The organism is Sphingomonas ginsenosidimutans (assembly GCF_002374835.1).
Taxonomy (GTDB): domain Bacteria; phylum Pseudomonadota; class Alphaproteobacteria; order Sphingomonadales; family Sphingomonadaceae; genus Sphingomonas; species Sphingomonas ginsenosidimutans.
In genome coordinates this window covers 458,003-513,712 of the sequence record NZ_NWVD01000001.1, presented here as the reverse complement: position 1 = coordinate 513,712, position 55,710 = coordinate 458,003, and the positions used below count along the sequence as shown (strand labels likewise).

Genomic DNA, 55,710 nt, shown 5'->3' with positions numbered 1-55,710 from the left:
CGCCGGCGGCGACCGCTCGATCCGCGGCTGGGCGCGCGACACAGGCGCGGTCGCGGTGCTACCGGGCGTCGTCCTCGCGAACGTCAATACGCCGGACGATCTGGCACGGCTGGACGGCGCAGTGCGGGGATAGGTGGATGAGCGCAGGAGCTTGAGGCCCCACCGTCATGCCGGACTCGTTCCGGCATCCCTCGCGCCGCAAACTCGCAATCGACTGATTTCGCGGCACCATGGACCCGGGAACAGGTCCGGGGTGACGAATTGCGAGGGGGGGGCGGAGCGAGTCTCGCCTCCGTTCCGGTCCCTCCTCACATGCGCGACGTCGTGCCCGACCGCCCTCACGCCGGTTCGGCGTCGCCCGCCGCGTACCATCGCAGGTCGCGCTCGCCGATGCCCAGCGCGGGCCATTCGGCGCGCCATTCCGCCAGATGCGCGCTCGCCATGTGGCGGGCGAGCGATGCGCGGTCGCGCCACACCTCGCTGACCCGGATCAGTCCCGGTTCGTGCACATCCTCGGCATAGGCGTAATCGAGGCAGCCGTCCTCGGCGCGGCTGGCGGCGATCATCCGTGCCATTGCGCCGCGCGCCGTGCCGAGCCGGTCCGGCGGCACGCGGAACGTGCCCAGGATCACCAGCGTCACTTGCGCGCCCATGCCCGCTGCCCGCCGATCCACGTCTCGATCACCTGCGTCTGGCGCAGCGCCTCAGGCGTGGCGGCCAGCGGGTCGCGGTCGACGATGATGAAGTCGGCGCGCTGCCCCGGCGCCAGGATGCCGAACTTCGCCTCGGCGAAGCCGGCGAAGCTCGCCCCGCCGGTAAAGCCCCACCATGCCTGTTCGCGAGTCACCGCCTCTGCGGGGCGCCACCCGCCGGCGGGCTGCCCGTCCGCGCCGGTGCGGGTGAACGCCGCCGCCCAGTTCGCCCAGGGATCGGGCTTCTCCACCGGGAAGTCCGACCCGAACGCCAGCTTCGCGCCGTTGTTCATCAACGATTTCCACGCATAGGCGCCCGCCAGCCGCGCCTCGCCCAGTCGCGCCTCGGCCATCACCCGGTCGCTGGTGGCGTGGATCGGCTGGACCGAGGCGATGATGCCGTAGCGGCCGAACGCGGGCATGTCGGCCGGGTCGACCACCTGCGCATGTTCGATCCGCCAGCGCCGGTCGCCCTTGTAGGTCGCGGACAGCTCGGCGATGGCGTCGATCGCCTGTTTGTTGGCGCGATCGCCGATCGCATGGACCGCGACCTGATAGCCGTCCATCGCCGCGCGGCTCATCAGATTCTGCAACTGGTCGTCGGTCAGGAAGCCCAGTCCGCGCTCCCCCGGCGCATCGGCATAGGGCGCCTTCAACCACGCGCCGCGCGATCCCAGCGCGCCGTCCGCGAACAGCTTCACCCCCGCCAGCCGCAGGCGATCGTCGTACAGCCACGGCGTCGGCCCGGTCCCGCCGATCGCGACGGTGGTGTCGATCCCGGCGGCATAGGACATGATCCGCACGCGCAGCGCGCCGATGTCGCCCATCCGGCGATAGGTCATCCAGTCGTCCAGCGACGTGCCCATGTCGGCGACCGCGGTGATGCCGTCGCGTAGCAGCAGCTGCTGCGCCGCCAGGAACGCGGCGGTGCGGTCCTTCGCCCCCACCTTGGGCAACGCGCGGTCCATCAGCGACATGGCATTGTCGACCAGCACGCCCAGCGGCTTTTCGACACGCCCGCCCGCCGGCGCGGCGGTGGCGGCGGTGATGCCGGCGGCCTTCAGCGCGGCGCTGTTGGCCCAGCCGGCATGGCCGTCGGCGCGTTCCAGCCACACCGGCCGGCCCGGCACCGCGGCGTCGAGATCGGCGGCGGTGGGAAAGCGCCCCAACCCCCATTGTTCCTGGTTCCAGCCGCGCCCGACGATCCACGCGCGTTCCGGGTTGGCGCGCGCATAATCGGCGATCTTCTTCTGCGCCTCCGCCAGCGATCGCGTGTCCGACAGGTCGAGGGCCAGCAGCGCCAGCCCCTGCGCGATGACGTGCCCGTGCGCGTCGATCATCCCGGGCATCACCACCCGCCCCTTCATGTCGGCGCGCCAGTCATAGGTGGGGCCGGGATTCTTCTTGGTCCGCTTCGGCGGCTGCTCGCCGACCGGGACCAGCCGCACGACCTTGCCCTGCGCATCGATCACCATCGCCTGGAACCGCACGACGCGCCCGTCGCGGTCGAGCGTCATGCCAGCGACATTGTCGATCAGCGCGTCCGCCCCCGCGGCTAGCGGCAGCGCGAGCGAGGACAGGCCGGCGAGCGCACCGGTCAGGCGAAGAATTTGGCGTCGGTTCATATTGCCTGCCATATGGCGGCAGAGGGTTTTTGGCGAGGGCAGGTGATGCGGTACGCACGGGGTTGGGCTGGCCTGGGGCTGGCGCTGGCGATGGGAGCGGCGATCCCGATCGCGGCGGCACCGCGCGCGGCCGGCGCGATGGAGGTGAAGCGCAACGACGCGCTGGTCGATTTCAGCTACGGCTATCCCGCCGCCGCCGCGCGCATCCCGCCGCTGCGCCGCTGGCTGGACCAGGACCGCGCCCGGTTCGAGGCCGACGCGCGCCGCACCGCGCAGGAGGACCGGCGCGAAGCGACGAAGAACGACTATCCGTTCCATCCGCACGATGCCGCGCGCCACTGGGCGGTGGTAACGGAGACGCCGCAGCTGCTGAGCCTGTCGGGCGAAACCTACCGCTTCACCGGCGGCGCGCATGGCGGCACGCTGCTCGACACGATCGTATGGGACAAGGCACGCCAGCGCCGTGTCGATCCGCGCGCGATGTTCACCTCCGCGGCGGCGTTGCAGGACCTGCTCGGCGCGACCTGGTGCGCGAAGCTCAAGGCGGAGCGGACGAAGCGGCTGGGCGAGGACCCCGGCGTCGATCCGGTATTCCCCTGCCCCACGATCGACAAGCTGACGCTGCTGCTCGGCTCCACCAACCGCCGCGCGATCGATCGGATCGGGTTGATCGCGGGGCAATATGTCGCCGGCGCCTATGTGGAGGGGATGTACGAGGTGACGCTGCCGGTCACGCCGGCGCTGCTGCGCATCGTGAAGCCGGAATGGCGCGGGGCGTTCGCGGTGGGCGGGGACGGCGCGACATAACGGGGAGGCCCCTGCCTGCGCAGGGGCGACGTTTTCGCCCACCCGTCGCCCCAGCGAAAGCTGGGGCCTCCCGCCGGATCGCGCGCCCTACGGCAGCCGCCGCACCAGCGCGCTGGTGTCCTGCCGCGCGCCGCCCATCGCCTGTACCTCGGCATAGAATTGGTCGACCAGCGCGGTCACCGGCAACACCGCGCCGTTCGCCTTCGCCTCGTCCAGCGCCAGCCCCAGGTCCTTGCGCATCCAGTCGATCGCGAAGCCGAAGTCGAACCGGCCCTCGGCCATGCTGTCCCAGCGGTTGACCATCTGCCAGCTCTGCGCCGCGCCGCCCGACACCGCCTCCAGCACCTTGTCGAGGTCCAGCCCGCTCTTCTGGGCGAAGCGCAAGCCCTCGGCCACGCCCTGCAACACGCCCGCGATGCATATCTGGTTGACCATCTTGGTCTGCTGCCCCGCGCCCGCCGCGCCGACATGGACGATCCGCGCGGCATAGGCCTGCATCACCGGCTCCGCCTTCGCCAGCGCGTCGGCGGACCCGCCGCACATGATCGACAGCCTGCCCGCCTCCGCGCCCGCCTGCCCGCCCGATACCGGCGCGTCGACCGACAGCGCGTGCGCCGCCGCCAGCCGCCGCGCGATGCCCGCGGACACGGTGGTATGGTCGATGAACACCGCATCGTCCGCCATTGCGGAAAAGGCGCCATCGGCCCCCAGCGTCACCGCCTCCAGATCGGCATCGTTGCCGACGCAGGTGACGACCGCCGCCGCGCCGCGCGCCGCCACCGCGGGCGTATCGGCCACCGCCAGCCCGGTCGCCTCCGCCTTGGCGCGGGTGCGGTTGTAGACGGTGACGTCGTGCCCGGCCGCCGCCAGGTGCCGCGCCATGGGGGCGCCCATCACCCCGGTGCCGATGAATGCGATCTTCATGGCGCCAAGCCTTAAGCGGTCGCCCCCGCCGCCGCCAGCGGCGATCGGCTTTATCCCGTGGCCGCGATCCGCTAGGCGGTCGTGATGGCTACCCAGTACGCGACCGATCCCGCCCTTCCCGTGTCCATCGACGACGTGCGCGCCGCGCATGCGCGGATCGGCGACATGATCGTGCGCACGCCCACGCTCATCAGCCGCACGCTGTCGAAGCTGACCGGCGCGACCGTGTACCTGAAGTTCGAGAACCTGCAGTTCACCGCCGCCTACAAGGAACGTGGCGCGCTCAACACGCTGATGCTGCTGTCGGACGAAGCGAAGCAGAAGGGCGTGATCGCCGCGTCGGCGGGCAATCATGCGCAGGGGCTGGCCTATCACGCCAACCGGCTGGGCGTTCCCGCGACGATCGTGATGCCGCGCAACACCCCGATCGTGAAGGTGGTGCAGACACAGGGCCACGGCGCCGATGTGATCCTGGAAGGCGACACGTTCGACGCCGCCTATGCGCACGCGCGCCTGCTGGAGGCGGAGCGCGGCTTCACCTTCATCCACCCGTTCGACGATCCGCGCGTCATCGCGGGGCAGGGAACCGTCGCGGTCGAGATGCTGGCCGATGCGCCCGACATCGACATGCTGGTGGTGCCGATCGGCGGCGGCGGGCTGATCTCCGGCATGGCGACGGTCGCGCGCGCCGCGGGCCGCCCGATCGAGATCGTCGGCGTGGAGGCGGAGCTGTTCCCGTCGATGTACAACCGCCTCAATGGCACCGACATGCCGTGCGCGGGCGATACGCTGGCGGAGGGGATCGCGGTCAAGGAACCCGGCCGGATCACGTCGCAGATGGTGCGCGCGCTGGTGGACGAAATCGTGCTGGTGTCCGAACGGTCGCTGGAGGAAGCGGTCAGCCTGCTGCTCCAGATCGAGAAGACGGTGGTGGAGGGCGCAGGCGCCGCGGGCCTTGCCGCGCTGCTGGCGCATCCCGAGCGGTTCCGCGGCAAGACCGTCGGCGTCGTGCTGTGCGGCGGCAACATCGACACGCGGCTGCTCGCCAACGTGCTGCTGCGCGATCTGGCGCGCTCGGGCCGGCTGGCGCGGCTCAGGCTGCGGTTGCAGGATCAGCCGGGCGCGCTGTTCAACGTCGCGCGCATCTTCGACCAGGAACGCGTCAACATCATCGAGGTGTATCACCAGCGCGTGTTCACCACGCTGCCCGCCAAGGGGCTGGTCACCGACATCGAGTGCGAGACGCGCGACCGCGCGCATCTGGACCAGCTGATCGCCGCGCTGACCGCCGCGGGGTTCGACGTCAAGGCGGTGGAGCACGCCTGACGCGCCACGCAAAAGATGGTTAAGCGGCTTTTCACCGCGCGCGTCCGGGCCGATATACAGGGGCGACGCGCGCCCGCACCGGGCGCGCCACGGGGACCAGACGACCGGTGACAGCGCCCTTCCGATTCCCGCGCTTCTTCGTCACCAGCCCGCAGCCCTGCCCGTATCTGCCCGGGCGGCAGGAGCGGAAGGTGTTCACCGAACTGTCCGGCCCGAATGCCACCGAGCTGAACGACGCGCTGAGCCGCATCGGTTTCCGCCGCAGCCAGTCGGTCGCCTATCGCCCCAGCTGCGCTGGGTGCAGCGCCTGCCTGTCGGTGCGCGTGCTCAGCCACCAGTTCGAGCCGAATGCGACGCAGCGCAAGCTGCTGCGCCGTCACGCCGACCTGGAGGTGACCGCCTGCCGCCCCTGGGCCACCGACGAGCAATATCAGCTGCTGCGCGGATACCTGGCGTCGCGGCATCCCGGCGGCGGCATGGCCGGCATGGACGAGATGGACTATGCCGACATGGTCGAACAATCGCCGGTCAATTCGGTGATCGTCGAGTATCGCGAGCCGGGGCGCGGCGGCGTGCCGGGGCGGCTGATCGGCTGCTGCCTCACCGACCGGCAGGCGGACGGGCTGTCGATGATCTACAGCTTCTTCGCGACCGATGAGGACGCGCGCCCGGCGCTGGGCAATTTCATTATCCTCGACCATATCGCCCGCACGCGCGAGGCGGGGCTGCCCTATGTCTATCTCGGCTATTGGGTGAAGGGATCGCCGCGCATGGCATACAAGGCGCGCTATCGCCCGATGGAGATGCTCGGCCCGCGCGGCTGGACACTGCTGTCCGACGAGGATGCCGGCTGAGGGGATAGGCTGGCGCCGCCGTTGCCCGAACCCATGCGTCACCCCAGCGAAGGCCGGGGTCTCCCGCGGCCTGGCGACGCGCCCGCAAACGGGAATATCCCAGCTTCCACTGGGATGACGGGAGCGGCGGCACGTTCCCGCACGATCGTCGCCCCGGACCCGTTCCGGGGTCCTCCACTCCGCCCGGCCACCGGCTTGTGGGTGCGCGGTTCGGTGGATGCCGGAACAGGTCCGGCATGACGGAAAAGAGGTTCGCAACGCCCTCGCCGGGATGACGAAGGCCGGACGGGCTGCCGGCCGCTATTGCCCGCTGACGCGCACCTCGACGTCCAGGCATTCCTCGCCCTCGCCCAGCCGAGATCCGGCGACGGGGGCGCAGCCCGCGGCGTCGAGCGCCACCGCGATGCGGACGTGGTGCTCCTCCGGCGACAGCGCCAGCGTCGGGTCGAAGCCGATCCAGCCGATCCCCTCCACCCAGCCGTCGGCCCAGCCGTGCGGCGTCGGGCGGCGCCCGTCCTGCAGGTCGCAATAACCGGTGACGTAGCGCGCGGGAATGTCGAGCGAGCGCGCACAGGCAACGAACATCTGCGCCAGATCGCGCGGCGTCGCGGTGTCGCGGGCGAAGGCGTCGTCGACGGTCAGCCCCGGTTCCGGCCGCCCCTTGTCCAGCGCGAATCGCTCGTGCAGCGCGCGGTTGAGCGCGTGCAACGCCCCCAGCGGCGAATGCCCCTCGGTCATGCGATGGGCGAACCCGGCCAGCACCTCGCCCGCATCGGTCACCGGCGTGCTGCGCAGGAACACCGCGGGGGGCAGCGGCTCGAACGTGCCGTGCAGCACGCCGTCGGAATGGCTGGTCACCACCTCGCCCGACACCGCGATCTCCAGCCGGTCGAGCGGCCCTTCGGCGTACAGCATCGTCGTGCGGTTGCCGAAGCCGTCGCGATGTTCGCGCAGCCGCGCGTCGCAATCGACCGAGATGTGCCATTCGGCGACGGTCTGGTCGTGGGTATTGCCCGGCGTGACGCGCAGCAGCTGCACGATCCGCCCCTGCGGCTTGGTGAAGCGATAGGTGGTGCGATGGTCGATCGACAGGCGCATGTCAGTGATGGAACTTGAATTGCCGGCCGATCGCGTCGTGAAGCTGGGCGTTCTCGACGATCAGCGCCTGCAGGTGCTGGTGGAGTCCGGCGGCGATCACGTCGCCGGTGCGGGTGCGCGCGGCGCGCGCCTGGCGGTTGCGGGCCATGCGGTCCGCCGCCCCTTGCGTGCCGCTCGATTTGGCAAGGCCGGTGAGCGCGATCACCGTCTCCTCCATCGACGCGGCCAGGCTGCGCGGCAGCTCGGCGCGCGACAGCAGCAGGTCGATGACATTGGCGGGGTTCAGCCCGTCGCTGTACAGCCAGCGATAGGCGGTCACCGCGCTGACGGTCTGGAGGATCGTGGTCCACTGGTCGCGATCGACGGTGCCGCCGACGCGCTCGCCCTCGGGCAGCAGGATGTGATATTTCACGTCCAGCAGCCGCGCGGTATTGTCGGTGCGCTCCACCGCCTGTCCCAGCCGGATGAACAGCGTGGTCTGGTTGCGCAGCATCCGGTGCACCGCGCCCTCGAACCCGCGCGTCTCGGCCTTCACCGCCTCGACCACCGCCAGCGTGGTGTTCGAATCGAGCCGCCGCACTTGCTGGTCGAAGATCAGCCACGCGCCGTTGATCGCCTGCCACGCCTCGCGCGTCAGCGCGGTGCGCACCGCACGGGCATTGTCGCGCGCCATCGCCAGGCAGCGCAGGATCGATCCCGGATGCGCTGAATCGCTCAGCAGGAACCGCGCGACCGATTCGCGCGCCAGCACCGCGCCGCTGGCGGCGAAGCCGTCCTCGGTATCGGTGACCGCCAGCGCGGATCGCCACGCATCCTCGCCCGCCGATCGCGGCGACAGCACGTCGAGGCGCAGCGTCGCCTCCACCAGCCGCGCGATGAAATCGGCACGTTCGACATAGCGCCCCAGCCAGTAGAGCGAGGCGGCGGTCCGGCTGAGCATCAGGCCAGCCCCCCGCCGATCGTCTGGGTCATGCCGCCCATCGCCTGCGTCATCCCCCCGCCGCGCGCATGTTCGGGCAGCAGCACGAAACTGTCCTTCGTCCCGCCGCCCTGCGACGAATTGACCACCAGCGATCCTTCGCGCAGCGCGACGCGCGTCAGCCCGCCGGGCACCACCTGCACCCCGCGCGATCCGGTCAGCAGGAACGGGCGGAAATCGACGTGGCGCGGCGCGACGCCCTGTTCCACCAGCGTCGGCACGGTCGACAGCGCCAGCGTCGGCTGCGCGATATAGCGATGCGGCTCGGCGATCAGCGCGGCGCGGAACCGCTCGATCTCGGCGCGCGACGCGGTCGGGCCGACCAGCATGCCATAGCCGCCCGATCCGTCGACCAGCTTGACCACCAGTTCGTCGAGGTGATCGAGGACGTAGCGCAGCGCGTCCGGTTCGCGGCAGCGATACGTCTCGACATTGGGCAGCGTCGGCGCGCCCCCGGAATAGAATTTCACGATCTCCGGCATATAGCTGTAGATCGCCTTGTCGTCGGCGATGCCGTTACCCGGCGCGTTGAGGATCGCGACATTGCCCGCAGCATAAGCGGCGATCAGCCCCGGCACGCCCAGCATCGAATCGGGGCGGAACACCAGCGGATCGAGGAAGTCGTCGTCGACGCGGCGATAGATCACGTCCACCTTCACGCGCCCCGCAATGGTGCGCATGAACACGACGTCGTCGTCCACCACCAGATCGGCCGCCTCGACCAGTTCGATCCCCATCGAATCGGCCAGGAAACTGTGTTCGTAATAAGCGGAATTGTAATGGCCGGGGGTCAGGACGACGCAATTGGGGTTCTGCCCGCAGCCGCGCGGCGCCACCGACTTCATCGTCTCCAGCAGCATGTCGGGATAGCTGTCGACCGCCGCGACGCGGAATTTCGCGAACAGCTCCGGGCACAGCCGCACCATCGCCTCGCGGTTTTCCAGCATGTAGCTGACCCCGCTGGGCGTGCGGGCATTGTCCTCCAGCACGAAGAATTCGTCCGGCCCGGTACGCACCAGGTCGATGCCGCAGATATGCGCCCAGACGTCGTGCGGCGGGCGGATGCCGGCCACCTCCGGCCGGAACTGCGGATTGCCCAGGATCAGGTCGGCGGGCAGCACGCCTTCCTTCAGGATGCGGCGCTCGCCATAGATGTCGACCAGGAAGGCGTTGATCGCCTCCACCCGCTGGATCAACCCGGCGGAGAGCCGTTCCCATTCGTCCGCCAGGAAGATGCGCGGCACGATATCGAACGGGATGATCCGCTCGCTCGCCTCGCTCTCGCCATAGACGGCGAAGGTGATGCCCAGCTGGCGGAAAGTGGTTTCGGCGGAATGCTGTCGTCGGCGCAACTCGTCGGGAGGCGTTTCGTCCAGCCAGCGGCAAAGATCGGCCAGCTCGGGGCGCGCGCCGTCTTGGCCGCCCGCCCCCATGATTTCATCGAACGCCTGTGTCCCCATCGGCCCTCGTAACGCTTGTGTGGCGATTTCGCCGCATGCTGCGTCACTTTGATGCACCGCACAAGGGAAATGCGCACGTCACCCGCCGGACGGTAAGGAGGCCAGCATCGCGGGCGTCAGCACCTGCGGCAGGACGCGCGGGGTGGCCGCGCCCTTCGGGTACCACAGGTACAGCGGCACGCCGGCGCGGTTGTGCGCCTCGATGAAGCGGCCCAGCGCCGGATCGCCGTCGGTCCAGTCGCCGACCAGCACCGCGACCTTTCCCTTGGCGAAGGCGTCGGCGACGGTGGCGGTTTCGATCGCCGCCTTTTCGTTGACCTTGCACGTCAGGCACCAGTCGGCGGTGAAATAGGCGAACACCGGCCGCCCCTCCGCGCGAAGCGCCGCCAGCCGCGCCGCGCCGAACGGCTCGGCACCCGGCACGCCGCCCGGCTCCGCGCGAACAGCGGCGGGATGCAGCAGCAGCGTTGCGGCCAGCGCCGGCACCGCCGCCAGCGCGATCGCCCAGCCCGCACGCCGCCCCGCCGCCTGCCGCCGCCCGCCGATCCACAGCCCCAGCGCGAGCAGCAGCGTAGCGGCCAGCCCGATCGTCATCCCGTCGATCCCCGCCTGCCGCCCCAATACCCAGGCGAGCGCCAGCGCGGTCAGGAACATCGGCACCGCCAGCACGCGGCGCAGCCGCGCCATCCACGCCCCCGGCTTCGGCATCCGCCGGCGCAAGCCGGGGACGAAGCCGATCAGCAGGAACGGCAGCGCGATCCCCAGCCCCAGCCCCGCGAAAACCGTCAGCGCAGCGGCGGCGGGCAGCACCAGCGCGGCACCGATCGCGCCGGCCATGAACGGCCCGCTGCACGGCGTCGCGACGAACGCGGCCAGCGCGCCGGTCATGAACGCGCCGGTCGCCCCGCCCTTTCCCGCGAAGGCGGGCACCGGCAGTTCGAACAGCCCAGCCAGGTTGAACGCGATCGCGCTGACCAGCAGCAGCAGCACGCCGATGACGCGCGGGTCCTGCAACTGGAACGCCCAGCCCGCGCTCGACCCCGCGGCGCGCAACGCCAGCAGCACCGCGCCCAGCGCGACGCACACCAGCATTACGCCCGCGGTATAGGCCAGCGCCTCGGCCCGCGCGGCGCGCTCGCCCTCGCCCGATCGCGCCAGCCCCAGCGCCTTCAGGCTCAGGATCGGGAAGACGCACGGCATGACGTTGAGCAGCAGCCCGCCCAGCACCGCGCCCGCGAACGCCAGCGCCGCCGCCGACCAGTCCAGCCCGGTGCGCGCCGCCGCCACCGGTCCGGGCCGCGCCGTCAGCGACAGGCCGACGCCGTCGCCGGTCGCCAGCACCCCCGCGATCGCACCGCCTTCCGGGGTGGCCGCGCTCTTGGTTTCGATCACCACCCGGTCGCCGTCGCGCGTCACGCTTTGCTGCGCAGCATAATCGGTCGCGCCGCCCGCCACCGGATAGAACCATGCCGCCCCCAGCGCGGCATCACGCGGGAACGGCACCGACAGGCGGAAGCGGTCGCCGACGCGCTGCCACGTCGCCTCGCTGCCCAGCGGGCGCGGCAGCGCGCGGCGCCAGGCGTCGAACCGCGCGCGCGTCGCGGCATCGACCGCACCGTCGCCGATCGTCAGCACGGTCGACAGCGTCTGCGTTTCCGGCACGCAGAGCTCGGTCGTGCAGACCAGATAGTCGAGCTTCGCGGCGACCGGCACGCGCGTGCCCTTCGCCAGCCCCGCAGGCAGCGACAGGCGGGTCAGCAGCGCGAACGGCCGTTCGTACACATGGTTCATCAGCCCCGCGATCACCAGCCGCTGCGGCACCGGATAGTCGAGCGGCGCGGCGCGCACCCCAGCGGGCAGCGTCCATTCGGCGCGCGTCTCCACCCCCGCATCGCCGGGGTTCTTCCAGTATCCGTGCCACCCCGCCGCGGGCACGGCAGCGAACGCCAGCGCCACGTCGCTCCCGGCCGCCGGGCTCGCGCTTTCGGGCACCAGCGTGATCGCCAGATGCGGCGCGGCGGGCGCGCCCGATGCCAGCGGCGCGGCCAGCAGCGCGGCGATTGTCATAAGGGTGAAAAGCGCCGCGCGCACAGCTTGCCTGACCATCGGTCCCGGCTCATAGCCGGAACCAGCTCCTCTTGTAACCAAGGTCGCCCCATGAAAGCGTTCGCCGCCGCTGCCGCCCTGCTGACCACCGTCGCCGCACCGGCGCTCGCACAAGGTGCGGCCACGAGGGCGCGAGCGGAACGGACCCTCGGTTATGTCCAGGTGCCCGACGCCGCGCCGGTGTCGGTTGCCGCCACCCCGGCGCTGCCGCGTGCCAAGCCGAAGCTGATCGTCGCCATTTCGGTCGACCAGTTTTCCGCCGATCTGTACGCGCAATATCGCAACCGCTTCACCGACGGGCTGGCGCGGCTGTCGCAGGGGGTCGTGTTCCCGTCGGGCTATCAAAGCCATGCCGCGACCGAGACGTGTCCGGGCCACTCGACGATCCTGACCGGCATGCGCCCCGCACATACCGGGATCATCGCCAACACCTGGCTCGACCAGACGGTCGGGCGCGAGGACAAGATGGTCTATTGCGCGGAGGACGAGCGCGTGCCGGGGACCGAGCACGGCAGCAAGTACGTCCCCTCCGACTGGCATCTGAAGGTGCCGACACTGGGCGAGATGATGAAGCGCGCCGATCCCGCCACGCGCGTCGTGTCGGTCGCCGGGAAGGACCGCGCCGCGATCATGATGGGCGGGCACCAGATCGACCAGATATGGTTCTGGAACACCGACAAGTTCGTCTCCTACCCGGGCCGCGCGACGCCCACGGTGGTACAGCGCGCCAATGACGCGGTCGGCAAGCTGTTCGCCGCGCCGCAGGCCGCGCTGCCGCTGCCGGGCTATTGCAAGGGGCTGTCGCAGCCGATCGCGGTCGGCGGGCAGACGCTGGGCACCGGCCGGTTCGAGCGCGCGGGCGGCGATGCCAAGGCATTCCGCGCCTCGCCCGCGCTCGACGGCGCGGTCTTCGCGCTGGCGGCGGGGATGATCCAGGACATGAAGCTGGGACAGGGTCCGGCGACCGACCTGATCGCGATCGGCGCGTCGGCTACCGACTATATCGGCCATGCGATGGGCACGCAGGGGTCGGAGATGTGCATCCAGATGGAGCAGCTCGACCAGACGATCGGCGCGTTCCTGGCGCAGCTCGACAGCTGGGGGCTGGATTACGAGGTGATGCTGACCGCCGATCACGGCGCGCACGACATGACCGAGCGGCAGCAGCAGCGCGCGATGCCGATGGAGGCGCATGTCGACGGGTCGGTCGCCGCCAAGCTGGTCGGCGCCGCGATCGGGCGCGACCTGGGGATCGCCGGGCCGGTACTGCTGGGGCCGGAAAGCGACGTCTATATCGCCGCCAGCGTGCCGCAGGCGCGCCGCGCGGCGGTGCTGGCGGAGGCGAAGAAGCGGTATATGGCCATGCCGCAGGTCGCCGCCGCCTATACCCGCGACGAAATCGCCGCCACGCCGATGGCGACGACACCGCCCGAATTGTGGACGCTGCTCGAACGGGCGCGCGCCTCCTACGATCCGCAGCGGTCGGGCGACCTGATGGTGCTGCTGCGCCCGCGCATCACCACCATCGGCGCGCCGGGGCCCTATTATGTCGAAACCCACGGCAGCCCGTGGGATTACGACCGCCGCGTGCCGATCCTGTTCTGGCGCAAGGGGATGGCCGGGTTCGAACAGCCGCTGTCGGTCGAAACGGTCGACATCCTCCCCACGCTGGCCGCTACCATCGGGCTGCCGGTGTCGGGCCTCGACGGGCGCTGTCTCGATCTGGACGCGGGCGCGGCCGACACCTGTCCGCGATAACGCCCGCCTTGTCCGGTTTCGTCTTGCAACCCACCGCGCCGCACCGCATGAAACGTAACAACAATTACGGAGAGCGATGATGCAGAGCTACCTGAAGCATTACATCAACGGCGCGTGGGTGGAGAGCCAGGGCGGTCGTCGCCATGAAGTGATCGATCCGGCCACCGAGCAGCCGTGCACCGAAATCACGCTGGGCACCGCCGCGGACGTCGATGCCGCAGTCGATGCGGCGCGCACCGCCTTCGAAAGCTGGTCGCGGTCGACCGTGGACGAGCGCAAGGCGCTGCTGGCGCGGATCATCGACGAATACAAGAAGCGCATTCCCGATCTCGCCCGGTCGATGGCGCAGGAAATGGGCGCGCCGATGGGGCTGGCGATGGCCGCGCAGGCGCCGACCGGACTTGCGCATTTTGCCACCACGATGAAAGCGCTCGACAGCTTCGTGTTCGAGGAGACGGTGGGCAAGGCGAAGGTCGTGCACGAACCGCTCGGCGTCGTGGCGATGATCACGCCGTGGAACTGGCCGCTCAACCAGATCTGCGCGAAGGTCGCGCCGGCGCTGGCGGCGGGGGACACGATGATCCTGAAGCCGTCGGAGGAAGCGCCCGGCTGCGCCGCGATCCTGGCCGAGATCCTCGATGCCGCCGGGGTTCCGGCGGGCGTCTTCAACCTCGTCAACGGCGACGGACCGGGCGTCGGCGCGGCGCTGTCGTCGCATCGCGGCGTCGACATGGTAAGCTTCACCGGATCGACCCGCGCGGGCGTGGCGGTGGCGCAGGCCGCCGCGACGACGGTCAAGCGCGTCCATCAGGAACTGGGCGGCAAGGCGCCGAACCTGGTGCTGGAGGGCGCCGACCTGGGCACCGTCCTGCCGCCGACGGTGGCCGGCGTGCTGGCCAATTCGGGGCAAAGCTGCATCGCGCCGACGCGCCTGCTGGTCCACGACAGCCAGGTCGCCGACGCGACACAGATCGTGAAATCGATGATGGAGCAGACCAAGGTCGGCAACCCGCTGGAGGATGGCCAGCACATCGGCCCGGTCGTCAACAAGGCGCAATATGAGAAGATCCAGGGGCTGATCCAGTCGGCGATCGACGAAGGCGCGACGCTGGTCACCGGCGGTCCGGGGCGGCCGGAGGGGCGCAATTCGGGCTTCTTCATCCAGCCGACGCTGTTCACCGACGTCACTCCCGACATGCGCATCGCGCGGGAGGAGACGTTCGGCCCGGTCGCTACGATCACCCGCTACAGCGACCTGGACGAGGCGGTGCGCGTCGCCAACGACACCGAATACGGGCTGTCGGCGACCATCTCCGGCGATCCGGCGAAGGCGGCGGAGGTCGCGCCGCGGCTGCGCGCCGGGCTGGTCACGATCAACAGCTGGTCGCCCGACATCGCCGCGCCGTTCGGCGGCTACAAGCAGTCGGGCAACGGCCGCGAGAACGGCAAGTACGGCCTGACCGACTTCATGGAAGTCAAGACGATCGTCGGCGCCCCCGCCTGACGAGACGACCGGCGACCGGCGCGCTCACCCCGCGTCGGTCGCACCCCCTCAATAATCGCGCGACACCCGCACATTGGCGCTTTGCCGCCCCAGCGTCGAGATCGACGACAGCAGCGACAGCCAGCGCGTCACCTGGAATTCCACGCGCGTCGCGGAATAGCCCTGGCCGTCGGTGATGATCTCCGCATACAGCCTCCGCGTCACGAACTTGCCCGCCGCGATCGACGTGCCCTGCCCGGTCTGCGGATCGGCGGGCAGGATGCGCAGCCGGTCCAGCCCCGCCGCGCGGCGCACCGCGTTGATCGGGTTGAGGCCATTGCCGCCGTTCTGCAACGCCGCCACCGCCGCGGCCAGCTGCAACGCTTCCGGTGCGGACAATTTGGTGATCGACGTGCCGAACAGCAGCCGGCTGAGCAGTTCGTCCTGCGGCAGCGCGGGCGTGCTGGCGAAGGCGATCTCCGGCTTCGCCGCGACGCCCGTCACGCGGATCGTCGCGTTCAGCCCGGTGGCATTGGCGTTCGCCTCGATATCCAGCGCGGGGTTGGCGGGCACTTCCCCGGCGAAGCGGATCACCCCGCGCGACAGCGCGAACTGGCGGCCCGCGAATTCGTAATCGCCGCGCACCAGGTCGGCGCGGCCGGTGATCGCCGGATTGGTCGGCGTGCCCGCGATATCGACCTCGGTCGACCATTCGCTGCGCAGCCCCAGCCCGGACACCATCAGCCCGCCGGGCGCCTTGGCATGGATCGCCAGCCGCCACGGCGCGGCGGCATCGTCGTCCTCCGCGCCCGCGCCGTCGGGGACGTTGATTTCCCGCACGTTGAGGCGCGGCAGCGCGCTGACCGCGGTCGCCTGACCCAGGCGATAGCGCGCCGCATCGAGCCGCACGTTGCCGCTGATGACCCCGCCGTCGCCGTCGGACGTGAACGCCAGCGGCCCGGTGACGGTGGCGCCGATATCGTCGCGGTCGATCATCACCGCGCGGTCGGCGTTCATGCGCAGGTCGAGCGCGACGCCGTTCGCCGCGCCGAAATCGAACGCACCGGTCCCGCTCACCTTGCCGCCGCGCGCGCCCGCATCCGCGGCGAAGCTCTGCACCTGCAGCCGCGATCCGGCGAACCGCCCCTCGGCGCGGATGTTGCACAGCACGGTGCCGGTCACGCTGCTCTGGATGCGCGCGTTGCTGGAACGCACCACGCCGCGCAGCTGCGGGCTGGCGAGTGTCCCGCTGACGTCCGCCGCGATCGCGACCGCGCCGGACAGGTCGAACAGCTCGACCCGCGTCAGCGGCCACAGCGTTTCCGCCGGGCCGTTGTAGCGCAGCTGCGCGAACAGCGGCGCGCGGGTCAGCCGCGCGACCGCATCGTCGCTCCCACCCAGCGGCTTCAGCATCGCCTGCGCGCGGCCCACGACGCGCCCGCCCGACGCCATCACCAGCCGCACCCCCGCCTGCGCCGGGGTCAGCACGCCGGCCACCGCCAGGTCGATCGGCGCGGACGAGGTGAGCAGCCCCGATCGCGTCAGCCCGCGCACGGTCAGGTTGACCCGCCCCGTCGGCGGCGAAACGCCGCGCGCGGCGAGATCGAACGTCCCGCTGGCATTGCCGCCCAGCCCCAGCCCGGCATAGCCGATGTCGAGCACCGCCAACGGCAGGTTGCCGAGCTTGCCGGTCACCGCCATGTCGCCCTCGCCGAACCGACCCGCCAGCGTCGCCTCGCCCCCTGCGAAGGTCAGCCGCGTCGGCGACAGCACCCACGCATCGCCGTCGCGGCGCAGCACCGCGGGCGTCTCCAGCCGGATCGGGCGCTGCCCCAGCGTTCCCTGCGCGCGGACCGTCCAGCCGTCGGGGGCAAGCTGCGCCACGGTCTGGATCTGGAAGCCGACGCCGCGCGATCCGGCGATCGAGGCGCGCATCTCCCCCGTCTCGCCCACCAGCCGCACGTTGCCGGCGAAGCGCGCCAGCGACAGCGCCCCGTGGCGCAGGCCGGTGCCGGTCACCGTCGCCTCGGTCTTCGCCCCCGCCGGATCGAGCAACGTGGCGAAATCGAGCGTCGCCTGCCGCACCGTCACGCCGGTGCCGACGCGCGCGCCGCGCGCGACGATCCGTCCCGCGATCCGCTGCACATCGCCGACCGGCGCCAGATCCAGCGCGCCCGACAGCCCGCCGCCCGCGATCGCCATCCGCCCGCGGAACCCGCCCGGCACGATATCCAGCGCGCCGGTCGCGCGCGTCCCGCTGACGTCCAGCCGCGCGACATCGATCCGCGCCTGCCCGCCGCCCGGCGGCAGCACGATCTGACCCGCAGCCGTGAACGGCCCCAGCCGCGATCCGCCGCCCGCCACGACGGCGAAGCCGGCCGGGTTCGGGTCCAGATGCGCGCGCACGTCGCGCAAACCCAGCGTGTCGTTGGGTCGCTGGAAGATCAGGTCGATCGTCGGCTTTTCGATCCGCCCGTCCAGCACCAGTTGCACCGGGCCATAGCTGCGTTGCCGCCCGGCGCCCTCGAAATGGAACGTGCCGTCGCGGCGGCGATAGCCGTTGCCGGTCAGGCGGATATCGGACGCGGTCAGCGTCAGTGCGGTGAAATGCAGGATGCCGTCGGGGGTCCGCTCCAGCCCCGTCTCGATCCGCGGCAACCCGCCGGCCAGCGAGCGGAAGAACGCATTGTCCAGCCGCACCATCTGCGCGGTGCCGCGCCCGACCACGCGCGTCCCCTTGCGCCCCGCGCCGGGGACGACGCGCAACCGCGACTGGACGTCGACCACGCCCAGTCCGGGGATCAGATAGCGGCCCAGCGCGCCGGTGAGGCCGACGTCATATTCGCCGGTGCGCAGATCGACCTGCAACCCGACACGCCCGGTCAGTTTGTCGGATCGCAGCGCCAGGTCGTCGCCGGTCACCATCCGCGACGTCACACGCAGCACGCCGTCCAGCGACAGGTTGCGCAATATGCCCCCCGCCACGTCACCCACCCCGGTGACGCGCGCGGCGGTGAAGCGCACCGGCACCGCCACCGGGCTGTTCGACCAGCTCCCGCGCCCCGCCGCGCGCGCCTGTTCGAACCCGGTGTTGTCGAAGGCGAAGCGCGGCGCGGTGATGCGATAGTCGAAGCGGAACGCGCGGAAATTGCCGTCCAGGATCGCGCGCAGGCGCATGTCGGTGGCGCGCATGTTGCGGAACAACGCCTCCGGGCGCAGCAGTCGCGCCTCCAGCTTCACGTTGCCGAACGCGCTCTTCGCCAGATCGACGACGCCGCGCGCCTCGACCGCCAGCGCGGCGGACCGCAGCGACAATTGCCCGTCCAGCCGCCGGTTCGCGAAGGTCGCGCCGCCGTTCACCGTGACGCGCGGCGCGGTCAGCGACTTCAGCTTGCCCTTGGCGATCCGCTGCGGTTCCAGCGTGCCGACCAAGGTATAGTCGCCGCTGCGGTTCGACAGCGCCAGATCGGCGATCCGCGTCGTCCCCACCTGCGCCACCGCGCGCCCCTGCCACGCGCGCCAGCCGCCGTCTCCGCCGACGTCCAGCGCCACCGCCTCGCCCGCGCCGGTGATCCGCGACAGCAGGCCACCGGCGATGCCGCGCGCCTGCGCGTCGATATCGAACCGCCCGTCGTCGGGACGCGAATCGATCCGCAGCGCCAGCGTGTCGCTGCCCGCGATCGCCCCGGCGAGGCGAACCACCGCATGGCCGTCCCGAATGTCGGCGGCGCCGCGCACGCGCCCGCTGCGCGCCACGCCGGTGACGCCGCGCCCCAGCACCAGCCGGTCGATCGCCAGCCGCCCGATGACGATGTCGAACCGCGGCAGGATCGGCCCGCTGCGCCCGGTATCGCGCGTCTTCGGCAGCCGCACCAGCACCGCCAGCGGCACGTCCAGGCTGCGGATCTCCAGCCGGTCGTCCCACCACGCCCATGGCCGCCAGTCGAGCGCGGCGCGCGGGATCGTCAGCACCAGCCCCTGCGGATCGTACATCCGCACGTCGACCAGCTGCGCACGGCCGTACAGCGATCCGTCGATCCGCCCGACGCGGAACCGCAACCCGTTGGCGGGCGCCAGCGCGTTGATCCGGTCGGCGACCAGCCGGTGCCCGACATCGGTGTCGATGCCGATGCCGATCGCGACGACCAGTGCCGCCAGCGCCGCGACGATCGCCAGCGCGATCCGCCCCCCATGGCGCAGCGCGCGCCTCAAAATGCCTGCCCCAGCGACACGTACACCGCGATCCGGCTGTCGCCGGGCTGCGGGTTCAGCGGGGTGCCGACGTCGACGCGGATCGGGCCGAAGCTGGAATAATAGCGCACGCCCAGCCCCGCGCCGTAGCGGAAGCCGCTGAAATCGGGCGCACCGCCGGTGTAGATGTTGCCGCCGTCCAGGAACGGCACCACGCCGAAATTGCCGAACGCCTTCACCCGCGCCTCGATCGCGAATTCGGCCAGGCTGCGCCCGCCGATCGGATCGTTGTTGGGATCGCGCGGGCCGATCGACTGGAAGCCGTAGCCGCGCACCGACGCGCCGCCGCCGGCGTAGAAGCGCCGCGACGGCGCGATCTGGTCGCGCGGTGCGCCCAGGATCGTACCCAGCCGGATCCGCCCGGCCAGAATCGCGCGGCTGGTCAGTGGCTGGTACGCGCTGGCGTCGACCTGCACGCGGGTATAGCCGAACACCGATCCCTGCAGCGACAGTTCGGGGCTGGCACGCCCCGACAGCCGGAAACCGCGCGTCGGGTTCAGCAGATCGTCCGACCCGTCGTAACCCAGGCTGGTCGGCAAAGCGCCGATCAGGAAGGTGCGCCGCCGCGGCTGCCCGGTCGAGGCGTCCACGTCGCGCTCGTCGGTCGCCACCAGCTCGCCGCCCAGCGACCAGGTCCACGCCTTCTGGAAGAAGATCGTCGTCTGCTGTTCCAGCGTCGCCGACAGAGACAGCGTGTTCGCTTCATAGGCATCGCGCAGCAGGTGCGCGATCGCGAACTGGCCGGTCAGCACCCGGTCGCGCCCGCGGAAGTTGTTGCGGCGATAGGTGATCTGGCCCAGCTGCTCGCCGGTGCCCAGCACGCCGCGCAGCGTCAGCGCGCCTTCGGGCGGGAACAGGTTGCGGTGCGTCCAGCTGACCTCCGCGCGCGCGCCCTCGCCGGTGCCATAGCCCAGCTCGCCCGCGACGGTGCGCGGCGGCGCGGGCGACAGGCGGACGGCGATATCGACCGTGTCGGGCGCCTTGCCGGGCACCGGCGTCACGTCCGCGGTGGCGACCAGCCCGGTCTGGATCAGCGCGCGGCGCAGGTCGTCGACCTGCGATGCCTCATAGGGCTGGCCGGGGCGGAAGCGCGCGATCTCCTGCACGTGCGCGGCGTCGAACACGCGGTTGTTCGCATTGGCGGTGATCGTGCCGAAACGGCGGGCGGTGCCCGGCGCGACGTCCAGCTGCAGCGTCGCGGTGCGCGCCGCGCGATCGACCACCACGTCCGGCTCGCCCACCGTCGCAAATGGGAACCCCTCCTCTCCGGCACGAACGCGCAGATTCGCGGTCGCCTCGGCGACGGCATCGGCGTTGACGGCATCGCCCGCCCCCACCGCGAACGCCTTGTCCAGCGCGTCCGCCTTCGCCCCCGCCTGCTCCACCCCCGCCAGCGTGACGCCCGAAAAGCGGTACAGCGCGCCCGGCACCGCGGTCAGGACGATCACCGGGCGACGCTCGGCGGCCTCCACGCCCGTCGTCACCACGGCGTCGTAATAGCCCTCGCCCTTCAGCAGCGTCAGCAGCAGTTCGGCGTCCTGCCGGGCGCGCCGGTCGAGCTGCGCGGCGTTCGCTTCCTTGCCGTCATTGCCCGCCAGCACCGACAATTCGCGGAACCGGTCGCGCAGCAGCGGCGATGCGACGCCGTCGATCCCGTCGATCCGCCAGTCGTAGCGCGTGCTCGCCGCCACCGCGCGCTGTGTGGCGACGGGGGCGGATGCGGCCGGCTGTACCGGCAGATCGGGCCAGTCGACGCCGATATCGGGCAGCGGCGCCAGCGGCGAATCGGGGTCGATCTCCATCCCACCGGCCGTCGCCGGGGGTGACGACGGCAGCGACGACGACGGGGCGGCCGCGGGCACCTGTGCCGCAGCGGCGCATCCCACGGTCGTCAGATTTGCGATCATCATGCCGGTCGTGACGCGCAGCACCGCGCCACGCCGCCCCGCGTCCGGCTCCATTGCCCTCGTCTAGCCGGTAGCGCGGGCCAGCAGAAGGGGCCAAAACCGCCCCCGCCGGCGCAAGGGCGCGCCGCCGGCACGCCCCACCGCGTCGCCCCGGTTCGACAGCGCACTGGCGCGGGGACGCGCGCCATGCCATCTGGGCGCGGTCATGGCCCGTCCCCCTTCCCGCACCCCCGCCGCCGGCGGCATCTTCGTCGCGCTGGGCGCGCTGTTCGGCACGGTCGGGGGGCTGGTCGCGCGGCAACCGTCGATCGGCTTCCTCACCGGGCTGGCGATCGGATCGGCGATCGCGGTCGCGATGTGGTGGCGCAACGCGCGGCTATAGGTCCGGCTACAGATCGCGCAGCAGCAGCCGCGCCCGCCCGATCACCGTCACCTCCGCCGCCGGACGGACCCGGACGGGATAGGCGGCGTTGTCGCTGACGATCTCGACCATCGCACCCGCGCGCCGCACCCGCTTCACCGCCACGCCGTCGTCGCTGCGGATCACGAACACCGCGCCGCCCGGCGGCACCGTGCGGTCGCCCTCGTTCACCAGCAAGCGGTCGCCGTCCCATAGCGTCGGCGCCATCGAATCGCCCGCGACGGTGATCAGCGACGCCTGACCTGGCGCCACGCCGTGCGTGCGCAGCAACGCGCGCGGCAGCGGCTCGGCGCGCAGCGCGCGTTCGTCCGCCGGTTCGCGCCCCGCCCCCGCCGCGGCGGCGACCGCGCGGCGCGGCACCAGCACGTCCGCCGCGACCGGCTCCGGCGCACCCAGCGCGCGTTCGTCCAGACCCAGGAAATCGGCGAGCAACCGGCGTTCCCGCTCCGGCAACCGCCTCGGCGAACCGCGCCCGACGAACTGCTGCAGATACGCCACGTTGCGCCCCAGCATCCGCGACAACGCCGACAGGCTGACGTCGCGCGCGCGCGCCGCCTGCTCCAGCGCCTGCTGTGGAGTGTCGCTCACCCGCGCACCTTACGCGCAGGAAATTTCCTCGACAAGTTGGAAAATGCAGAACATTTCAAGAACACGGTTGGATTTGGGAGTCGGCCATGTCGTTGTTATGGGATATCGAACGCTATCTGCGGCGCACCGGGGTCGCCGCGACTACCTTCGGACGGCGGGCGGTCAACGATCCGCGGCTGGTGCTGGACATGCGCCGCGGGCGCGAGCCGGGGCCGCGGGTACGCGCGCGAGTGGAGGCGATCATCAAGGCGCGCAAGCAGTGAGGCCCGCGCTGTTCGATCGCGCGCTGGCGCGCTCCGCCGCGCTGGCCGGCACAATGCTGTCGGTGGAGCGGCACCGCCGCGTCGCATGGCACAGCGCGACCTTCGCGGGGGAGCGCCACGAACTGGTCGCCTCCGCCCCCTCGGGCGAACCGCTCGACCGCTGGCTGGAACAGGTCGCGACCCACGACCTGAAGATGCCGGGGCACCTGCTGGCCGACCTGAAACTGGCACAGTGCGATCGCGCCGGCGCGATCACACACCTGCGGATCGAGGGGCTGACCGTCGCGACCGGATAAGGCGCGCCGTCAACCGGCGGCGAGACGCCGCAACCGCTGGAGCGTGTCGTCCAGCGTCGCCAGATGGGCTGCGGCCTGCGCGGGCCGTGCCGACGGCAGCGCGCGCCGCGCGGCGCCGCGTTCCAGCCGGTCGACCAGCGAGGCGAGCGATTCCTGCGCCAGCGGGGTGGTGGGCAGCGGAACGGGGGGCAGCGCGAAACTTTCCATCCGCTCCCCCGGCGCGATCCGCGCGGGCGGCGGCGGGGGCACGGGTTCGGCCGCTTCCACAGCGGCGGGGACGGACGTTGGCGCCGCCGGGGTCGCGCGCACCACCAGCGGGGGCAGCGGGCGCGGCGCCTCCATCGGCTCGGACGGCACGGCGCCCGGATCGAACACGCTCATCGGCAGGTTCAGGTCGCGCGGCAGCGGGCGTTCGGGCGGGGGCGACAGCCACGCCGCAGGCGGCGTGTCGACCACCGGTGCGATCGGGTCGATGTCGTCGGCCACCTCGTGACCGCGCGCGATCACCGGCAGCACCTCGGGCGGCTCGGGCAGCGGCTGGCCCAGGTCCTCGCTGGCGCGGATCGGGCGGCGCGGCGGCGCATCGGGGTGCGCATCGGCGCGGCGCACCGCCGGGATCATCGGATCGGCGCGCCGACGCCGCGGCAGCCGCCACCACCCCGCCGCACCCAGCCCCGCCATCATCACCAGCGCGCCGGCGACCAGCGCCAGCAACGTCCGCCCGGTGACGCCGATCGGCGGCGCGGCGGCGGGCACCCAGTCGGGCAGATGCGATCGCATCACCACCGCGTTCAGCACCTCGCCCGGCGCGGTGGCGATACCGGCCGCCACGCCGATCCCCGCAAGGATCGCCGCAACCGGCAGCAGCGTGGTGTTCAGACCCGATTCGGGCCGGTGGTGGGGGAGCGTCGCGACCATGGCCCCTTGCTATAGGCATCACCCGTAAGCCGTTGGTAAACAGCATCGTAGCGATGAACGTTGGTGGCCCAGTCGCGCTCCGCCGCGACGAAGGCGCGCGCGCGTTCGCGCCGCGCGTCCCACCCCGATCGGTCGGACAATAGCCCCGCCAGCGCATCGGCGATCGCCCCCGGATCGCCCGCCGCGAACAGCGTGCCGGTGTCGCCGTCGCGAATCAGCTCGCGATGGCCGCCGACGTCGGACGCGGCGACCAGCCGACCCTGCGCCATCGCCTCCAGCGGCTTGAGCGGGGTGACCAGATCGGTCAGCCGCATCCGCTTGCGCGGATAGGCGAGCACGTCGACCAGCCCGTAGTAGCGCTCCACCTCATGATGCGGCACGCGCCCGACGAAGCGGATGCGCGCCGCGGCGGGCGATGCCGACGCCTGCGCCCGCAGCGCCGCCTCCATCGGCCCGCCGCCGACCAGCAGCAATTGCGCGCGCGGCCGGCGCGACGCCAGCGCGGGCATCGCCGCGATCAGATCGTCCAGCCCCTCGTAATCGTAGAAGCTGCCGATGAAGCCGATCACCTCGTCGCCCAGCCCCCATCGCTCCGCCAGTGCCGCATCGCGCGCCGGCGGGGTGCCGAACAGCGTGAGGTCAACGCCATTGGGGGATATCATGATCTTGTCCGCTGGCACGCCGCGCGCCACCAGGTCGCCGCGCAACCCCTCGCAGATCACCGCGACCGCATCGGCGCGCGCCACCGCCCAGCCCTCCAGCGCCTTCGTCGCGCGGTAGCGCGCCGATCCCTCGCGCCCGGTGCCGTTGCCGACCGCGGCATCCTCCCAGAAGGCGCGGATCTCGTACAGCAGCGGGATGCCGCGCCGCCGCGCCGGCCACAGCGCCGCCAGCGCGTCGATCACCGGCGAATGCGCGTGGATCACGTCGGGGCGGAAGGCGTCGGCCACCTCCCGCACGCGCCGCGCCAGCGCCGCGATCTCGCCCACCACGCCGCCGCGCGCCGCCTTGGGCGTGCGGTGGAAATCGATCCCGTCGACCGTCTCGCGCGGCGGCTCGGCCGGGTTGTAGCGCGGCCCCGTCACCGCCGCGACGACGTGCCCGGCGGCCATCTGCGCGGTCAGGATCGCGCGGGTGCGGAACGTATAGCCGCTCTGCAACGGCAGACCGTGGTCGAGGACGTGGAGGATGCGCATCGCCGTCGCTGATGCACGCACGCCACTTAACGCCACGTCAACTCGCCCCGCCCTAAGCCCGCCGCCGATGATCGACACCTTCTCGCTCCTGCTGTGCCATGGCCTGATGCTGCTGGCGACGTGGCGGCTGCTGCGTACCCCGGCGCTCGATCATGAAGCGTCGGCGGCGCCGGACGGCGACACTCCGGCCCGTCGCGGGCGCCGCGGACGTGCGTGACCTTTTCTTCATCGGCTTCCTGCTGGCGCTGTGGGGGGCGGGGATGCGGCGGCCGTTCCTGTTCATCGGATCGTATGTCTATATCGACATCGTCTCGCCGCAACGGCTGACCTATTACCTGCTCAACAGCGTGCCGATCTCGCTGATCGCGGTGTTGCTGGCGGTCGGCGGCTGGGCGCTGGCCGATGACAAGCGCGATGCGCGCTTCAGCATGCGCCAGGCGATGATCCTGATGCTCCTCGCCTATTGCTGGTGCACGACGCAGACCGCCGATTTCCCGATGCAGGCGGCGGACAAATGGGAATGGGTGTGGAAGAACCTGGCGTTTGCCGCCTTCCTGCCGCTGACGTTGCGCACGCGGGTGCGAATCGAGGCGCTTTTGCTGTTCATCACGCTGTCGACCGCGACGATCGTCATCGTCGGCGGGATCAAGACGCTGGCTACCGGCGGGGGCGGCTATGGCGAGCTGAACCTGATGGTGTCGAACAACACCGGCCTGTACGAAAGCAGCATCATCTCGGCGGTGGCGGTGGCTCTGGTGCCGATCATCCTCTGGCTGGCGCGCGACGGCACGATCTTCCCGCCCGACTGGCGCGTGCGCACCTTCGCCTATGCGCTGTGCTTCGCGTGCCTGCTGATGCCGGTGGGCACGTCGGCGCGCACGGGACTGCTGTGCATCGTGCTGCTGGCGGTGCTGTCGCTGCGCACGGTCAAGCGGCGGATGGTCTATCTGGCGGCGCTGGCGCTGGCCGGCGCGGTGACGGTGCCGCTGCTGCCGTCGTCGTTCAGCCAGCGGATGGGCACGATCAAGACCTATCAGGCGGACGAAAGCGCCTCCACCCGGCTGGCGGTGTGGAAATGGACGTGGGACTTCGCAAAGACGCATCCGTTCGGCGGCGGCTTCGACGCCTATATCCAGAACCGTATCCGCTACGACACCGTCGCGGTGGAGGGCAGCGGCGCGGCCACCACCGTCAAGCGCGACATGACCGTCGACAAGAGCCGCGCCTACCACTCCAGCTATTTCGAGATGCTCGGCGAACAGGGCTATCCCGGCCTTGCGCTGTGGCTGGCGCTGCAGATCGCCGGGCTGTGGCGGATGGAGGTGCTGCGCCGCCGCCACCGTGCCGATGATGACGAGCTGGCCTGGGCCGGGCGGCTGGCGGGGGCGTTGCAGCACGCGCACCTCATCTACCTGCTGGGCGGGGCGTTCGTCGGGATCGCGTTCAATTCCTTCCTGTACCTGATGATGGGGGCGCAGATCGGCGTGGATACCTATGCGACGCGCCGCCGGCGCGAGATGATGGCGACCGGCCGGGTCCGGCGCGCGCGCGCCGCACCGCCGCCGGCCGCAGCGACCGCGGGGATGTAGCGCGTGGCCGGGCTGTTCCTTCGCACCGCGAATGCCGCCGCGGGCCTTTGCCCCGATGCGCTGGATGCCGCCGCCGCGCAGTTCGGGCGGCATGGCTTTCCCGCCGTCACGCCCTTCGCGGTCGATGGCTGGGACGGGCTGCACGCCCCCTATATCCGCGGCGGACCCGACACGTGGATGGCGCGCGGCGACGATCGCGTCGCCGTCGCCGGCACGCTGGTCGTGGATGGCAGGATGGGCGCCGATGCGCTCGCGCTGCTGCTCGACGCGGGCGATCCGACGCGGCTCGACTGGTCGCGCGTCGGCGGGCAGTTCGTGGCGCTGGTACGGCACGCGGGGCGCACGTTCCTGTTCACGGACTGGTTCGGCGCGTTCCAGCTGTTCCACGATGCCGATGCGCGGGTCTTCTCCACCTCGCTGCTCGCCACGCTCGCCGCGCTGCCGCAGGTGCGGTTCAGCGCGCAGGGCGTGTACGAATTCGCGTTCAACGTCATGCCGATCGGAGACGATACGGTGTTCGAGGGGCTGTCGACGCTCGGCCCCGATCGCATCGTCGAGCTGACCCCCGACGGCGCGCGCTTCCACTCCGTCACGCGCACCCTGCCCCGCGACGCGGCGCGCATGGCGATGCCGGAGCGGATCGCGCGCCACCGCGCGCGCCTGTCGTCGATCGTCGGCGCACATGTCGCATCGTTCGGCGACGATATCCGCTGCCCGCTGTCGGGCGGGATCGATTCGCGGCTGCTGTACGCCGCGCTGCGCCACGAAGGCGCCGCGCCGCACCTCTACGTCTATGGCCCGCCCGGCAGCGACGACGTGACGATCGCGCAGGCGATCGGCGCGGGCGAGGGCGTGGCGGTCGAATGGATCAACAAGGCGCTGGTGACGATCGCGCCCGACGCCTTCGCCGGACAGGTGGCGGCGGAGTTCGAGGCGTGGGACGCGTTGCCCACCTATGGCAACATCTTCGACGCCGGCGGGCATAGCGCGGCCTGCGCGAAGCGGCATGACGGCGGCGCGCTGGCGGCGTCGGGCGGGTGCGGCGAGATCTATCGCGACTTCTTCTACCTGCCCGATCGCGCGACCACGGCGGATGCGGTGGCGCGGACGTTCTTCGCGCGCTTCCTGCCTGCCGACACCACCGCGCTGTTCACGCCGGAGGAATTCATCGCGCGCGTCGCGACCAAGATCGGCGCGGCGGTCGGCGCCGGCCCGCGCGACCGGCTGGACCGCCAGACCGTCGAGCATCTGTATCCGAAGGTGCGCTGCCGCGCGTTGTTCGGGCGGGAAATCAGCCTGGAGGCGCGGCACGGCGCGTATCTGATGCCGTTTCTCGATCATCAGGTAGTGGCAGAGGCGATGACGCTGCCCGTGGCAATCAAGCAGGCCGGCCGGTTCGAGGCCGCTCTGCTCGCCGCGATCGATCCGGTGCTGGCGGCCTATCCGTCCGCATACGGCCATGATTTCGCCGGCCCGCCGTCACCGCGCCACCGGTTCCAGGAATGGGCGTCGCGCATCCGCCCGGCGTGGCTGCGCCAGCGCAGCTATGCGATCCAGCGGCGGATGGGGGCAATGGCGGACGAACATGGCGGGCTGCTGTCGCCCGACTATCTCGGCCGGGTCATCGACCTCGATTACCCCGCGATGCGGCGCTTCTTCCACATGGAGGCGATCACCGACAGCGGGCTGCTGCGCCGCATCGCCTGCCTGGAATATCTGGCGCAGCGGCTGGGATCGCGGCTGCGCTGACCTTCACCAGCGGCGGGCGGTGGTGGTGATCCCCGCGCCCAGCGCATTGCCGCGGATCACCAGCTGCTCGCCGGACCAGTTGCCGACGAACACCGGCTTGTAGTCCACGCCCGGCGCCAGCGACGCGCGATTGCCCTCGATCACCAGCCCGGTCGAATCGTTGCGCGCCCCCTCCGGCGCGACGGTGATCATCGTCGAGTGATTGTCCTTGTCGCGCCCCATCACGAAGGCGTTGTCGGCGATCCGCCCGCGCGCGCCGTTCGACAGGTCGATCATGTAATTGGTGGTATGCCCCTGCGTATCGTCGAAGCTGTTGCCGACGATCTCCACGCGCGGCGCACGCACCTTCAGGTAATGGCCGCCACGTCCGCGCTCGAACCGCGAGGCGGTCACCTTAGCCGCGCCGTAACCGCCGACATAAACGGCATGCGCGCCATTGCCGGTCGGATCCTTGCCCAGCCCCGCGAAGGTCGAATGGTCGATCGAGACCGTGGCGGACGGATCCTCCGCGGTCAGGATGCCGCACTGGCTGTCGAGGAACATCGACTGCACCACCGACAGGTTGCCGTGTTCCAGCCGGATGCCCGCGCCGTTGCCGTCGCCCACCTCCAGATGCGTGAACACGATCCCCTCGACCCGCGCGCCGCGCCCGCGCAGCACCAGCGCGGCCTTGTCCTCGCACGTCACGCGCGTGAAGATGACGCTGCCCGGCTTGTCCGCGACGAAGGCGATCCGCCCCTTCTCCTGCACCGCGCAGTCGCGATAGGTGCCCGGCGGGATGTGGATCGTCCCTTCCCCGTCGCCGATCGCGTCGACCGCCTGTTGCAGCGTGCCGAATACCTGGTCGCCGACGACGAAGCGCCCGGTCGGCGCCTGCGCGCTGGCCGAGGCGGCGGCGGCGAAGGTCAGGGCAAGGGCAGCGATACGGCGCATCAGGCATCTCTCCGGCAGCGAAAGCCGCCCGCGCTCATGCCATAACGCGCGGGGACGCGCCCCACCCGACCGGGCGGGGCGCGTCCCTATTTGAACCACCGGCCGTGATGGCCCGGGTCAGGCTTCCTCGGTCGCCATCTGCGACAGCGCGTCGATGATCGCCTTGTTGAACGCGGGGATGTCGTCGGGATTGCGGCTGGTGATGAGGTTGCCGTCGATCACGACCTCCTCGTCCACCACGTCGCCGCCGGCATTCTCCAGGTCGGTACGGATCGACGGATATCCCGTCAGCCGGCGACCGTCGATCACCTCCGCCTCGACCAGCAGCCACGGCGCGTGGCAGATCGCGGCGACGATCTTGTCATCGTCCATGAAGTCCTCGACGATTTCCAGCGCGCGCTCCTCCAGCCGCAATTTATCGGGGTTGGCGACCCCGCCGGGCAGGACCAGCGCGTCGTAATCGTCGGGGTTTACCTCCTCCAGCGTCAGGTCGGGGGTGGCGGTTTCCGCCTTGTTGATATCGCCCTTCATGCCCTGGATCGGGTCGCGCCTGATCGACGCCAGCGTCACGGTGGCGCCGGCGGCTTCCAGCGCCTTTTTCGGTTCGAACAGCTCCACGGTTTCAAAACCGTCGGCGGCGATCATCAGCACGCGGGCTTGCGACAGGTCGGCCATGGAAATCTCCTGAATGTCTGGAAAGATGTGCCTGGGGGCGGTGGCAGAACCCCCGCCTGCCCCGCCCCGTTCCGGAACGAAGCGACGGCCCGCGCATTTCCCGAGACCATTGGTCGGAGCATCCGGACCGGAAAGGCGAAGGGCGCGTGGCGCGAGCGATCACCTATTGCGATGACGAGGAACCCGGCATTACCCGGAAAAAGACCCGCCACGGCAAATGGGCCTATCACTTGCCGGACGGCACCCGGATCACCGATCGCGACGAAATCGACCGGCTCAACGCGATCGGCCTGCCCCCCGCCTATACCGACGCCTGGTTCTGCCCCCATGCGCATGGCCACATCCAGGCGATCGGCTGGGATGAAAAGGGGCGCAAGCAATATCGCTATCACCTCGACTTCCGCGCGCAGCAGGAAGCCGCAAAATACGATCTGTGCGCGCCGTTCGGACAGGCGCTGGCCCGGCTGCGCGCGCGGGTGGAAAGCGACCTGGCGCGACGGACGCACAGCAAGGAGCGCACCGTCGCCGCGATCGTCAAGTTGCTCGACATCGCATCGCTGCGCATCGGGAACGAAAGCTATGCCAGGACAAACAAGAGTTTCGGACTGACCACGCTGCGCGATCGGCATGCCGACATTCGCGGCGCCACGCTGACGCTGGAATATCGCGCCAAGTCGGGCAAGCAGCGGCGGCTGAAGATCACCGACGGCAGCCTGGCCCGCTTCGTGAAGAAGTGCCAGGACCTGCCGGGACAAAAGCTGTTCCAATATGTCGGCGACGATGGCGCGGCGCACGGCGTCACCTCCTCCGACGTCAACGCCTATATCCGCGAGGCGACCGGCGGGGAATTCACCGCCAAGCATTTCCGTACCTGGGGGGCCAGCGTCACCGCGTTCGAGGCGCTGGTGGAGGCCGAAGCGCCGATCGGGCTGAAAACGATGCTGGAGCCGGTCGTCGCGCGGCTGGGCAACACGCCCGCGATCGCCCGCAAATCCTATGTCCACCCCGCGCTGATCGACCTGGGCAAGGACAAGGCCGCGCAGGCCGTGTTTCGCCAGTCGCTGCGGCTGCCGCGCGCGACGCACTATCTGACCCGTATCGAGCGCGGGCTGATAGCCTTTCTGGAAACCGCCGGCGCGTGCGAGCGAAAGGCCGCCTGACATGAGCAATGCCAAGGCCGCCGCGCCCGCGCTGGACACGGGCCGCGTCGGGGATCAGATGACCGCGCTGTTCGGTTCGGCGGTGACGTGGCTTCAGGAACGCTGGCTGGAAATCCTGATCGCGATCGGCGCGGGCGTCGCCATCGCGCTGCTGCTGTTCTGGCTGCGCAGTCTCGGCGCGCGGCTGGCGGCGCGCAGCACGTCGGGCAAGGGCTGGTCCGCGGTCGTCGGGCGCGCGATCGAGCGGACCGGCGGCTTTTTCATCGTGATGGTGTCCGCGCGGCTGGTCAGCGGTTACGCCGCGACGCCGCCGGAAGTCGAAAAGACCGCCGGCTTCCTGTTCACCGTTGCCGCGGTGTTCCAGGCGGCGGTGTGGGCGCGCGAACTGATCCTGGGCGCGATCGAGCATCGCACCCGCTCCGAACATTACAGCGGCGAAGCGCTGATGAGCGCGATGGGGCTGATCCGTCTGCTGGTCAGCTTCGCGGTGTTCGCGATCGCGCTGGTCGTCGTGCTCGACAATCTCGGCGTCAACGTCACCGGGCTGGTCGCGGGTCTCGGCGTCGGCGGCATCGCGATCGGCCTCGCCGCGCAGGGCATCTTCGGCGACCTGTTCGCGGCGCTGGCGATCATCTTCGACCGGCCGTTCCGGCGCGGCGACAAGATCAGCTACGACAATACCAGCGGCGTGATCGAGGCGATCGGGCTGAAATCGACGCGCATCCGCGCCTTCACCGGCGAATTGCGGATCATCTCGAACCGCAACCTGCTGGACAAGGAAATCCAGAACACGACGATGCGCGATCATGTCCGCGTCGCCTATACGATCGGCGTCGCGTACGAGACGCCGCCGGAGACGCTGGCCCGCCTTCCCGACATCCTGACCGAACTGGTCGAGGCCGAAGGCGCGACGGTCGCGCGCGCCGGGTTCGAGAGCTTCGGCGCGTCGAGCCTCGACTTCGTGCTGCAGGTCGATACGCCGGGCGACGACTGGGGAACCGCCCATGCCACGCGCAACCGCCTGCTGGTGGCGATCATGCGTCGCTTCGCGGAGGAGGGGATCAGCATTCCTTATCCGACGCAGACCACCTTCACCGCCGCGCCCGACGGGCGACTGGTCATGCCCTATCCCGAACACGTCCAGCTGACGCCGCCCGCCGACGCTTCGCGTTGAACCTGCCGCCCCCTCGCGACGTTGAGCGGGGGAAGAGGAGAAGACGCCATGAAGAATGCGCTGCTGTCCGCACTGATGCTTGCCACCGTCACCGCCCCGCTGGCGGTGGCCCCCGCCGATGCCCAGCGCCGCGATCGTGACCGCGACTATCGCTGGCATGGCGAAGACCAGAATTGGAACCCGTCCGACAGTTATCGCGAGGGCCGCTATCGCGAACGCCGCCTGACCCGCAACGATCGCATCTATCGCGGTCAGGACGGGCGCACTTATTGCCGTCGCAACGACGGCACCACGGGGCTGGTGATCGGCGGCGTCGGCGGCGCGGTGCTCGGCAACGTGCTGGGCGGCGGCCTGCTCGGCACGCTGGCGGGGGGCGCCGGCGGCGCGTTGCTGGGGCGTGAGGTGGATCGCGGGCAGGTGCGCTGCCGCTAACGCGCTACCCAGCCCGGGCGAATCGGAAAGGGCGTGCCGGACGGCGCGCCCTTTTCACGTTTAGAAAGTCGGGTTCGCTCAATTGACGGTACGGAACGGCTCGTCTTCAAACTATCGGTTCGCATGACCCTTGCAGCCGCCCCCGCCCCCGGCCTAGAGAGGCGCATCCGTTCAGCGAGGGGATGAGAGGCCGTGAACGCAGACGAGATGAAAGCCGCCATCGGCAGGGAAAGCCTGTCGGACTGGGTCGACGTGACGCAGGACATGATCGACAAGTTCGCCGACGCGACCGGCGATCACCAGTTCATCCATGTCGATCCCGAACGCGCGAAGCTGACGCCGTTCGGCACCACCATCGCGCACGGTTTCCTGACGCTGTCGCTGCTGCCGCAGCTGGCGATGAAGACGCCCGACGCGCCGCGGCTCGACGGGGTGAAGATGGGCGTCAACTACGGCGGCAACAAGGTCCGCTTCCTGGCGCCGGTGCCGTCCAATTCCCGCGTCCGCGGCCGCTCCAGGATCACCGAGTTCGAGGAAAAGCGCCCCGGCCAGTATCAGTACACCACCGAGACCACCGTCGAGATCGAGGGGCAGGACAAGCCCGCGATGATCGCCGAATGGATCACGCAGGTGTTCGTCTGATCCCATTATCCGTCACCCCGGCGAAGGCCGGGGTCTCCCGCCGCACACAACCCCGGCCTTCGCCGGGGTGACGACCGCAAAGGACTGTCTTCATGCGTTCCGCCGTCATCGTTTCCACCGCCCGCACCCCGATCGGCCGCGCCTATCGCGGGGCGTTCAACAACCTGCCCTCCCCCACGCTCGCCAGCCATGCGATCAAGGCCGCCGTGGAGCGCGCGAAGATCGACGGCGCGGAAGTGGACGACGTCGTGTTCGGCGCCGCGCTCCAGCAGGGGCATCAGGCGGGCAATATCGCGCGCACCAGCCTGCTGCGCGCCGGCCTGCCGGTCAGCGTGTCGGGCATGTCGCTCGACCGCCAGTGCGCCTCGGGCCTGATGGCGATCGCCACCGCCGCCAAGCAGATCGTCGTCGACGGCATGGACGTGACGATCGGCGGCGGCGTCGACAGCATCTCGCTGGTGCAGACGCCGGAAATGCGCGTCGCGCCCGACAAGGAACTGCTGGCGATGCACGGCGACATCTACATGCCGATGCTGCAGACCGCGGAGGTGGTCGCCAAGCGCTACGGCATCAGCCGCGATGCGCAGGACGAATATGGCTATCGCTCGCAGATGCGCACCGCCGCCGCGCAGGCCGCCGGCAAGTTCGATGACGAGATCGTCGCCGTCACCGCGACCAAGGCGAACGTCAACAAGGAGACCAAGGAAGTCTCCTATGAGGAAGTGACCCTGTCGAAGGATGAGGGCAATCGCGCCGATACCACGCTGGAAGGGCTCAAGAGCCTGAAGCCGGTGCTCGGCCCGGACCTCAACATCACGGCGGGCAACGCCAGCCAGCTGTCGGACGGCGCCTCGGCCAGCGTGCTGATGGAGGAGAAGGTCGCCGCGGCCAAGGGGCTGACCCCGCTCGGCCGCTACGTCGGCATGGCAGTGGCGGGCACCAAGCCCGACGAAATGGGCATCGGCCCGGTCTTCGCAATCCCCAAGCTGCTGGAGCGCAACGGCCTGAAGATGGACGACATCGGGCTGTGGGAACTGAACGAGGCGTTCGCGGTGCAGGTGCTTTACTGCCGCGACAAGCTGGGCATCCCCGACGAGCTGCTCAACGTCAACGGCGGCGCGATTTCGATCGGCCACCCCTATGGCATGTCGGGCGCACGGATGACCGGCCACGCGCTGATCGAAGGCAAGCGTCGCGGCGCCAAGTACGTCGTCGTGACGATGTGCGTCGGCGGCGGCATGGGCGCGGCGGGGCTGTTCGAAGTCCTGTAATTGAGAGGCAACGGCCAGTACGCTATGTATTGGTGCAGGCGATGACATAGCGCCTCTACGGGAACCCCGGTCGTGCCAGCGACCGGGTTCTTGGCGTTTGGGGGCCGGCTGCCAGACCGGCCCCCGCCCGTGCCCTAGTTTCGCCGGACCACTTCGATCACCTTCAGCACGAACATGCCGAAAGCAAACAGTGACGTCGGCAACGCGCGCGGGTTGGGGGTCCCCCCTCGCAACCAACGCCCGCTCCCCTCGTTCACCGCTCGAACCGATCGAGAGGAGACTGACGATGGCGGACGCCAATAAAGATCCCCGCACGCTGAAAGAAGACATGTGGAAGAAGATGGCGGACAGCCCCTTCGTCATGGTCGGCCCGGTGGACGGATCGTCGCACAGCGAACCGCTGACCGCGCAGCTGGACGAGGATCAGGTCGACACCTTGTTCTTCTTCATCGGCAAGGACAATCGGGTCGCGGGCAAGCGCGAGCTGATGCTCCAGTTCGTGGCGAAGGGGCATGATTTCTTCGCCTGTCTGTCGGGCAACGGCCGGATCGACAACGACCGCGCGCAGATCGACAAGCTGTGGAACAAGCAGGTCGAGGCCTGGTTTCCGGGCGGCAAGGACGACCCCAACCTCGCGTTGCTGCGCGTCGACATCGACAGCGCGGAACTGTGGGAAACCGATCTGTCGCTGGGCGGCAAGCTGAAGATGCTGTTCGGCGGCACGATCCGCTCGGACGAGGCGGGCAGCCACGCCAAGGTGGAAACCACCGCGGAGAGCACGCCGGCCTGACCGGGCGCCTCACTGCAGGACATAAAAAGGGCCGCCCGACGACCGGGCGGCCCTTTCTTTTTGCTGTCCTGAAGCGCCGTGCTCCTGCGCAGGAGCACGAGCACTAAGTCTCACCCGTTCGCCGCCATCCATTCCTCGACCACCGGCGCGATGCGGTTGCGCCATTTGGACCCGTTGAAGATGCCATAATGGCCGACGCCTTCGGCCATGTAGTAACGCTTCTTCCCGTCCGGCAAATTGGTCGCCAGCGTCAGCGCCGCCTTCGTCTGGCCCAGCCCGGAGATATCGTCGCGCTCGCCCTCGATCGCCAGCAGCGCGACGTCGGTGATCGCGGACAGGTCGACCGGCCGCCCGCGATGCGTCATCTCGCCCTTGGGCAGCGAATGGTTCTGGAACACCACGTCGATGGTCTGGAGGTAGAATTCGGCGGTCATGTCGCAGACCGAACGATATTCCTCGTAGAACGCCTTGGTCGCGTCCGCGCTGTCGCCGTCGCCGGTCACCAGATGCTTGAAGAGCTCGTAGTGGCTCATCATGTGGTTGCCCAGGTTCATGGTCATGAACCCGGTCAGCTGCAGGAAGCCCGGATACACCTTCCGTCCCGCACCCGGATACAGCAGCGGGACGGTGGCGATGACATTCTGTTCGAACCACGCGAACGGCCGCTCGGTCGCCAGCGTGTTGACCGCGGTCGGCGCCTCGCGCGTGTCGATCGGCCCGCCCATCATGGTCAGCGTGCGCGGGCGGCACGGGTGGCGATCCGCACTCATCAGCGCGACCGCCGCCAGGCACGGCACCGACGGCTGGCACACCGCCAGCATGTGCGCCCCGCCCTGCCCCTCGTTCGGGCCGATCGCCTCCATGAACGCGACCAGATAGTCGATGTAATCGTCCAGGTCGAAACGCCCCTCACTGGTCGGCACCAGCTTCGCATCGCGCCAGTCGGTGATGTAGACGTCGGCGACCGGCAGCATCCGTTCCACCGTCCCGCGCAGCAGGGTGGCGAAATGGCCCGACATCGGCGCGACGATCAGCAGCTTCGGCCCGCCCGCCACACCCTCGCGGACGAACCGCTTGAGCTGGCCGAACGGCCGTTGCACGACGATCTCCTCCTGCACCCCCACGCTGCGGCCGTCGATCACCGTCTCGGTGAAGCCGAACGCGGGCTTCCCGCGCGACGCGGCGGCATGTGCGAACACCTCCAGCGCGGACGCCATCAGCGGCCCGCCGCCCAGATAGTTCAGCGACGGCTGGCTCTTTAGCCAGTTGGCTCCGAACGTCGCCATCGCGCTGGCCGAGGCGAGCCACGACCGCTGGAATTCGTAAGCGTCGTACAGCATCGAACGAAAATCCTTCCCCCATTGATATGGGTGCGATGGGTTGTACGTCAAAACGCAATTGCTGCAATGCAATAAGAACACGCGGGCGACGATCGCGGTCCCGCCGTGGCCCGGCGGGCACAGCATGGGACAGGTCGGCGCGCGTCGGCCACCGTCCGCGTTGAGCCGCGCCCCCACCTGCTGCTACACGCAGCCACCATGGCCAGCACCACCGACGTCGTCCCGTCCCGCCGCATCGGCAATCTGTCGATGATCTGGCGCCATGCGCGCCGCTATCCGGCGCAGATCGCGGCGGCGGCGCTGGCGCTGCTGGTCACGTCGGTGGCCACGCTGGGCATCCCGTACAGTTTCAACCGCGTCATCGATCGCGGCTTCATCAGCGGCGGCGCCGATCCGTCCGCGGTGTCGGCGACGTTCCACTACATGCTGATGATCGTCGTGGTGCTGGCGCTGGGCACGGCGGTGCGGTTCTATTTCGTCTCGTGGCTGGGCGAGCGCGTGGTGGCGGACATCCGCACCAGCGTGCAGCGCCACCTGATGACGCTCAGCCCCAGTTTCTACGAGGAGAACCGCCCGTCGGAAATCGCCTCGCGGCTGACGGCGGACACCGCGCAGATCGAAACCGTGGTCGGCAGCACCGTGTCGATCGCGCTGCGCAACAGCGTCACCGGGGTCGGCGGGCTGATCTACCTGTTCGCGATCTCGCCCAAGCTGGCGGGGATGCTGCTGCTGGGTATCCCGCTCATTATCGCGCCGATCGCGCTGCTGGGGAAGCGCGTGCGCAGCCATTCGCGCACCTCGCAGGACCGGATCGCCGACGTCGGATCGATCGTGACCGAGACGCTGGGCGCGATGAAGATCGTCCAGGCGTTCGGACAGGAGGCCCGCGAAAGCGCGCGCTTCGGCGATGCGGTGGAGGCGACGATGGCGGCGGCGCGGCGGCGCATCGCGCTGCGCGCGGTGATGACCGCGATCGTCATCGCGCTGATCTTCGGCGCGATCACGCTGGTGCTGTGGGAAGGCGCGATCGACGTTGCCGCCGGGCGGCTGTCGGGCGGGTCGATCGCCGCCTTCGTGCTGACCGGCGGGATCGTCGCGGGCGCGTTCGGCGCGCTGACCGAGGTCTATGGCGACCTGTTGCGCGGCGCGGGCGCGGCGGGGCGGCTGTCGGAACTGCTTCAGGAACGCCCGACCATCGCCGCGCCCGCCCACCCGGTCGCGCTGCCGCAGCCGCCGCAGGGACGGATCGAGTTCGACCATGTCGAATTTCGCTATCCCACGCGGCCGGACGTCGCCGCGCTCCACGATTTCTCGCTGACGGTGTCGCCGGGCGAGACGCTGGCGGTGGTCGGCCCGTCGGGCGCGGGCAAATCGACCTTGTTCCAGCTGATCCAGCATTTCTACCAACCCGCCGCCGGGCGCGTGATGGTGGACGGTGTCGACCTGCGCGATGCCGATCCGGCGGCGGTGCGCGCGCGGATCGCGATGGTGCCGCAGGAAACCGTCATCTTCGGCACCAGCGCGCGCGACAATCTGCGCTACGGCCGCTGGGATGCCGATGATGCGGCGATCTGGGCCGCGGCGGAGGCGGCCAATGCCGCCGATTTCCTGCGCGCGCTGCCCGACGGGCTGGATACCTTCCTGGGCGAGGGCGGCGCGCGGCTGTCGGGCGGGCAGCGCCAGCGCGTGGCGATCGCGCGCGCGCTGCTGCGCGATGCGCCGATCCTGCTGCTGGACGAGGCGACCAGCGCGCTGGACGCCGAAAGCGAGCGGCTGGTGCAGGATGCGCTGGAGCGGCTGATGGCCGGGCGCACCACGATCGTCATCGCGCATCGCCTCGCTACCGTCCGCGCGGCGCAGCGGATCGCGGTGCTGGACGCCGGCCGGATCGTGGAGGAAGGCACGCACGCCGCGCTGATCCAGCAGGGCGGCCTGTATGCGCGGCTCGCCAGCCTGCAATTCAGCGAGGCGGCCTGACGGGGCCGCCGCCGCGCTTGCCTCCCCGCCGCCGGTCCCTCACAATCGCGCGAAAGCGGGAATCGGGAGAGGGATTATGGCCAGCGAATTCGACGTCATCGTCTATGGCGCGTCGGGCTTCACCGGGCGGCTGGTGGCCGAATATCTGGCGCTCACCTACCCCAGCGGCCTCACCTGGGCAATGGCAGGCCGCTCGCTGACCAAGCTGCAGGAAGTGCGCGACGAAATGGGCGTGTCCGCCGACGTCCCGCTCCTCACCGCCAATGCCGACGATCCCGCCTCGCTGCGCGCGATGTGCGAACGCACGCGGGTCATCATCACTACCGTCGGCCCGTACCAGCTGTACGGCAGCGATCTGGTGGCGGCGTGCGCGGCGACCGGCACCGCCTATGTCGACCTGTGCGGCGAGCCGGGGTGGATGCGCGAGATGATCGACCGCCACGATGCGGAAGCGAAGCGCACCGGCGCGCGGATCGTCTTTTCGTGCGGGTTCGATTCGATCCCCTTCGACCTGGGCGTGCTGACGCTGCAGGAAGCGGCGAAGGAACGGTTCGGCCAGCCGGTGCCGCGCGTGAAGGCGCGCGTGCGCCAGATGAAGGGCGGCTTTTCCGGCGGTACCAGCGCCAGCCTGAAGGCAACGCTGGCGGCGATCGCGCGCAAGCCGTCGCTGGCGATGCTGCTGACCGATCCGTTCGCGCTGGCGCCCGGCCACGCCGGCCCCGCGCAGCCGGCCGGGCTGCTGCCCGAATACGACCCGACGATCGCCGCCTGGGTCGCGCCGTTCATCATGGCGCCGATCAATACCAAGAACGTCCACCGCACCAACTTCCTGCTGGGACAACCGTGGGGCGATCTGGTCTATGACGAGATGGTCGTCGCCGGGCTGGGCGACATGGGCAAGGCCGCAGCCGAGGCGCTGGCGAAGATCAACCCGCTGGCCGGCGACAAGGGGCCGAAACCCGGCGAAGGCCCGTCGAAGGAGGAACGCGACGCGGGCCATTTCGACATCCTGTTCGCCGGGCTGATGCCCGACAATACGCGCATCGACGCGGTCGTCACCGGCGACAAGGACCCCGGCTACGGCTGCACATCGAAGATGCTCGCCGAAAGTGCGCTGTGCCTGATCCGCGATGTCGAGGGCGCGGGCGGCATCTGGACCCCCGGCGCCCTGATGGGCGCGAAGCTGCGCGAACGGCTGATCGCCAACGCGGGGATGACCTTCACGGCGGGTTGAGGCCCCGCAGGTTGAGGCCGCCTCAACTGGGGTGCGCCTCCACCTCCGCCAGCGCGCCAGCGTCGTCGGCACGCGCCGCTCGTTGCGCGACATAGCGTTCGGCAGTGCCGACCGCCCAGCCGGCCAACCGTTCCGACAGCCATCCGATCGCCGCGCCCGCGGCGACGTCGGTCAGATAATGCGCGCCGCGCGTCACCTGCAACGCACCCGCCGCCCCCGCCGCCAGCCGCGCGGGGGTAGCGACGCCGGGCGCCTCGTGCGCGGCGGCCTGCGCCACCGCCACCGCCCCGGCGGCATGGCCGGAGGGAAAGGCGTTGCGCGCCGTATCGGCGGTGCCATGCCCCTTGCGCAGCGTGGCGCCGCCCTTTGCCGCGGCGGTCGGGCGGGCGCGATCGACCCCCGCCTTCAGCGCGGTCTTGATGCCGGTGGCGAGCAGGTGGCTGGCCACCATCCGCGCCCCGCTGCGCGCCATCGTGTGCCGGCGCAGCACCGTGCCCAGCGCGAAAGTGCCGATGCCCAGCGCCAGCAGCTGCGGCTCGTCCGCCGCCTTGGCCGCGGGCGACAGCATGCGGATCAACGGCGTGCTCGCCAGTGCCAGCAACGGCCGCTCCGCGCGATGCTCCGCCGTCGCCAGCCGCTGCGCCTTCTTCTTCGCCTTGCCGCCCATCACTGCCTGCCTTCCATCATCTCGCCGCGCACCTGCCCGTGCGCCAGCAGCGCGAACAGCCCCGCGCCGCCCACCAGATTACCCGCCACCGCCGGCGCAATCAGCAATCCCAGTGCGCGGGCGACGCCGACCTGCCCGTCCCACAGCAACAGGAACGCCTCCGCCGACCCGACCACCGAATGGCTCAACCCGGCCACGCCCACGGTGAAGGTGATCGCATAGATCACGAAGAACGCCTGTTCGCGTGCGTTCGGCAGCACCCATGCGACGCTCGCGATCAGGAAGCCCGCCGGGATCGCGGTCAGGAACGTCGCCCAGCCGTCATGCGCCAGCACCCGGGTCGATACCGCCACCATCGCATCGCGCAGGCCCGCATCGACCAGCCCAGCCTGCGACAGCGCCAGCGTCGCGGTCGCCGTGCCCGCCAGATTGGCGATCAGCACCAGCGCCCACAGCCGCACCGTCCGGCGCAGCGCTCGCAGCGACGGGCGCGCCATCAGCGGCAGCATCGCGGTCACCGTGCTTTCGGTAAAGAACTGCATCCGCCCCAGGATCACGATCACGAAGCCGATCGGATAGCCCAATGTCACCAGCAGCGTCTTGGCCGCGCCATCGGGCACCGCCACGTGCAACGACCCTTCCGCCAGCAGCGAGGCGTTGATCGCGAAGCCGGCCGCGAACGCCGACCACAGCAGCGACGCGGCCGGGCGCACCAGCTGTTCCTCGCCCTCCTCGCGCACGGCGCGGTGGACGTCGCGCGCGTCCGCCGCCTTCAGTTCGTCGACATCGGCGGCGGGTGTATCGCTTTCCATCGCGTGCCGAACGGGCGGCCGCGCGCGGCGTTCCGTTTCGGGCCTGACCGCGTTAGGGGGCGCTGCATGAACGATCCGATCACGATCCGCCGCCTGTACGGCCGGCGTCAGGGCCATGCGTTGCGCGCCGGGCAGGCCGCGCTGGTCGAGGAGCTGCTGCCGCGCATCGCGGTTCCCGACGACGGCCCGCTGACCGCCGAGCGGCTGTTCGGCGACGCGCGCCCGCTCCACGTCGAAATCGGCTTCGGCGCGGGCGAGCATCTCGCCGGTCAGGCCGCCGCCGCGCCCGGCACCGGCTTCATCGGGTGCGAACCGTTCCTGAACGGCGTCGTCGGCGCGCTGGGCCATGTGCGCGACGGCGCGCTGGACAATGTCCGCATCCATATGGGCGACGCGCTGGAGGTGGTGGAGCGGCTGCCCGACGCCTCGCTCGACCGCGTCTACCTGCTCCACCCCGACCCCTGGCCCAAGGCGCGCCATGCCAAGCGGCGGATGATGAACCACGGCCCGCTCGACCTGATCGCCGCCAAGCTGAAACCAGGCGCGGAATTCCGGCTGGGCACCGACGATCCCACCTATTGCCGCTGGTCGATGATGGTGATGAACCAGCGCCGCGACTTCGTGTGGACCGCCGCCACCCCCGCCGACTTCCTGACCCGCCCCGCCGACTGGCCGGAAACCCGCTACGAACGCAAGGCGCGGCGGCAGGGGCATGAGGTCTGGTACTTCCGCTATCGGCGGATCTGACCCGCTCGCATCGGCCGATCGCCGCGCGTCCGGTGGCCGCGGCCATCGTCACACGGTGCGGATCGTGCCGCCGTCGATGACGAACTCGGCGCCATGGATCGCCGCGGCGCGATCCGCGGCAAGATAGGCGATCAGGTCGGCGACCTCATGCGGTTCGGCCCCGCGCCCGATCGGAATGCCGCCCAGCGCATCGAGCACCGACCGACGCGCGTCCTCGATGGTCCCGCCGTTCGCCGCCTGCAACCGCTCCAGGAAGCCGGTGGCCGATTCGGTCATGATCCACCCGGGGGAAACGGTATTGACGCGCACGCTCCGCGGGCCCAGTTCCCTTGACAGCGCCTTGCTGTAGGTCCGCAGCGCGGCCTTGGCCGCGGCATAGGCGGTGGTCGATTCCGGCAGCGGCAGCACCGACTGGATCGAGGTGACGTGCACCACCGCGCCCGCGCCCTGCGCGATCATCGTCGGCAGCAGCAGGCGATCGAGCCGCACGGTCGCGAGCAGATTGAGGTTGAGTTCCGCCAGCCAGTGTTCGTCGGTGAGCGCGGCGAACCCGCCCGCCGGCGCGGACGATCCGCCGATCACATGCGCCAGGATGTCGACGCCGCCCAGCCTGTCGAGCGCGGCGTCCGCCAGCGTCCGGCTGCCGTCGGCGGTCGTCAGATCGGCCGCAACAAACTCGACCCCCTCGCTCGCCGCCGCCGCTCTGCGCGCGGCGGTCATGACCCGCGCGCCGCCGGCGAGAAACCGGTCGACGGTCGCGCGCCCCAGCCCCTTGGTCCCGCCGCTGACGACGACGCGCTTGTCCGCGAATTCGGTGGGATCGACCCGGCTCGTCATATCGTGACCTCCAGTGCCGCGATCGCATCGCCGTCGAGCGTGAAGCGGTAGGTGAAGCGCAGCGGGCTGCCGGGGAAGTCGCCGTGCGCGGGGCCCTCGACCACGACCCGCCCGGCTTCGTGGCGGATCGCGTCGGGCGCGAAGACCGCCTTCACGGCGATCACCTCGCGTTCGAACAGCGCCCGAATCTGCTCACTGCCCTCGAAACGCTTCCCGTTGTCCACGAACACCGCATCGGCCGCGAACGGCCTCAGCATGGCGTCGGCGTCGAGCCGCGCATTGGCGGCGACATAATCGGCGATGGGTGTGGGCAGTTTTATCGACATGGCCGTGCTCCTTGCGATGACGCCGCCGATCTAACGCCGCGCGCTGCTTGCGATAATCGGGTCAAATCGGCATGTGCCGTTGCGAAAGGCGGGACAATGTCGAAGCACGGCCTGCTAGAGTTCGATGCCGTTCTGGCGATCGCGCGATGCGGATCGTTTCGCGCCGCGGCGCTGGAACTGGGGCTGTCCACCACCGCGCTCAGCAATGCCATCGCCAAGCTGGAAGGGCAGCTAGGGGTGCGGCTGTTCAACCGCACGACGCGCAGCGTGTCGCTGACCGACGCCGGGCGGAATTTCGTCGAACAGGTCGGCCCGGCCGTGCGCACGCTGCACGACGCGATGGGGGCCGCCCGGTCGCAGCAGGAAACGCCATCGGGGACGTTGCGGATCAACGCCTTCGCGTCGGGGGGCCGCGAGATACTGGCGCCGCTGCTGCTGCGCTTCCTGCGCCGCTATCCGCAGGTCCATATCGATCTCGTCACCGAGGGGCGGATCGTGGACATCGTTGCCGAAGGCTTCGACCTCGGCCTGCGCGCCGCGAACCTGGTGCCGACCGACATGATCGCCATTCCCGTCGGGCCGCCGCGCAGCTTCGCGGTGGTCGCGTCGCCCGCCTATCTCGCGGCCAATGGCACGCCCCGCACGCCGCCGGACCTTCTCCGTCACGCGTGCCTTCGCATCCGGCTGCCCAACGGCGCGCTGCATCGCTGGCAGTTCGAAAAGGATGGGGAGTCGGTGGCGATCGACGTCACCGGGCCGATCACGCTGGACGAATCGAGCCTGTCGCGCATCGCCGTCCTCGATCATGTCGGGCTCGGCTATTTCATGGAAGCGGACGTCCGCGACGACATCCGTGCGGGTCGCCTCGTCCGGGTACTGGAAGACTGGACGCCGCCGCGCGACCCGCTGTGCCTTTATTACCCCACCCGCCGGAATCCATCGGCCGCGTTCAGGGCGCTGATCGAAATGGCCCGCCAATCAGCGGGATAGCAGGCGTGGCGGTGTCGCGTCGATCGGAGCGCGCGCGCGGCGGCGTCGCTGATCGAGCCGCCCGATCACCGCGACGCGAATTTGTCTCGACATGGGACAGGGGCGCTGGCTTTTCCGCTTGTCATCTTTCTGCAATCCTTCGCGTCATCCCGGCATCATGCGACCGGGTCGTTAGAAGGACGAGGATGATGATCCGGCTCTACACGCCCCTGCAACGTATCGGCATCATGGCGGCGCTGACGCTCGCCAGCTGGTGTGCGGTCGCGGCGGCGGTGGAAACGGCGATGCTCATCGCGCGCTGAGGCGCGATCAGTCCAGGTTCGGGCGCAGCAGCCGCGTCGCGCGTTCGCGATCGACGCCCAGCCGCTGCGCATAGTCCGCCAGCTGGTCCTCCCCGATGCGCGCGACGCCGAAATATTCGGCCTGCGCATGCCCGAAATAGAATCCGCTGACCGCCGCGGTAGGCAGCATCGCGAAACTCTCGGTCAGTTCCAGTCCGGCGTTCCGCTGCGCGTCCAGCATCTCGAACAGCCGCCCCTTCAGCGAATGCTCGGGGCACGCCGGATAGCCCGGCGCCGGGCGGATGCCGCGATATTGCTCGCGGATCAGCGCCTCGTTGGTCAGCTGCTCGTCGGGGGCATAGCCCCATAATGTCGTGCGGACATGCGCGTGCAGCGCCTCCGCGAACGCTTCCGCCAGACGATCGGCCAGCGCCTTCAGCAGGATGTCGTTGTAATCGTCATTGTCGGCGCGATAGCGTTCCAAGTGCGGCTCGATGCCGTGGATGCCGACCGCGAAGCCGCCGATCCAGTCGCCCGCCGGGTCGACGAAATCGGCCAGGCACATGTTCGCCCGCCCCTCGCGCTTGGCGATCTGCTGGCGCAGAAACGGCAGGCGCGTCGAATGTTCGTTGGTGCGGTCCAGATCGGGGACGTTGAATACCTCCGGCACCGCGCCGCCGTCGGGCGAGCGGTGATCGGCGCTGTGGCGGTCGTGGACCCAGATATCGTCGTCATGGCGATGGCACGGCCACAGCCCGGCGACGCCGCGCGCGGTCAGCCACTTCTCCGCGACGATGCGGTCCAGCATTCCTTGCGCGTCGGCATAGAGCGACGACGCACTCTCGCCGACCACCGCATCGGACAGGATCGCGGGGAAATTGCCCGCCAGTTCCCACGCGCGGAAGAACGGCGTCCAGTCGATATACTCGCGCAGCTGCGCCAGATCCCAGTCGTCGAACACATGCAGGCCGGGCCGCTTCGGCGCGGGCGCCTTCAGCGCCATGTCGGCGGGGAAGCCGCGGCGGCGCGCTTCGTCCAGCGGCAGCAGCGCATTCTGCCCCTTGCCCTCGCGCGCATCGCGCACCGCCTGGTAATCCCTGGCGACGCCCGCGACATAATCGTCGCGGATCGTGTCGCTGACCAGCGTCGTCGCCACCCCGACCGCGCGGCTGGCGTCCAGCACATGGACGACCGGCCCGGTATAGGCGGGCGCGATGCGCAGCGCGGTATGGACCTTCGACGTGGTCGCGCCGCCGATCAGCAGCGGCATCTGCATCTGCGCGCGCTGCATCTCCTCGGCGACCGTCACCATTTCGTCCAGCGACGGGGTGATGAGGCCCGACAGGCCGATCATGTCGGCGTCATTCTCGTTCGCCGCCTCCAGGATCTTCGACCACGGCACCATCACGCCCAGGTCGATCACCTCGAAGCCGTTGCACTGGAGCACGACGCCGACGATGTTCTTGCCGATATCGTGGACGTCGCCCTTGACGGTCGCCATCACGACCTTGCCCTTGCCCTTCGCGCCGGGTTCCTTGGCGGCCTCGATGAACGGCATCAGGTGCGCGACCGCCTTCTTCATGACCCGCGCCGACTTCACCACCTGCGGCAGGAACATCTTGCCCGACCCGAACAGGTCGCCCACGACGTTCATCCCGTCCATCAGCGGCCCTTCGATCACCTCGATCGGGCGGGCGTACATCTGGCGGCATTCCTCGGTATCCTCGACGACATGCGCGTCGATGCCCTTGACCAGCGCATATTCGAGCCGCTTGGTCACCTCCAGCGAGCGCCACTCGGCGGCCTGCTTCTCCGCCGCCGCGTCGGTGCCGCGAAACCGCTCCGCTAGCGCGACCAGCCGGTCGCCCGCCTCGGGATCGCGGTTGAGGATGACGTCCTCGCACGCCTGGCGCAGCTCCGGGTCGATCTGATCATAGACGTCGAGCTGCCCGGCGTTGACGATCGCCATGTCCATGCCGGCGGGGATGGCGTGGTACAGGAACACCGAATGCATCGCGCGGCGCACCGGCTCGTTGCCGCGGAAGCTGAACGAGAGGTTCGACAGCCCGCCGGAGATATGGACGTGCGGGCACCGCGCCTTGATCTCGCGGCACGCCTCGATGAAGTCGACGCCGTAGTTATTGTGCTCCTCGATCCCGGTCGCCACCGCGAAGACGTTGGGATCGAAGATGATATCCTCGGGCGGAAAGCCGATGCCGGTCAGCAGCTTGTAGGCGCGATCGCAGATCTCGACCTTGCGCTCCTTGGTGTCGGCCTGCCCGACCTCGTCGAACGCCATCACGACGACCGCCGCGCCATAGTTCATGCACTTGCGCGCGTGCGCGAGGAACTGTTCCTCACCCTCCTTCATGCTGATCGAATTGACGATCGGCTTGCCCGACACGCACTTCAGCCCCGCCTCGATCACGTCCCACTTGGACGAATCGATCATGATCGGCACGCGCGCGATATCCGGTTCGGCGGCGATCAGCTTCAGGAAGGTCGTCATGGCGTGGTGCGCGTCGAGCAGCCCCTCGTCCATGTTGACGTCGACCACCTGCGCGCCATTCTCCACCTGCTGGCGCGCGACCTCGATCGCGCGATTGTAATCGCCCGCGAGGATCATCTTCTTGAACGCCGCGGAGCCGGTGACGTTCGTGCGCTCGCCGATATTGACGAACTGGGTGGAGGTGGTGGTCATTCGGGGAAACCTCGTCATCCCGGCGAAGGCCGGGATCTCGTGCCGCACGGGTGCGCTATAGTAACTGGGAGGCCCCTGCCTACGCAGGGGCGACGGCTTACGCCGCCATCGTGAACGGCTCCAGCCCGGCCAGCCGCGTGCGCACCGGGGGCACCGCCACCTTGCGCGGCGTCATCCCGCGCACATGGTCCGCGATCGCTTTGATATGCGCGGGCGTCGATCCGCAGCACCCGCCCAGCACGTTGACCTGCCCCGCGAACGCCCATTCGCCGACCAGCCCGGCGGTCGTCGCGGGCGCCTCGTCATAGGCGCCCAGTTCGTTGGGCAGCCCGGCGTTGGGATAGACCATGATGAGCGTGTCGCAGAGTTCCGACAGCGTCTTGACGTGCGGGCGCAGCTGCTCGGCCCCGAACGAACAGTTCAGCCCGATCGTCAGCGGCTTCGCATGGCGCACCGCGTGCCAGAACGCCTCCACCGTATGCCCCGACAGGTTGCGGCCGGACAGGTCGGTAAGCGTCATCGACAGCATGATCGGCAGGTCGCGGCCCAGCGCCTCGCCCGCCTCGATCGCGGCCATGATCCCTGCCTTGGCATTGAGCGTGTCGAACACCGTCTCGATCAGCACGAAGTCCGCGCCGCCCTCGACCAGCGCGTCGATCTGCTCGCGGTACACGTCTTTCAGGTAATCGAAGTCGATCTCGCGATAGCCGGGATCGTTGACGTCTGGCGACAGCGACAGCGTCTTGTTGGTCGGGCCGATCGCGCCCGCGACGAAGCGGGGACGCAAGATCCCTTTTTCGGCGTCCTTCGCCTGATATTCGTCGGCGATGCGACGCGCGAGCTTCGCGCTCTCCACGTTGATCTCGCGCACCAGCCCTTCGGCGCCGTAATCGGCCTGGCTGATGCGGTTGGCGGAGAAGGTGTTGGTTTCCGCGATATCCGCTCCCGCCTCGAAATAGGCGCGGTGGATCGCCTCGGGCACCTCCGGCTTGGTCAGCGCCAGGATATCGTTGTTGCCCTTCTGGTCGTGGCCCAGCGTCAGCGTGCCGGCATAATCGGCCTCCGACAGCTTCCAGTTCTGGATCTCGGTGCCGAAGGCGCCATCGGTGATGAGGATGCGCTTCGCCGCCTCGGCGTTGAACGTGTCGCGGATGGTCATCTCTCTACTCCGTCACGCCGCTGCGGCCGTCGCCTGCACCGGCGCCGCCCGCACCCCCAGCAGGTGGCAGATGGCGTAGCTCAGCTCGGCCTTGTTCATCGTATAGAAGTGCAGCTGGCGGACCCCGCCGGCATACAGCTTTCGGCACAATTCGGCCGCCACCGTCGCCGCGACCAGCTGGCGCGCGCCGGGGTGATCGTCCAGCCCCTCGAACAACCGCCCCAGCCAGCCGGGGACGGCAGTGTTGCACATCGCCGCCATGCGCATCACCCCCGCGAAGCTGCCGATCGGCATGATCCCCGGCACGATCTCCGCATCGATCCCCGCCGCCGCCGCCGCGTCGCGATAGCGGAAGAAGGTTTCGGGTTCGAAGAAGAATTGCGTGATCGCGCGCGTCGCGCCCGCGTCCAGCTTTCGCTTCAGATTGTCGAGATCGGCGGCGCGATCGGTCGAGCTGGGGTGGCATTCAGGATAGCCCGCCACCGAAATCTCGAACGGATGCAGCCGCTGCAGCCCGGCGACCAGCGCGGCGGCATTCTCATAGCCGCCGGGATGCGGGGCATAGTCGGACGCGCCTGCGGGCGGATCGCCGCGCAGCGCGACGATATGGCGCACGCCCGCCTGCCAATAGGCATCGGCGACCGCGTCGATCTCCGCACGGGTCGCCTCGACGCAGGTCAGGTGCGCCGCGGCGGGCACGTCGGTGTCGCGCGCGATCCGCGCCACCGTCGCGTGCGTGCGGTCGCGGGTGGAGCCGCCCGCGCCATAGGTGACCGACAGGAAGCGCGGGGACAGCGGGCGCAGCGCCTCGATCGACTGCCACAGATTCTCCTCCGCCTTGTCGGTCTTGGGCGGGGAGAATTCGAAGCTGACGTCGACATCGCCGCCGACGTCGGCGTACAGGGGCGCGTCGAGCGCGCGGCGCGCCTCTTCCAGCTGGTTCACCGAAATCGTCATGCCGCCCTCACCTCACGCACCGGCTCGGCCGCCTTGCGCCCCAGCCACAGTTTTACCGTCAGCTCCCCGCCCTCCAGCGTCTCGGTCCGCGCCAGACGCAACCCCGCCGCCGCGAACCAGGCAGCCATCTGCGTATCCGCGAAGCCCAGCCGACTGTGCGACGCGCGCGCGCGCAGCTCCTCGCGGTCGTGCGGCGCGAAATCGGCGATCAGGAGCCGCCCGCCCGGCGCCAGCACGCGCGCCGCCTCGACGATCGCGGCGCCCGGTTGCTGCGCGAAGTGCAGGACATGGTGCAGGATCGCCACGTCCGCCGCGGCGTCCGCCAGCGGCAGCGCATACAGGTCCGCCTGGCGCAGTTCGGCATTGCCCAGCCCGCGCTGCGTCAGCTTGGCACGCGCCAGCCGCAGCATCTCGCTGCTCTTGTCGATCCCCAGCGCGTGGGCGGCCTCGGGCGCGAACAGCTCGATCATCCGCCCGGTGCCGGTGCCAATATCGACCAGCCGGCCCAGCCGCTCGTCGGACAGGATGTCGCGCATCGCTGCCTCGACCTGTTCCTCGGCGATGTGAAGCGAGCGGATCGCGTCCCATTCACCCGCCTTGGCCTCGAACCATGCCGCCGCCGCCGCCGCGCGATCCTCGCGCACCGCGGCCAGCCGGGCGACGTCCGCCTCCACCGACGGCGCGACGTCGAACGCCTCCAGCGCGGCCATCACCGGCGCCACCAGCTGCGGGTCGCCCAGTGCGACGAACACCCAGCTGCCTTCCTTGCGCCGTTCGGCGATGCCGGCATCGCACAGGATCTTCACATGCCGCGACACGCGCGGCTGGCTTTGCCCCAGCACCTGTGCCAGTTCGCCGACCGACAATTCCATCGTGCCCAGCAGCGCGACGATCCGCAGCCGCGTCTCGTCGGCGACGGCACGGAAGATATCGAGCGCGCGTTTCATGCGACGAGATATAAAGATATCTTTATATGACGTCAAACGAGAACGGCACGGACCTTTTGCCGTCGCTCTGGCGTTCGCCATCCCGCTCCGGCAGTTAAGCCGGCGTAACGACCTTTGAGGGGACACCTGATGAAGCGTGAGTTCACCATCGCCCTTGCCGCCGCCACCGCGCTGTCGCTGGCCGCCTGCAGCCAGAAGGCGCAGAATGAATCGGCGGAGGCCGCCAACGCGATCGCCGCGGACACCAGCGCGACGACGCGCAACGCGGTCGACAATGTCGATGCCGCGACCGACGACGCGCTGAACAAGGCGGAAAACTCGCTCGACCGCGCGGGCGAGAAGATGCGTAACGCCGGCGACGATGCCGCCGACGCCACGGGCAATGCGATGGTCCGCGCCGGCAACGAACTGCGCGACGAAAAGAAGTGATGCGATCGCGGCGCCCCGTCCTGTTGCTGGCCGCGGCGCCGCTCGCTTTGCTCGCCGCCGCCTGTTCGGGCGGCGGCGATCCGACTCCCGGCCTGACCGCCGACGACGATCGCCAGCTCAACGATGCCGCCGCCATGCTCGATGCCAACAGTGTCGCGCTGGAGGATGTGTCCACCGACGGAAACCAGCAGCAGCCATGACCGATACCGCCGCGATCCCGCATCGTCGACTGGGCGCCTCCGACCTGCGCATCGCGCCGCTGGTGCTGGGCGGCAATGTGTTCGGCTGGACCGCCGATCGCGCGACCAGCTTCGCGGTCCTCGACGCCTTCGTCGATGGCGGCGGGACGATGATCGACACCGCCGACGTCTATTCGGCGTGGGTTCCCGGCCATTCGGGCGGCGAATCCGAAACGGTGATCGGCGAATGGCTGAAGGCCGGCGGGAAGCGCGACAAGGTGCTGATCGCCACCAAGGTGGGGATGCTGCCGGGTGACGGCGGCGAGAAACTGGCGCCCGCGCGCATCGTCGCGGCCTGCGACGCCTCGCTGCGCCGGCTCGGCACCGATCGCATCGACCTGTATTTCGCGCATCAGGACGACGACGCGCAGCCGCAGGACGCGGTCGCCGAGGCGTTCGCCACGCTGGTCGCCGCGGGCAAGGTGCGCGTGCTGGGCGCGTCCAATTTCCACGCCGCGCGGCTGAAAAGCGCGGTCGAGACCGCGCGCGCCGCCGGGCTGCCCCATTATCAGGTGCTACAGCCCGAATATAATCTGGTCAGCCGCCACAAGTTCGAGGGCGAGTTGCAGGATTATTGCGTGGTCGAGAATATCGGGGTCGTTCCTTATTACGGCCTCGCCTCCGGCTTCCTGACCGGCAAGTACCGGTCGCGCGACGATCTGGGCAAGAGCGTGCGCGGCGGTCGCTTGGCCGACCTGCTGGAGGGCAAGGGCGCCGCGGTGCTCGCCGCGATGGATGCGGTGGCGCAGGAAAGCGGCGCGACGCTGGCACAGGTCGCGCTGGCGTGGCTCACCGCACAGCCCGGCGTCACCGCGCCGATCGCCAGCGCCACCTCGGTCGCGCAGCTGGAGGAACTGATGGGCGCGATGACGCTGACGCTTGGCGACGAACAGCTCGCGCGGCTGACCGACGCGGGCGTCTGAGCCGCCCGGCTACAGCCGCCAGAACAGCGCCAGCGACAGATTGTGGTTGACCCGCGCGGCGCCGCCGGGCTGGTCGATGATCTGGTTCATATAGCCGGCCTCGACCGTGGACGTGCCGCCGACCGGGATTTCCGCGCCGACGAACGTGCGCAGCTGGTCAAACCCCGAACGCCCGCGCCAGTCGACGCTGTTGAGCACCACAAACCCCTCCATCGACGTCAGCGCGCGGATGCCGTCGTCGCGCCCCAGCGGATATTCGAACCGCACCATCTCACGGGCGCGAAGCTGCATATCGTTCCCGTCGGAACGCCAGCGTTGCTCCAGCCGGAAGCGCGAGGACAGCTCGCCGCGCCGCAGGCCGGATATCACCCAGCTCACCTGCTGGAACAACCGCTCCTCGTTCAGGTCGCGCCCGCCGCGCACGGGCATCGCGACATGCGCATAGCCCTGGTACAAGGTCAGCCCGCGCGCCACCGTCCGGCCCAGCGCGCCGCGCGCGATCACCTGGTCCACCCGCCCCAGATCATCCTGAATCCGCGGCTGCAGCTCCACGAACCATGCCACCGGCCGCGCGCTGGCGCCCTGTACGGTGAGGTTGGCCCACGCTCCGGCATCATGCGTCACCTGCGCGGCGGCGGGCGGCGCGGCGAACAGGCCGGCCAGCACCAGCGCGATCGGAACGAAGCGTGTCATCGCGCCTGCCATGCCCGGCCGTCACGGCATTGTCATCCGTTTGTCACATAATCATCATCCGCCGCGGCAAGACGGAACGGCGGCGAGCGTCCGGCGTCTTGCCCGTGGCGCCAGCCGTCGCGCCGCGATCATCCGAGGGAGAATGACGCTGGCCACGCTCGCCGCCCGTATCCGGCAGGATATCGTCCTGTACGGCGCGCTTGCCGCCAATCTGGGCATCGCGGTCGCCAAGTTCGTCGCGGCGGGCATCTCCGGTTCGTCGTCGATGCTGACGGAGGGGGTCCACTCGCTGGTCGACAGCGGCAACCAGATTCTGCTGCTGTACGGACAGAAGCGCGCCAAGCGCCCGCCCGACGCGGCGCATCCCTTCGGCTATGGGCGCGAGCTGTATTTCTGGGCGTTCGTCGTCGCGATCCTGATCTTCGCGGTCGGTGCGGGGGTGTCGATCTACGAAGGGTGGAAGCATATCCGCGCGCCCGAACCGCTGGTCGATCCGCTTATCAACTATATCGTGCTCGGCGTCGCGGTCGCGCTGGAAGGGACGTCGTGGACGCTCGCCGCGCGCGAATTCGCGGCGGCGAAGGGCGACATGCCGTGGTGGCGCGCGATTCGCGAATCGAAGGATCCGGCCGGCTTCATCGTCCTGTTCGAGGATTCGGCCGCGCTCGCCGGGCTGCTGATCGCCGGCGTCGGCGTGTGGGCCAGCCACGCCTGGAACGATCCGCGCATCGACGGCGCCGCCTCGATCGCGATCGGGCTGATCCTGGCGCTGGTCGCGATCATCCTGGCACGCGAATCGAAGGGGCTGCTGATCGGCGAGCGCGCCGACCCGCAGGTGATCGCGCGCGTCGCCGGCGTCGTCGCGGCGCATCCCGGCGTGGTCGCCGTCAACCACGTCCGCACCATCCACACCGCGCCCGACAGCATCTTCGTTGCGATCAGCGCCGACTTCGACGACAATCTGACGATGGGCGAAGGGGAACGGATGATCGAGGATCTGGAGGACCGGCTGCGCGCCGCGGAACCGCGGCTGTCGTCGATCTACATCCGCCCCGAACGGCGCGAGGATGCCACGGTGGTCGCGGTTCCGGGCCCGGCGGCATGACCATGCGGCTGCTGGCACGCGGGATCGCCGCGCTGCTGCTGCTGGTGTCGGCGCTGCCCGCGCAGGCGGCGGTGACGATCACCTTCTGGAGTCGGGATTTCGGCAATTACTTCCCGCACGCCTTCTTCACGCTGCGCGGCACGCCCGACGCGGGCGGCGTGCCGGTCGACGCCAGTTACGGCTTCACCGCCAGATCGGTCACCCCTGCGCTGCTGTTCGGCAATGTGAAGGGCCGCGTCGAACGCCCCAAGCGCGGTTATATGGAGGGCAGCCACGCGCGGTTCAGCCGCACGCTCAGCGATGCGCAATATGCCGCGATCCTCGACCTGATCCGCGAATGGGACGAAAAGACCGGCGACGCCACCTACAACCTCAACCGCCGCAACTGCGTCACGTTCGTTCGCGAGGCGGCGCGCCGGTCGGGGCTGACAACGGTCGATTTCCCGAAATTGATGAAGAAGCCCAGCAGCTTCCTGCGCGCGGTCGCCGCGGCCAATCCAGGCGCGGTCGAACCGGTCGAACAGACGGGCACGCAATGGTTCGCCGCGCACCCGCCGCTCGACGCCGCGCTGCCCGTCGACGCGCCGGAAGCGACGCCGGGTACGATGGCCGGCAAGAAGCCCGCAGGCCCCGCCAACGACGATGCTCAGCCCCCGGCGGGGACCAGTTCCATCACGTCCAGCACCGATTCGAACGCGGGATAGGGCATCGCCAGCCGCCATCGCGCGGTGCCGACGCGGTCGACCCAGCCCGCGATGTCCCGCTCCGCCGACCGGCCATAGTCGATCGTCCGCACCTCGTCGCCCAGCACCAGCGTCCCCAGGAACGCGGCGCGTCGCCCGTCCTGGGGATAGAGCGTGCCGACATACCGCTGCGATCCGGTCAGCTTGACCAGCGGCATGGTGCCGTCGGCGCGCGCCGCACCGACCCGGCACGCGAACCAGGCGTAGGCGACATAGCCCGGCCCGGCGCTGCCCGCGCCCGCGCCGCCGCGCCGCCCCAGCTTGAACACCCGGCAGCGATAGTCACCCGCCGGCGGCACCGCACCGGGCAGCGCGGCGTCGGGATCGAACAACACCCCCTGCGCCGCCACCTCGCGCGCGGTAGTGCGCGGCACCGCCGCCAGCCCCGCGACCCACGCATCGCGCCATCGCCGCATCCGCTCGCGGTCGGCGGGGGTGGCGACGCGGCGCCAGTCGGCCGCGCCGAACGTCTCCGCCTCCGCCGTCGCGGATGGGGCAGGCGTCGTCGCCGCCCCGCCGCGCGCCTTGCCCGCGCATCCGCCCAGCGCCAGCCCCGGTCCCAGTCCCGTCGCGGTCATCGCCAGCATCGCCGCGGCGTGACGCCGCATCATGCCGCGGTCCAGCCACCATCGGCGGACAGGTTGGCACCGGTGATCGCCTTCGCTTCCTCACGGCACAGGAACAGTGCGAAAGCGGCGATCTGTTCGGGGGTGACGAATTCCTTGGTCGGCTGCGCCGCCAGCAGCACGTCGTTCATCACCTGCTCGCGCGTCATGCCGCGCGCCTTCATCGTGTCCGGAATCTGGCTTTCGACCAGCGGCGTCCAGACATAGCCCGGGGAGATGCAGTTGACGGTGATCCCGTCGGTCGCGGTTTCCAGCGCGACGGTCTTGGTCAGCCCGACCAGTCCGTGCTTGGCCGCGACATAAGCGGACTTGTTGGGGCTGGCGACCAGGCTGTGCGCCGATGCGGTCGACACGATCCGGCCCCAGCCGCGCGCGCGCATGTGCGGCACCGCCGCGCGCATCATGTGGAACGCGCTGGTCAGGTTGATCGCCAGGATTGCGTCCCATTTCTCCGGCGGGAAATCGGCGATCCCCGACACATACTGGATGCCGGCGTTGTTGACGACGATGTCCGGGCCGCCCCAGGCGGCGTGCGCGCGATCGACCATCGCCGTGATCTCATCGGGCTTCGTCATGTCGGCACCGTCGTGCAGCGCGTCCGCGCCGCTCG

Annotated in this window: 53 protein-coding genes (2 of these 53 only partly in view); 27 read left to right on the top strand and 26 right to left on the bottom strand. The window is 70.0% G+C overall.

Annotation, left to right across the window (positions count from 1 at the left end; translation table 11 throughout):
* Positions 1-133, top strand: partial view of a molybdenum cofactor guanylyltransferase gene (gene mobA, locus COA17_RS02240; protein WP_096609917.1) — the 3' portion only. Its footprint begins 407 nt before the window's first position; only the last 133 of its 540 coding nucleotides appear in the window; its start codon lies off the left edge, out of view; the stop codon is at positions 131-133.
* Positions 134-338: 205 nt separating this feature from the next.
* Here the strand turns inward: mobA and COA17_RS02235 are convergent, their stop codons facing one another.
* Positions 339-653 carry a putative quinol monooxygenase gene (locus tag COA17_RS02235; RefSeq protein ID WP_066489233.1) on the bottom strand — a complete coding sequence of 105 codons (315 nt, stop codon included), beginning with the start codon at positions 651-653 and terminating at the stop codon, positions 339-341.
* Positions 638-2,317: an amidohydrolase gene (locus COA17_RS02230; RefSeq protein WP_245857360.1), complete on the bottom strand. Its 1,680-nt coding sequence runs from the start codon at positions 2,315-2,317 to the stop codon at positions 638-640. The genes COA17_RS02235 and COA17_RS02230 overlap by 16 nt, the downstream gene beginning before the upstream one ends.
* Positions 2,318-2,362: 45 nt before the next feature.
* On the opposite strand from COA17_RS02230, the gene COA17_RS02225 reads away from it, so the two are divergent.
* The gene (locus tag COA17_RS02225) at positions 2,363-3,124 is read left to right on the top strand and encodes a DUF4163 domain-containing protein (protein WP_176484768.1); all 762 of its coding nucleotides are present in this window, start codon (positions 2,363-2,365) and stop codon (positions 3,122-3,124) included.
* An 87-nt stretch (positions 3,125-3,211) separates the two neighbouring features.
* On the opposite strand, the gene COA17_RS02220 is transcribed toward COA17_RS02225, so the two are convergent.
* The gene (locus tag COA17_RS02220) at positions 3,212-4,048 is read right to left on the bottom strand and encodes an NAD(P)-dependent oxidoreductase (protein ID WP_096609911.1); all 837 of its coding nucleotides are present in this window, start codon (positions 4,046-4,048) and stop codon (positions 3,212-3,214) included.
* Positions 4,049-4,132: 84 nt separating this feature from the next.
* On the opposite strand from COA17_RS02220, the gene COA17_RS02215 reads away from it, so the two are divergent.
* Both COA17_RS02215 and COA17_RS02210 read left to right on the top strand, forming a co-directional pair.
* On the top strand, positions 4,133-5,374 hold the full coding sequence (locus tag COA17_RS02215) for a threonine ammonia-lyase (protein WP_066489220.1): 1,242 nt from the start codon (positions 4,133-4,135) through the stop codon (positions 5,372-5,374).
* Positions 5,375-5,481: 107 nt separating this feature from the next.
* Positions 5,482-6,228, top strand: coding sequence for an arginyltransferase (locus COA17_RS02210; protein ID WP_066489217.1), 747 nt, complete (start codon positions 5,482-5,484; stop codon positions 6,226-6,228).
* A gap of 300 nt (positions 6,229-6,528) precedes the next feature.
* Here COA17_RS02210 and COA17_RS02205 read toward each other — a convergent pair whose 3' ends face one another.
* The 4 genes from COA17_RS02205 to COA17_RS02190 form a co-directional block, all read right to left on the bottom strand.
* Entirely contained in the window at positions 6,529-7,326 is a 798-nt protein-coding gene (locus tag COA17_RS02205) for a transglutaminase family protein (protein WP_096609909.1), read from the bottom strand.
* A 1-nt stretch (position 7,327) separates the two neighbouring features.
* Entirely contained in the window at positions 7,328-8,266 is a 939-nt protein-coding gene (locus COA17_RS02200; RefSeq protein WP_066489211.1) for an alpha-E domain-containing protein, read from the bottom strand.
* Positions 8,266-9,765: a circularly permuted type 2 ATP-grasp protein gene (locus tag COA17_RS02195; protein WP_096609907.1), complete on the bottom strand. Its 1,500-nt coding sequence runs from the start codon at positions 9,763-9,765 to the stop codon at positions 8,266-8,268. The genes COA17_RS02200 and COA17_RS02195 overlap by 1 nt, the downstream gene beginning before the upstream one ends.
* A gap of 78 nt (positions 9,766-9,843) precedes the next feature.
* A complete protein-coding gene (locus COA17_RS02190; protein ID WP_245857358.1) occupies positions 9,844-11,832 on the bottom strand; it encodes a protein-disulfide reductase DsbD family protein in 1,989 nt (662 codons plus the stop codon).
* A gap of 90 nt (positions 11,833-11,922) precedes the next feature.
* Between COA17_RS02190 and COA17_RS02185 the strand changes: the two genes are divergently transcribed.
* Together COA17_RS02185 and COA17_RS02180 are read left to right on the top strand one after the other, a co-directional pair.
* Positions 11,923-13,629 carry an alkaline phosphatase family protein gene (locus COA17_RS02185; RefSeq protein ID WP_096609903.1) on the top strand — a complete coding sequence of 569 codons (1,707 nt, stop codon included), beginning with the start codon at positions 11,923-11,925 and terminating at the stop codon, positions 13,627-13,629.
* 79 nt (positions 13,630-13,708) lie between these two features.
* A complete protein-coding gene (locus COA17_RS02180) occupies positions 13,709-15,133 on the top strand; it encodes an aldehyde dehydrogenase family protein (protein ID WP_096610719.1) in 1,425 nt (474 codons plus the stop codon).
* 48 nt (positions 15,134-15,181) lie between these two features.
* Here COA17_RS02180 and COA17_RS02175 read toward each other — a convergent pair whose 3' ends face one another.
* Both COA17_RS02175 and COA17_RS02170 read right to left on the bottom strand, forming a co-directional pair.
* Positions 15,182-19,324 carry a translocation/assembly module TamB domain-containing protein gene (locus COA17_RS02175; protein WP_176484767.1) on the bottom strand — a complete coding sequence of 1,381 codons (4,143 nt, stop codon included), beginning with the start codon at positions 19,322-19,324 and terminating at the stop codon, positions 15,182-15,184.
* Positions 19,321-21,324 carry an autotransporter assembly complex protein TamA gene (locus tag COA17_RS02170; RefSeq protein ID WP_245857355.1) on the bottom strand — a complete coding sequence of 668 codons (2,004 nt, stop codon included), beginning with the start codon at positions 21,322-21,324 and terminating at the stop codon, positions 19,321-19,323. The genes COA17_RS02175 and COA17_RS02170 overlap by 4 nt, the downstream gene beginning before the upstream one ends.
* A gap of 151 nt (positions 21,325-21,475) precedes the next feature.
* On the opposite strand from COA17_RS02170, the gene COA17_RS19245 reads away from it, so the two are divergent.
* Positions 21,476-21,652 (top strand): hypothetical protein, encoded by a 177-nt coding sequence (locus COA17_RS19245; RefSeq protein ID WP_176484737.1) that lies wholly within the window; start codon positions 21,476-21,478, stop codon positions 21,650-21,652.
* A 6-nt stretch (positions 21,653-21,658) separates the two neighbouring features.
* Here COA17_RS19245 and COA17_RS02165 read toward each other — a convergent pair whose 3' ends face one another.
* Positions 21,659-22,279 carry a S24 family peptidase gene (locus COA17_RS02165; protein WP_245857354.1) on the bottom strand — a complete coding sequence of 207 codons (621 nt, stop codon included), beginning with the start codon at positions 22,277-22,279 and terminating at the stop codon, positions 21,659-21,661.
* 86 nt (positions 22,280-22,365) lie between these two features.
* Here COA17_RS02165 and COA17_RS19240 point away from each other — a divergent pair, with 86 nt between their 5' ends.
* Both COA17_RS19240 and COA17_RS02160 read left to right on the top strand, forming a co-directional pair.
* Positions 22,366-22,542 (top strand): hypothetical protein, encoded by a 177-nt coding sequence (locus COA17_RS19240; protein WP_176484766.1) that lies wholly within the window; start codon positions 22,366-22,368, stop codon positions 22,540-22,542.
* Entirely contained in the window at positions 22,539-22,838 is a 300-nt protein-coding gene (locus COA17_RS02160; RefSeq protein WP_096609901.1) for a hypothetical protein, read from the top strand. The genes COA17_RS19240 and COA17_RS02160 overlap by 4 nt, the downstream gene beginning before the upstream one ends.
* Before the next feature lie 9 nt (positions 22,839-22,847).
* Here COA17_RS02160 and COA17_RS02155 read toward each other — a convergent pair whose 3' ends face one another.
* Both COA17_RS02155 and COA17_RS02150 read right to left on the bottom strand, forming a co-directional pair.
* Positions 22,848-23,756: a hypothetical protein gene (locus COA17_RS02155; protein ID WP_096609899.1), complete on the bottom strand. Its 909-nt coding sequence runs from the start codon at positions 23,754-23,756 to the stop codon at positions 22,848-22,850.
* Positions 23,714-24,952: a TIGR04063 family PEP-CTERM/XrtA system glycosyltransferase gene (locus COA17_RS02150; protein ID WP_096609897.1), complete on the bottom strand. Its 1,239-nt coding sequence runs from the start codon at positions 24,950-24,952 to the stop codon at positions 23,714-23,716. The genes COA17_RS02155 and COA17_RS02150 overlap by 43 nt, the downstream gene beginning before the upstream one ends.
* A gap of 67 nt (positions 24,953-25,019) precedes the next feature.
* Here COA17_RS02150 and COA17_RS19235 point away from each other — a divergent pair, with 67 nt between their 5' ends.
* From COA17_RS19235 to COA17_RS02140, 3 genes are read left to right on the top strand one after another with little or no spacing between them, the layout of a single operon-like run.
* The gene (locus COA17_RS19235; protein WP_176484765.1) at positions 25,020-25,169 is read left to right on the top strand and encodes a hypothetical protein; all 150 of its coding nucleotides are present in this window, start codon (positions 25,020-25,022) and stop codon (positions 25,167-25,169) included.
* Positions 25,162-26,541, top strand: coding sequence for a putative O-glycosylation ligase, exosortase A system-associated (locus tag COA17_RS02145; RefSeq protein ID WP_096609895.1), 1,380 nt, complete (start codon positions 25,162-25,164; stop codon positions 26,539-26,541). Before COA17_RS19235 ends, COA17_RS02145 begins: the two co-directional genes overlap by 8 nt.
* Before the next feature lie 3 nt (positions 26,542-26,544).
* On the top strand, positions 26,545-28,290 hold the full coding sequence (locus COA17_RS02140; RefSeq protein WP_096609893.1) for an asparagine synthetase B family protein: 1,746 nt from the start codon (positions 26,545-26,547) through the stop codon (positions 28,288-28,290).
* 3 nt (positions 28,291-28,293) lie between these two features.
* Here COA17_RS02140 and COA17_RS02135 read toward each other — a convergent pair whose 3' ends face one another.
* Both COA17_RS02135 and COA17_RS02130 read right to left on the bottom strand, forming a co-directional pair.
* Positions 28,294-29,223 (bottom strand): right-handed parallel beta-helix repeat-containing protein, encoded by a 930-nt coding sequence (locus COA17_RS02135; protein ID WP_070321654.1) that lies wholly within the window; start codon positions 29,221-29,223, stop codon positions 28,294-28,296.
* Positions 29,224-29,340: 117 nt separating this feature from the next.
* Positions 29,341-29,898, bottom strand: a complete 558-nt coding sequence (locus COA17_RS02130) for a type 1 glutamine amidotransferase domain-containing protein (protein ID WP_066490932.1) — start codon at positions 29,896-29,898, stop codon at positions 29,341-29,343.
* Between the two features lie 146 nt (positions 29,899-30,044).
* Here COA17_RS02130 and COA17_RS02125 point away from each other — a divergent pair, with 146 nt between their 5' ends.
* The 6 genes from COA17_RS02125 to COA17_RS02100 all read left to right on the top strand — a co-directional run bounded on the left by COA17_RS02125 (position 30,045) and on the right by COA17_RS02100 (position 35,367).
* Complete coding sequence (locus COA17_RS02125) at positions 30,045-31,058, top strand: DNA topoisomerase IB (protein ID WP_096609891.1); 1,014 nt, start codon at positions 30,045-30,047, stop codon at positions 31,056-31,058.
* A gap of 1 nt (position 31,059) precedes the next feature.
* Positions 31,060-32,232, top strand: coding sequence for a mechanosensitive ion channel family protein (locus COA17_RS02120; RefSeq protein WP_096609889.1), 1,173 nt, complete (start codon positions 31,060-31,062; stop codon positions 32,230-32,232).
* Between the two features lie 48 nt (positions 32,233-32,280).
* Positions 32,281-32,664, top strand: a complete 384-nt coding sequence (locus COA17_RS02115; protein WP_096609887.1) for a glycine zipper 2TM domain-containing protein — start codon at positions 32,281-32,283, stop codon at positions 32,662-32,664.
* 207 nt (positions 32,665-32,871) lie between these two features.
* Positions 32,872-33,306: a MaoC family dehydratase gene (locus COA17_RS02110; RefSeq protein WP_066486270.1), complete on the top strand. Its 435-nt coding sequence runs from the start codon at positions 32,872-32,874 to the stop codon at positions 33,304-33,306.
* A gap of 92 nt (positions 33,307-33,398) precedes the next feature.
* Positions 33,399-34,577, top strand: a complete 1,179-nt coding sequence (locus COA17_RS02105; RefSeq protein ID WP_066486267.1) for an acetyl-CoA C-acyltransferase — start codon at positions 33,399-33,401, stop codon at positions 34,575-34,577.
* 286 nt (positions 34,578-34,863) lie between these two features.
* Entirely contained in the window at positions 34,864-35,367 is a 504-nt protein-coding gene (locus COA17_RS02100) for a pyridoxamine 5'-phosphate oxidase family protein (RefSeq protein WP_096609885.1), read from the top strand.
* A 110-nt stretch (positions 35,368-35,477) separates the two neighbouring features.
* Here the strand turns inward: COA17_RS02100 and COA17_RS02095 are convergent, their stop codons facing one another.
* Positions 35,478-36,707, bottom strand: a complete 1,230-nt coding sequence (locus COA17_RS02095) for a polyhydroxyalkanoate depolymerase (protein ID WP_096609883.1) — start codon at positions 36,705-36,707, stop codon at positions 35,478-35,480.
* 198 nt (positions 36,708-36,905) lie between these two features.
* Between COA17_RS02095 and COA17_RS02090 the strand changes: the two genes are divergently transcribed.
* Positions 36,906-38,684, top strand: coding sequence for an ABC transporter transmembrane domain-containing protein (locus tag COA17_RS02090; protein WP_096609881.1), 1,779 nt, complete (start codon positions 36,906-36,908; stop codon positions 38,682-38,684).
* Positions 38,685-38,760: 76 nt separating this feature from the next.
* Complete coding sequence (locus COA17_RS02085) at positions 38,761-39,918, top strand: saccharopine dehydrogenase family protein (RefSeq protein ID WP_096609879.1); 1,158 nt, start codon at positions 38,761-38,763, stop codon at positions 39,916-39,918.
* A gap of 22 nt (positions 39,919-39,940) precedes the next feature.
* On the opposite strand, the gene COA17_RS02080 is transcribed toward COA17_RS02085, so the two are convergent.
* Positions 39,941-40,585, bottom strand: a complete 645-nt coding sequence (locus tag COA17_RS02080) for a phosphatase PAP2 family protein (RefSeq protein ID WP_096609877.1) — start codon at positions 40,583-40,585, stop codon at positions 39,941-39,943.
* Positions 40,585-41,397, bottom strand: coding sequence for a formate/nitrite transporter family protein (locus COA17_RS02075; protein WP_096609875.1), 813 nt, complete (start codon positions 41,395-41,397; stop codon positions 40,585-40,587). Before COA17_RS02075 ends, COA17_RS02080 begins: the two co-directional genes overlap by 1 nt.
* A gap of 66 nt (positions 41,398-41,463) precedes the next feature.
* Between COA17_RS02075 and trmB the strand changes: the two genes are divergently transcribed.
* Positions 41,464-42,144, top strand: a complete 681-nt coding sequence (gene trmB / locus COA17_RS02070; protein ID WP_096609873.1) for a tRNA (guanine(46)-N(7))-methyltransferase TrmB — start codon at positions 41,464-41,466, stop codon at positions 42,142-42,144.
* Positions 42,145-42,192: 48 nt separating this feature from the next.
* Here the strand turns inward: trmB and COA17_RS02065 are convergent, their stop codons facing one another.
* Entirely contained in the window at positions 42,193-42,981 is a 789-nt protein-coding gene (locus COA17_RS02065; RefSeq protein ID WP_096609871.1) for an SDR family oxidoreductase, read from the bottom strand.
* Positions 42,978-43,307 carry a nuclear transport factor 2 family protein gene (locus tag COA17_RS02060; protein ID WP_096609869.1) on the bottom strand — a complete coding sequence of 110 codons (330 nt, stop codon included), beginning with the start codon at positions 43,305-43,307 and terminating at the stop codon, positions 42,978-42,980. Before COA17_RS02060 ends, COA17_RS02065 begins: the two co-directional genes overlap by 4 nt.
* A 96-nt stretch (positions 43,308-43,403) precedes the next feature.
* Between COA17_RS02060 and COA17_RS02055 the strand changes: the two genes are divergently transcribed.
* Positions 43,404-44,297 (top strand): LysR family transcriptional regulator, encoded by an 894-nt coding sequence (locus COA17_RS02055; protein ID WP_066484310.1) that lies wholly within the window; start codon positions 43,404-43,406, stop codon positions 44,295-44,297.
* 309 nt (positions 44,298-44,606) lie between these two features.
* Here COA17_RS02055 and metH read toward each other — a convergent pair whose 3' ends face one another.
* The 4 genes from metH to COA17_RS02035 form a co-directional block, all read right to left on the bottom strand.
* Positions 44,607-47,279 (bottom strand): methionine synthase, encoded by a 2,673-nt coding sequence (gene metH / locus COA17_RS02050; protein ID WP_096609867.1) that lies wholly within the window; start codon positions 47,277-47,279, stop codon positions 44,607-44,609.
* A 97-nt stretch (positions 47,280-47,376) separates the two neighbouring features.
* Positions 47,377-48,438 carry a homocysteine S-methyltransferase family protein gene (locus COA17_RS02045; protein ID WP_096609865.1) on the bottom strand — a complete coding sequence of 354 codons (1,062 nt, stop codon included), beginning with the start codon at positions 48,436-48,438 and terminating at the stop codon, positions 47,377-47,379.
* Between the two features lie 12 nt (positions 48,439-48,450).
* A complete protein-coding gene (gene metF, locus COA17_RS02040; protein WP_066484314.1) occupies positions 48,451-49,395 on the bottom strand; it encodes a methylenetetrahydrofolate reductase [NAD(P)H] in 945 nt (314 codons plus the stop codon).
* The gene (locus COA17_RS02035; RefSeq protein WP_066484315.1) at positions 49,392-50,342 is read right to left on the bottom strand and encodes an ArsR/SmtB family transcription factor; all 951 of its coding nucleotides are present in this window, start codon (positions 50,340-50,342) and stop codon (positions 49,392-49,394) included. The genes metF and COA17_RS02035 overlap by 4 nt, the downstream gene beginning before the upstream one ends.
* Before the next feature lie 129 nt (positions 50,343-50,471).
* Here COA17_RS02035 and COA17_RS02030 point away from each other — a divergent pair, with 129 nt between their 5' ends.
* The 3 genes from COA17_RS02030 to COA17_RS02020 are packed head-to-tail and all read left to right on the top strand — an operon-like array spanning position 50,472 to position 51,933.
* The gene (locus tag COA17_RS02030; protein WP_066484316.1) at positions 50,472-50,771 is read left to right on the top strand and encodes a hypothetical protein; all 300 of its coding nucleotides are present in this window, start codon (positions 50,472-50,474) and stop codon (positions 50,769-50,771) included.
* Positions 50,771-50,971 carry a hypothetical protein gene (locus COA17_RS02025; RefSeq protein ID WP_066484323.1) on the top strand — a complete coding sequence of 67 codons (201 nt, stop codon included), beginning with the start codon at positions 50,771-50,773 and terminating at the stop codon, positions 50,969-50,971. Before COA17_RS02030 ends, COA17_RS02025 begins: the two co-directional genes overlap by 1 nt.
* Positions 50,968-51,933, top strand: coding sequence for an aldo/keto reductase (locus COA17_RS02020; protein WP_066484317.1), 966 nt, complete (start codon positions 50,968-50,970; stop codon positions 51,931-51,933). Before COA17_RS02025 ends, COA17_RS02020 begins: the two co-directional genes overlap by 4 nt.
* Before the next feature lie 9 nt (positions 51,934-51,942).
* Here the strand turns inward: COA17_RS02020 and COA17_RS02015 are convergent, their stop codons facing one another.
* Positions 51,943-52,626, bottom strand: a complete 684-nt coding sequence (locus COA17_RS02015) for a DUF2490 domain-containing protein (protein WP_066484324.1) — start codon at positions 52,624-52,626, stop codon at positions 51,943-51,945.
* Positions 52,627-52,768: 142 nt separating this feature from the next.
* Here COA17_RS02015 and COA17_RS02010 point away from each other — a divergent pair, with 142 nt between their 5' ends.
* Positions 52,769-53,731 carry a cation diffusion facilitator family transporter gene (locus tag COA17_RS02010; protein ID WP_096609863.1) on the top strand — a complete coding sequence of 321 codons (963 nt, stop codon included), beginning with the start codon at positions 52,769-52,771 and terminating at the stop codon, positions 53,729-53,731.
* Complete coding sequence (locus tag COA17_RS02005) at positions 53,728-54,435, top strand: hypothetical protein (RefSeq protein WP_096609861.1); 708 nt, start codon at positions 53,728-53,730, stop codon at positions 54,433-54,435. Before COA17_RS02010 ends, COA17_RS02005 begins: the two co-directional genes overlap by 4 nt.
* Here the strand turns inward: COA17_RS02005 and COA17_RS02000 are convergent.
* Together COA17_RS02000 and COA17_RS01995 are read right to left on the bottom strand one after the other, a co-directional pair.
* Positions 54,378-55,085 (bottom strand): DUF4893 domain-containing protein, encoded by a 708-nt coding sequence (locus COA17_RS02000; RefSeq protein WP_245857353.1) that lies wholly within the window; start codon positions 55,083-55,085, stop codon positions 54,378-54,380. The genes COA17_RS02005 and COA17_RS02000 overlap by 58 nt on opposite strands.
* Positions 55,082-55,710, bottom strand: partial view of a 3-hydroxybutyrate dehydrogenase gene (locus tag COA17_RS01995; protein ID WP_096609859.1) — the 3' portion only. The gene runs 157 nt beyond the window's last position; 629 of the gene's 786 nt are visible here — the last part of the coding sequence; its start codon lies beyond the right edge, outside the window — the gene reads right to left on this strand; the stop codon is at positions 55,082-55,084. Before COA17_RS01995 ends, COA17_RS02000 begins: the two co-directional genes overlap by 4 nt.

Excerpts from the sequence above, each read along its gene's own strand:
- COA17_RS02235 (WP_066489233.1), bottom strand. The coding sequence starts at position 653 with ATGGGCGCGCAAGTGACGCTGGTGATCCTGGGCACGTTCCGCGTGCCG.
- COA17_RS02230 (WP_245857360.1), bottom strand. The coding sequence starts at position 2,317 with ATGAACCGACGCCAAATTCTTCGCCTGACCGGTGCGCTCGCCGGCCTG.
- COA17_RS02225 (WP_176484768.1), top strand. The coding sequence starts at position 2,363 with ATGCGGTACGCACGGGGTTGGGCTGGCCTGGGGCTGGCGCTGGCGATG.
- COA17_RS02220 (WP_096609911.1), bottom strand. The coding sequence starts at position 4,048 with ATGAAGATCGCATTCATCGGCACCGGGGTGATGGGCGCCCCCATGGCG.
- COA17_RS02215 (WP_066489220.1), top strand. The coding sequence starts at position 4,133 with ATGGCTACCCAGTACGCGACCGATCCCGCCCTTCCCGTGTCCATCGAC.
- COA17_RS02205 (WP_096609909.1), bottom strand. The coding sequence starts at position 7,326 with ATGCGCCTGTCGATCGACCATCGCACCACCTATCGCTTCACCAAGCCG.
- COA17_RS02200 (WP_066489211.1), bottom strand. The coding sequence starts at position 8,266 with ATGCTCAGCCGGACCGCCGCCTCGCTCTACTGGCTGGGGCGCTATGTC.
- COA17_RS02195 (WP_096609907.1), bottom strand. The coding sequence starts at position 9,765 with ATGGGGACACAGGCGTTCGATGAAATCATGGGGGCGGGCGGCCAAGAC.
- COA17_RS02190 (WP_245857358.1), bottom strand. The coding sequence starts at position 11,832 with ATGACAATCGCCGCGCTGCTGGCCGCGCCGCTGGCATCGGGCGCGCCC.
- COA17_RS02185 (WP_096609903.1), top strand. The coding sequence starts at position 11,923 with ATGAAAGCGTTCGCCGCCGCTGCCGCCCTGCTGACCACCGTCGCCGCA.
- COA17_RS02180 (WP_096610719.1), top strand. The coding sequence starts at position 13,709 with ATGCAGAGCTACCTGAAGCATTACATCAACGGCGCGTGGGTGGAGAGC.
- COA17_RS02170 (WP_245857355.1), bottom strand. The coding sequence starts at position 21,324 with ATGGAGCCGGACGCGGGGCGGCGTGGCGCGGTGCTGCGCGTCACGACC.
- COA17_RS19245 (WP_176484737.1), top strand. The coding sequence starts at position 21,476 with ATGGCCCGTCCCCCTTCCCGCACCCCCGCCGCCGGCGGCATCTTCGTC.
- COA17_RS19240 (WP_176484766.1), top strand. The coding sequence starts at position 22,366 with ATGTCGTTGTTATGGGATATCGAACGCTATCTGCGGCGCACCGGGGTC.
- COA17_RS02155 (WP_096609899.1), bottom strand. The coding sequence starts at position 23,756 with ATGGTCGCGACGCTCCCCCACCACCGGCCCGAATCGGGTCTGAACACC.
- COA17_RS02150 (WP_096609897.1), bottom strand. The coding sequence starts at position 24,952 with ATGCGCATCCTCCACGTCCTCGACCACGGTCTGCCGTTGCAGAGCGGC.
- COA17_RS19235 (WP_176484765.1), top strand. The coding sequence starts at position 25,020 with ATGATCGACACCTTCTCGCTCCTGCTGTGCCATGGCCTGATGCTGCTG.
- COA17_RS02135 (WP_070321654.1), bottom strand. The coding sequence starts at position 29,223 with ATGCGCCGTATCGCTGCCCTTGCCCTGACCTTCGCCGCCGCCGCCTCG.
- COA17_RS02130 (WP_066490932.1), bottom strand. The coding sequence starts at position 29,898 with ATGGCCGACCTGTCGCAAGCCCGCGTGCTGATGATCGCCGCCGACGGT.
- COA17_RS02120 (WP_096609889.1), top strand. The coding sequence starts at position 31,060 with ATGAGCAATGCCAAGGCCGCCGCGCCCGCGCTGGACACGGGCCGCGTC.
- COA17_RS02115 (WP_096609887.1), top strand. The coding sequence starts at position 32,281 with ATGAAGAATGCGCTGCTGTCCGCACTGATGCTTGCCACCGTCACCGCC.
- COA17_RS02110 (WP_066486270.1), top strand. The coding sequence starts at position 32,872 with ATGAAAGCCGCCATCGGCAGGGAAAGCCTGTCGGACTGGGTCGACGTG.
- COA17_RS02105 (WP_066486267.1), top strand. The coding sequence starts at position 33,399 with ATGCGTTCCGCCGTCATCGTTTCCACCGCCCGCACCCCGATCGGCCGC.
- COA17_RS02100 (WP_096609885.1), top strand. The coding sequence starts at position 34,864 with ATGGCGGACGCCAATAAAGATCCCCGCACGCTGAAAGAAGACATGTGG.
- COA17_RS02095 (WP_096609883.1), bottom strand. The coding sequence starts at position 36,707 with ATGCTGTACGACGCTTACGAATTCCAGCGGTCGTGGCTCGCCTCGGCC.
- COA17_RS02090 (WP_096609881.1), top strand. The coding sequence starts at position 36,906 with ATGGCCAGCACCACCGACGTCGTCCCGTCCCGCCGCATCGGCAATCTG.
- COA17_RS02085 (WP_096609879.1), top strand. The coding sequence starts at position 38,761 with ATGGCCAGCGAATTCGACGTCATCGTCTATGGCGCGTCGGGCTTCACC.
- COA17_RS02080 (WP_096609877.1), bottom strand. The coding sequence starts at position 40,585 with ATGGGCGGCAAGGCGAAGAAGAAGGCGCAGCGGCTGGCGACGGCGGAG.
- COA17_RS02075 (WP_096609875.1), bottom strand. The coding sequence starts at position 41,397 with ATGGAAAGCGATACACCCGCCGCCGATGTCGACGAACTGAAGGCGGCG.
- trmB (WP_096609873.1), top strand. The coding sequence starts at position 41,464 with ATGAACGATCCGATCACGATCCGCCGCCTGTACGGCCGGCGTCAGGGC.
- COA17_RS02065 (WP_096609871.1), bottom strand. The coding sequence starts at position 42,981 with ATGACGAGCCGGGTCGATCCCACCGAATTCGCGGACAAGCGCGTCGTC.
- COA17_RS02060 (WP_096609869.1), bottom strand. The coding sequence starts at position 43,307 with ATGTCGATAAAACTGCCCACACCCATCGCCGATTATGTCGCCGCCAAT.
- COA17_RS02055 (WP_066484310.1), top strand. The coding sequence starts at position 43,404 with ATGTCGAAGCACGGCCTGCTAGAGTTCGATGCCGTTCTGGCGATCGCG.
- metH (WP_096609867.1), bottom strand. The coding sequence starts at position 47,279 with ATGACCACCACCTCCACCCAGTTCGTCAATATCGGCGAGCGCACGAAC.
- COA17_RS02045 (WP_096609865.1), bottom strand. The coding sequence starts at position 48,438 with ATGACCATCCGCGACACGTTCAACGCCGAGGCGGCGAAGCGCATCCTC.
- metF (WP_066484314.1), bottom strand. The coding sequence starts at position 49,395 with ATGACGATTTCGGTGAACCAGCTGGAAGAGGCGCGCCGCGCGCTCGAC.
- COA17_RS02035 (WP_066484315.1), bottom strand. The coding sequence starts at position 50,342 with ATGAAACGCGCGCTCGATATCTTCCGTGCCGTCGCCGACGAGACGCGG.
- COA17_RS02030 (WP_066484316.1), top strand. The coding sequence starts at position 50,472 with ATGAAGCGTGAGTTCACCATCGCCCTTGCCGCCGCCACCGCGCTGTCG.
- COA17_RS02025 (WP_066484323.1), top strand. The coding sequence starts at position 50,771 with ATGCGATCGCGGCGCCCCGTCCTGTTGCTGGCCGCGGCGCCGCTCGCT.
- COA17_RS02020 (WP_066484317.1), top strand. The coding sequence starts at position 50,968 with ATGACCGATACCGCCGCGATCCCGCATCGTCGACTGGGCGCCTCCGAC.
- COA17_RS02015 (WP_066484324.1), bottom strand. The coding sequence starts at position 52,626 with ATGACACGCTTCGTTCCGATCGCGCTGGTGCTGGCCGGCCTGTTCGCC.
- COA17_RS02010 (WP_096609863.1), top strand. The coding sequence starts at position 52,769 with ATGACGCTGGCCACGCTCGCCGCCCGTATCCGGCAGGATATCGTCCTG.
- COA17_RS02005 (WP_096609861.1), top strand. The coding sequence starts at position 53,728 with ATGACCATGCGGCTGCTGGCACGCGGGATCGCCGCGCTGCTGCTGCTG.
- COA17_RS02000 (WP_245857353.1), bottom strand. The coding sequence starts at position 55,085 with ATGATGCGGCGTCACGCCGCGGCGATGCTGGCGATGACCGCGACGGGA.